A 56576-nucleotide genomic window follows, 5' to 3' on the forward strand; every position below is an offset into this window, starting at 1 on the left:
ATCAATTATTCTCTCCCATTTACCAAAAAGTTCTTACCCCTGCTGTCAGAGAACTTTTGCAGTATGAAGACTTTGATTTAGCTACTCTACCAACTGTCAATAAAACGTCTTTGTACAATGCGATGATATCTGGCTTACCAGCATCTATCATTGCTCAAGCCCTATCTTTATCTGAGATTAATTTCTGTCTAGATGCTGCTTGTTCGTCATCATTTTATGCGATTAAATTAGCATCTCATTATCTATGGTCTGGTAAAGCTGATGCCATGTTAGCTGGAGCCATCAGTAGTGCAGATTCACTATTTGTGCGGATGTTATTTTCTGGTGTTCAAGGTTATCCAGAAAACGATATCAGTCGTCCTTTAGATAAATCCTCTAGAGGATTAATTCCCGCCGATGGTGTTGGGATGGTGATGCTGAAAAGATATTCTCATGCCATCAGAGATGGCGATCATATTCTCGCTACCATCTGCGGTAATGGACTTTCAAATGATGGCAAAGGCAAGCATCTACTTAGCCCGAATCCTAAAGGACAAATTTTAGCTTTTGAGCGAGCCTATAATGAAGCAAATCTTAGTCCAAAAAATATCGATTATTTAGAGTGTCATGCTACTGGCACATTACTAGGAGATACAACTGAAGTCAACTCTATAGAAACCTTCTTTGGTGAAAATCAAGCTGCGCCTTTGGTAGGTTCTGCCAAGGCAAATACTGGTCACTTGCTAACTGCTGCTGGTATGGTTGGCTTGGCTAAAGTGATTTTGAGTATGTCTCATGGTGTAATTCCACCAACTATTAATGTTACTGAACCTTTCTCTTCGGAAAATAATACAATTTCCGCTGAAAAAATTGTTAGAACAACTACGACATGGCCGAATAATAACCCATCAACAAAACGAGCAGCTATTAGCGCTTTTGGTTTTGGCGGCACTAATTCTCATCTGATTTTAGAACAAAGAACTACAACAGAATCAGTTGAATCAATTCCACCTGTTCCACCTAGCAAAATTGCCATTGTCGGCATGGATGCCTTTTTTGGTAACTGTAATGGTTTAGATGCTTTTGAACGCAGTATTTATGATGGAACACAGCATTTTACTTCTCTACCGCCTCAAAGATGGCATGGTATAGAAAATCAAGAAAGTATCCTGAAAGAGTACGGTTTAGCAGATGGAAAAGCACCAGTAGGGGCATACATCAAAGATTTTGAAATCGATACTTTATCGTCTAAAATTCCACCGAATGAAATAGAAAAATTAAACCAACAACAATTATTACTCCTGAAGGTTAGCGATCGCGCCGCCAAAGATGCAAAACTACAGGAGGGTAGCAATGTAGCAGTTATTATTGCCGCTGAGACAGAGTTTTCTGTGCATCAGCTACAGCAAAGATGGAATCTATCTTGGCAGGTTAAGGACGGCTTACTCAACCAAGAAATTTCTTTGCCTACTGAACAATTGGCGCAACTAGAAACCATTGTCAAAGACAGCATTCACCACCCAGTAGAAATCGGCGAATATGTCAGTCACATTGCCAACATCATGGCAAGTCGAATTTCTGCTTTGTGGGATTTCACTGGTCCTGCATTCACCATGACGGCTGGCGAAAATTCTGCCCTCAAGGCGTTGGAAGTTGCCCAAATGCTACTCGCTACTGGAGAAGTAGATGCAGTGGTTGTGGGTGCAGTAGATTTGGCAGGTGGTGTGGAAAATGTCTTGTTCCGCAACCAATTTGCACCAATTAACACGGGTGTCAATACGTTGAGTTTTGACCAACAAGCCAATGGCTGGACGGTTGGGGAAGGTGCAGGTGCAGTCGTCCTCAAGCGTTACGAAACCGCTAAACAAGATAATGAACGCATCTATGCAGTCATTGATGCAGTGAGTCTCGCTCAAGATAATTCTACTGTGAGTAATGGTCTGGTAAAGCCTGATGCTTCAATCATCAGTAATGTTTGCAACCAAGCCTTCAAGATGGCAGACATTCAACCCACAGATGTTAACTATGTGGAAGTCTTCGGTAGTGGCATTCCCGAGGAGGATGAAGCCGAAATCACAGGTTTACTGCAAGCTTATCCGAAGGTGGGAAATGGTTTACATTGTGCATTGGGCAGCGTCAAAGCTAATATCGGTCACACCTATACAGCATCGGGAATCGCTAGCCTAATTAAAACTGCTCTCTGTCTTTATTACAGGTATATTCCCGCCACACCCAAATGGTCTGGTGTCAAAACACCGCAAGTATGGTCAGGTAGCCCTTTCTATGTGGCAATGGAATCAAGACCTTGGTTTATCGATCAAGGCGCTACACGCAGAATAGCAGCAATTAATAGCATGGGTATAGATGGAAGTTATGCCCATTTAATTTTATCGGAAGAACCCAGCCAACAAGAACGAGACAACAGGTATTTGCAGCAAATACCTTATCATCTGTTCCCGATCACAGTTAGTGATCGCTCCAACATACCAGATTTACTGAACAATCTTCAACAAACCATCGAAGAAAGTTCCTCTTTATCAGCTACCGCCAGCCAAACATTTGCCAATTTTGAAGGACATTCTGATGCAAAATACGTCTTATCAATTACAGGACGTAACAAAAAAGAACTATTCAAAGAAATTGAATCTGCTCGCAAAGGTGTAAATAATGCCTTTGAGAACGGCACAGATTGGCAAACACCAATAGGAAGCTATTTCACAGCTAAACCATTGGGTAAAACTGGAGCATTAGCTTACGTTTATCCGGCAGCTGTCAATTCTTATGTGGGTATCGGTCAGAATCTCTTCCGCTTATTCCCAAAAGTCTACGATGACACGATATTCAATAGTCTTGCTAATCGTGCTATCGAAATTCATCAGCGACTTTATCCCCGAAGCTTGCATAAATTCTCCACCAGACAACTAGAAACTCTCGAAAAAGAATTCCTAGATGATTCCCTAGCAATGTTTGAAACAGAAATCGCTTATTCTCGACTGATTACTACAATTATTCGAGATGATTTCCAAGTCAAACCACAATGTGTTTTCGGCTATAGCCTCGGCGAAACTAGCATGATGTCTGCCCAAGGAGTTTGGAGCAATTTTTCTGGTGGAAGTAATAATTTAAACTCATCTCCTCTCTTTGGTGATAAGTTATCTGGCCCAAAAAATGCTGTGCGTGAATATTGGGGATTAACAGATTCACCAAACAACAATTTTTGGAATACCTATGTTCTCATGGCTACTCCATCGCAAGTTAGAGAATGCCTGAAACATGAAAATCACGTCTACTTAACTCAAATCAACACACCAGAAGAAGTATTAATTGCTGGTGAGGATGCCGCCTGTAAACGAGTCATTCAAACTTTAGGTTGTAACGCTTTCCCCGCTCCCTTCGACCATGTGATACATTGTGAAGCGATGCGATCGCAGTACGAGGAAATCAAGAAGGTAAACACTTTACCATCGCAAAATCTTCCTGGTATTGTGTTTTATTCTGCCGCAGATTATCAACCAATTGCAGTAGAAAGTGAAGCCATTGCTCACAACATTGCTAAAGGATTGTGTCAAGAACTTGATTTTCCGCGATTAGTGAATCGTGTCTACGGTGATGGAGTCCGTATATTTTTAGAAGCGGGTGCTGGTAGTGTCTGTTCGCGATGGATTGATAAAATTCTCGGTAGCAAAGAACATATCACAGTTTCTCTGAATCGTAGAGGCATGGATGACCATGTTTCGATGGTCAAAGCATTAGCAAAACTACTCAGTCATCAGGTGAACTTAGATTTATCACCACTGTATAGCAAAGTCCAAGAAACTGCTAATTCTAATAAAGCAACATTGAGAACAGTTACCTTGGGTGGGAAAGCGATCGCAGCTACAATTTTGAGCGAAGAGAATCGTAAACTTGTTGAAGATTTCGCTGGGGATCTTAGAAGCGAACGTTTCAAAATACAGCATCTAAATATACCTGATGTCCAACAATCTAAAATCACAGGTTCTCTTAACACTTCCAACCAAATCACCGAACAAGAAAGTTATTCCCCTAACATCTTGCCTCAGCTAGAAAAAGTCAAACCGAAAAATATCATTGATAACGGTTTTGAACCGAGAGAACAATTACAATCTTCTGAGTCAAGTGCAATTGGGCAGAAAAATCTTCTTCATTCACCACCTGTCATCACTCAAAAAACTAGTAGCATTATCAGCATGTTCGATTTAAATAAGACTCAGTATCAAAAGCTCAATGCTAATAATTCAAAGATAACTAAAGCACACACTGCCTTCTTACAAGCTAGACAAGATTACAGTCAGCAAATGAGCGAAATAATTCAATTGCAACTAGCTTGCGCCCAAAACTTGCTTAACGACGAATCTTAATATCTCATACCAATTCTCTTTCAACTTTGTCTTCCTTTACGCCCTACCCTGCGGGAAGCCATTTCGTATTTATGCGTCCTTTGCAGTTCGTTTAATAATTATTACGTGCATCTTTTAGAGAATTGGTATTACTCTCTTACTCTGTACCCTCTGCGCCTCTGCGGTTCGTTAACAGAGTCTGCACCCTTCAACTTTATCATCCATTGTTTGTAATCCGAGGGATAACTGCCGTGACAACCGTAGAGACGGTACTAAATAAACATGATAATGGCCTTACTTTCTCTTCCTGGTCTTATAATAAAAACCAGGTTTGGAAAGGTTCTTTAGAAACTGTATCTTTTGAAAAACAAACCATCAAAGATAAATTGATGGTGTTAAATAAACCTTGCTACATCGTGAAAGTTGCCGGAAAAATCGGTGTCACTAATGAGGGTTATTTATCCTCTGGTGATAATGGCACAACAGCACAAGTAGAACTGCTAACATTTGCAGCCCCAATCCGCATTCAACAATTTGGAGATCCTAATTTTCTCTCTTTTCATGGAGTGAAATATGCCTACGTTACCGGCGCAATGGCTGGCGGAATAGCTTCCGAAGAAATGGTCATTGCACTTGGGAAAGAACAAATTTTGAGTTCCTTTGGTGCAGGTGGTTTAATTCCAGAACGTTTGGAAGTAGCCATAAATCGCATTCAAGAAGCTTTACCTCAAGGGCCTTATGCATTTAATTTAATTCACAGTCCAAATGAACCTGCGATTGAACGTCGGGCTGTGGATTTATACCTCAAATATCAAGTGAGAACAGTAGAAGCATCTGCATTTCTCGACTTGACCCCCAACATTGTTTATTACCGTGTTGCTGGATTGGGGTTGAATAACACCAATCAAATTGAAATCAAAAATAAAATCATTGCCAAAATTTCTCGTCGAGAAGTTGCGACTAAATTCTTACAACCAGCACCAGCCAGAATACTCAAAGAACTTTTGCAACAAGGATTAATTACTGAGTTACAAGCAACTCTTGCAGCTAAAGTTCCAATGGCTGATGATATTACCGTCGAAGCTGATTCTGGAGGTCATACAGATAACCGCCCCTTGGTTTGTTTGTTACCTTCTATTATTGCTTTGCGGGATGAAATTCAAGCACAATATCATTACCAAACACCCATTAGAATCGGTGTTGCAGGTGGAATTGGTACACCTCAATCAGCATTAGCGGCTTTTATGATGGGTGCTGCTTATGTAATGACCGGCTCAATCAATCAGTCATGCGTTGAATCTGGGGCTTGTGAACATACCAAAAAGTTATTAGCTCAAGCAGAAATGGCTGATATGATTATGGCCCCAGCAGCAGATATGTTTGAAATGGGAGTTAAATTGCAAGTTCTCAAACGGGGTACAATGTTCCCCATGCGAGCGCAGAAATTATTTGAACTCTATCGTGCTTATGATTCCATTGAAGAGATTCCTTTAGCAGAAAGAGAAAAATTAGAAAAACAAGTTTTTCGCAAAACTATTGCTGAAGTATGGGAAGGAACTGCGGCTTATTTGTCCCAAAAGAATCCTGAAAAACTGGGTAAAGCAGTTAATAATCCTAAACTGAAAATGGCGTTGATTTTCCGTTGGTATCTAGGATTATCTTCTCGCTGGTCTAGTTCTGGTGAAAAAGGTAGAGAAGTCGATTATCAAATTTGGTGTGGCCCGGCAATGGGCGGTTTCAATGACTGGGTACGCGGTTCTTATCTGTCTGAACCGAATAATCGTGGTGTAGTTGATGTAGCTAATCAAATTATGACTGGTGCAGCCTTTTTGTATCGTGTCCAAAATTTGAAAATTCAAGGACTGCAAACTTCTGATTATTACAGTCAATATCACCCTGTTCGTTCTACATCATTGTTGGAGATTTAAAAATGACTATAAAACAGTCTTTCACAGCAGACGATATTGAAATATTTTTGGTATCTAACTTAGCTAAGTTGCTAGAAGTTGCAACTGATGAAATAGATGTCAAAGAACATTTAGAAAACTATGGCTTGGATTCAGCCCAAGCAATGATTCTAGTAAGTAACTTAGAAAAGTTACTTGGATTTCAACCCTCTCCTTTGCTTCTGTGGCATTACCCAAATATTAAAGCTCTTTCACAGCGTTTAGCTGAAGAAGTGCAAGAAGATTCACCGATTCAAGATACAGGAGTGACAACCTCTAATGCCAACACTGCACCCTCTGTTCTAGATTTAGGTGCTGAGGCTGTTCTTGACCCCACGATCCATCCTGGTGCTGCATCTAATGTGGCTGTGGGTGAACCCAAGAATATCTTTTTAACTGGAGGAACAGGCTTTTTAGGAGCTTTTATCATCCGGGAATTACTACAAGAAACCAATGCAGATATTTATTGCTTAGTGCGTGCTGCTAATGCCGAAGAAGGCAAAAGCAAGCTCCAAAATAATCTGCAACAGTATGCAATTTGGCAGGAAGAATTTAACTCCCGAATTATTCCAATTATCGGTGATTTATCTTTGCCATTGTTAGGTGTTGGTTCGGAACAGTTTCAAGTTTTAGCTAGCAAGATTGATATTATTTATCATAGTGGTGCTTTGTTGAATTATGTTTTTCCATATTCAGCACTGAAAGCAGCCAATGTTTTAGGAACACAGGAAGTTTTGAGATTGGCTTGTCAAATTAAAGTCAAGCCTGTACATTACGTTTCTAGTGTGGCTGTTTTTGAATCCACTGCTTATGCTGGTAAGGTTGTCAAAGAACAGGATGAATTCAATCATTGGGAAGGTATTTATCTTGGCTACTCACAAACTAAATGGGTAGCTGAAAAGTTAGTAAAAATTGCTCGTGACCGTGGACTTCCTGTAACTATCCACAGACCACCACTGATTTCGGGTGATAGCAAAACAGGCATTTGTAACACACATGACTTTATAAATCTGATGGTCAAGGGCTGTCTACAAATGGGAAGTTTTCCCGATGTAGATTATATGTTGGATATGTCACCTGTGGACTATGTAAGTAAAGCCGTTGTTTATCTATCACAACAAAAAGAATCTATAGGTAAAGCTTTCAATTTACAACATCCTCAACCTGTCTCTTTGAAAATACTAGTTGATTGGATACGCTCTTTTGGTTATTCAGTTGAGATGATTCCCTACGAAAAATGGCAATCAGAGTTAATCAATAATGTGTCTTCTGTAGACAATCCTTTGTATACTTTGCGACCATTTTTACTAGAGCGCTGGTCTGATGAGCAACTGACTATTCCTGATTTGTACTTGCAAGCTAGAAGACCTCATATTAGCTGCCAAGATACTCTTCATGCACTAGCAGGTAGTTCTATTGCTTGTTCTCCAATTGACTCTCAATTGTTTATGACTTACACAGTCTACTTGATTCAAAGTGGCTTCTTAAATATCGCTTAAAAACTCAAAAATTGCGTAGAATGTGTTAGAAAATTAATGCACTGTCTTAGATCTTTTCGGTGCGTTACAGAAGCTATAACACAACGCCAGTTGCGACAAGAAATAGCGTAGCGTTATTGAGTCAGACGTTCCTACATTGCTAACGCTGCGCTATCGAGTGTCGGGAACCTTCACAACACACTGACTCTACTACAAAATAATTTTATTTAGTCCATTTTTTTTAAACTCAGTACTACTGAATAGCCAATATTTCAGATGCTAGCAACAACTTATAGACTAACAGCGGCAATATAATTGCCTTGTTTTTTTATGCCCAATAATATAAATTTTTTGTATTCAACTCTTGACAGAAGCAATTGAGGATAGAATGGTTAGTGTCAGGCATGAAGGTTTGATTTTACCTACTGGCTTTTGTGAGTAATCAAAAGCCAGACGCTAGTAGTTTGAAATAACCGAACTTCTTTAATGCCTAACTTATTCGATGCATAAGTCCTAAATTTGTGTTTGGACTAGTACATCCTTCTAAAAAGATGTTTTAAAAGTCCACTTGTCGGCATCAAAAGTTCTAAATGCCTCTAAATTCTCCTTAAAAAGGGAAACCAGCGCGGTGTTGGGGGTCTCCCCAAGTAGAGCGACTAGCGTGGATTAAGAGAATTTAAAAGTGCCTAAAATCACAGTCAAACACTTTTAAAACAACCTCTAAGGCATCACACAAGTATTTGCAAGGGGAATAACTTAATATACTTCTTGTCAGTTCAAATATTACGCGCACTTAATTGTAGAACAAGAACGACTGTAAATGCAATGCAGCCTCATCAAATTGAATCCACTAACATTCTTACATGAACAAAACACATCAAGGACAGAGTAGACAAACTGCTCTTATTACTGGGTCGGCTGCTGGAATTGGCTACCAACTAGCGTGTATTTTTGCTGCTCATGATTATAATCTGGTCTTAGTAGACAGAAATGGACCAAAGCTAGTAGAAATTGCTGTGAAATTCCAAGAAGAATTTGGAATTTTTGTCAAATCTATTGTTAAGGATCTATCTATATCAACGGCTCCTGAAGAAATTTTTGCAGAGTTGCAAAAAGCCGATATAAATGTTGATGTGCTGGTAAATAATGCCGGATTTGGGATTTATGGATTATTTCACGAAACTGACCTAGCTACTGAACTGGAAATGCTACAGGTAAATTTGGTGTGTCTCACCCATTTAACCAAGCTATTCGTGAAGGGCATGGTAAAGCAAGGTAAAGGTAAAATATTAAACGTTGCCTCTGCCGCTGCTTTTCAACCAGGGCCTTTGATGGCAGTTTATTTTGCAACTAAAGCTTATATCTTATCTTTTTCAGAAGCGATCGCTAATGAATTAGAAGGTACAGGTGTCACTGTGACAGTTCTTTGCCCAGGCTCAACCGCATCTGCCTTTCATGAAAGAACCGGAATGGCTGACTCTAAGTTGCTCAAGGGCAAAAAGATGATGGATGCACAAACAGTAGCCGAAATTGGTTTTCGCGCCTTAATGAAGGGCCAAATTATTGTCATTCCTGGTTTTATGAATAAACTACTTGCAAAAAGTGTCAGATTTGTACCCAGAAAGCTGGTGACAAAAATTGTCCGAAATATGCAGGAAGATAAGTAAATATGGGGCATTGGGAATTGGGCATGGGGCATGGGGCATTGGGGAAGAAAAACTAATGACAAATGACAAATGACTAGGATTAATACTGCCAACATTTTAAATCCCAACCAAAGTTCTCTACTGCAACAGCAGCAACATAATTGCTAGCAGGTACTAGTTCAAAAAGACTCCAGTCTTCAGTTATCTGTAACTTGGCTGGTTCTGTAACAGTCAGCGACACTTCAACTTGCTCTAACTGGGATAGTCCGTCTCCAGTTGCCTTTAAATAAGCTTCCTTACAAGTCCAGTAACGGAAAAATACTTCTTGCTGTTGGTTGAGAGATAGCGATCGCAACATTTCATATTCTCTCGGTAAAAAGAACCGTTTGGCAAGAGCTTCTAAATCAGACATCGGGCGAATATATTCCAGGTCTACACCAATTTGGCATATACAATTCACCGCACACAAACCCAACCCTTGGGAATGAGATAAGTTAAACGCCAGTCCACTATCGGCAAATGTATCTGCCAATAATGGTTTGCCACGCTGTTGATAATTAAACTGCACTTGTGACGGCTGAATACTCAAATAGCGACCTAATATAGTTCGCAAAATACCACGACCAGCAATGAAACGCTGTCGATGTTCCTGAAAATAAAACCGTTCAGCACGAGCTGTTTCGTCATTGGAAAGAGTTACTGCTAAATTTTGCAACTGTAGTTCTGGTTGGTCAAGGTCTATGCGCCAGACATGAATTTCATCTGGTAGCAAAGTTAAATCTGTCGGTGCAGGTAGCCAGAAATTCATAATAATTTGTAATTCAGATTTTATTTGGGTTTTCTTCTTTTTGTATTGGATAAGGTTTTATACTCTAGTAGTTTGTTCACAACAATTATTATGGGTGGATCTGGTTTGACGCTTTAGCGCTACTATACTATGTGCCAGACCAACGCGGTAAGCATAGCCATGCCATCAGGCTTATCACTTTTCAGCTTCAACACGGGGTAAGTAGGTCGGCGTGAATATTTATAGTTGGGATGAGGCAAGAGGTAGGAGGCAGAAGGGTTTTAGCCTATTTAATTTTTCTTAACATAGTTTGATTTTTCCACACTGTTCTAATTAACAGCTTTGGAAAACAAAAAGGATTTTATAAGCTTTACAACAATTACTTTTATTGAATAAGCAGGGTAACTGCATCAAATTAGAGTAATGCTTTTTAATTTGATGGATGGCATTTTAAATATTAGCTTAACTACTTAGCAAAGTAGCTGCACTTGTTTTTCCTAAAATGAATCTACCAGAGGAGTTGTTAAATGTTAAGTCAAACTGTAAACATAACTACAGGTAGCTGTGAGCGCTTTTCCTATCTAACATGCTGATTTTTACTCTACATATACGTGCGATTTTTCTTACTTTAGATGTACGATTTTTAACTTAAGGTTAAATCCTCTGAAGGAGAATGTATTAAAACCCTTGACAGATAATAGGAAATTTTCTTTTGGCTACAACATTAGCTATACAGTTTTACTCCAAGGAATTACGAGGAATGTCTGCAAGTGTTTTGCCAGGATCTAAGTTTTGTAAAGGTCAGAGAGTAAGTTTTATGGGTGGGGAAGGCGTCATCAAAAACTACCGATTTGAGTCAGGTAGCTGGGAATATTTGGTGGAGATGCCTATGGGGCCAGAGCCAGAAATGGACCGGGTTGGTTATGAAACAATGATTTGGCTACCTGAAGTAGATATTTCTTCACTGGTAAATCATTTTTCTGGCAAATTGTTAAATTTGGAACAAAAAAACTTTGCCAAAGCTTGTTAAAAACCTATTAGAATTACTTTTTTGCAAAACATAGTGAGAATGAATGATTACTAATTTGGAGTACCTTGCCTTCTTTGTGCTACTACTGACAGCGCTGCTATTAGCAATTAAGCAAATGAGCGTTGCTTTGGATGAGCTAGATGTTGAGCGCTTTACTCTCTGGACAGGTATTGCTTCTGTTATTGCTGGTATACCAATAATATTGTGGTAGCTTCTCAGTCAATGCTGTCCTCTCTATTGCAATAGTTTATTTAGGACAAGTAATTAAAACAAGCTAATCTATTCACTTTTGTGGACTTCCAAACAATACGACTTTATCCGCCAAGTATCCTACTACCCTGTTCGCTTTATCTCCAACCATTGTAAAATCCGATTCCACGCCCACCAAGGATCAGGATCTTGTAATTGTAGTTGGCACTGTTTACTACTCAAATAGCTAACATGACCACCGTATTGAGTGAGGAACAAATCTATTGCAGGATTGCGATCGCAGGCTTCTTCTAATTCCGGTATAATGGCTGGGTCAAAAAGTGGATCATCAGCAGCATATAGAATCAAAGTCGGTTTCGAGATTTGTGGCAATACTTGTAAAGCACTACTAGCTTGATAATATGCTTCCACAGAAGGAAAACCTAGTTGCTTAATTACCAGTTCATTATCAAAACCCCAAATGCTGTTCGCCCGTTCAATCGCTTCTGGGTCAAGGCTTCCAGGGTGGGCATCATGGATTCGCCATGCTAGTTTTTTTAAATTTTGGGCAATCTCTGCTTCCAAATATCTGCCGAAGGGCTTTGTAACCAGATAAGATAGCGATCGCTTTGAATCCAAACTTGGACAAATCACCATACCACCGCCAATATCGCTATCTTCTAGCCCTAAATCTCCAGGCTCCCTTAATCACCTCACCAGCCACCTTCACCGCCCATAGCGCCAATTGCCCTCCTAAAGAATACCCTGTAAACCAAAATTTCCCCGGACATCCCATTGCCTTAGCAGCGGCGGCGATGCGAACAAAATCTTCCCCTTCATACAAACCATCAGAAGTCAGAGTCGGGGATAACTTGGCAGTTTTGCCGTGGGCCCGCCAATCAAATAACACCATAGCGTAACCTTGAGCGTAGGCTTTACGTCCTAGCACCCTCAAAAACCATTCTATTTTTAATTATCCAGTAATGCCATAAGTCCCGATAATCGTGCTATGAGCATTTTCCGGGATGGCAACCAAGCCAAAAATTGGCACACCTTGGCCACCAATAAAGATTTTTTTGTGATAATACGGTTCTGGGTGTTTAGTGCTATTTTCCCAGTAACGTTTTCCCCACAAAGCTGTGTATACAGTCATTCTCACACCGTTTTGTAAAAACAAAGACGGATTGTATGGGGTAGTATAACACATCATAAGACTATAAGATTTCGTGTAATTGAGTCTTGATTTCACAGTCATTTAATCTTAATATTTATGTAAGATTTAAAACCTTTTACATAATTGATTCAAAAATCTTTGTATCTATCAAAGGTTGTTAATTATCCTTAATAAGTAGTAATAATTTTTTAAGAATGCCGAGGATTCTTGTCATAGACGATGACCCAGCGATTTCAGAACTAGTTGCCGTCAACTTGGAAATGGCTGGTTACGATGTTAGTCAAGCTGAAGACGGCATCAAAGGTCAAGCGCTGGCTCTCCAGCTACAACCAGACTTGATCATGCTCGATTTAATGTTGCCTAAGGTAGATGGGTTTACCGTTTGCCAACGTCTGCGCCGCGACGATCGCACCTCTGAGATTCCCGTATTAATGTTGACAGCTTTGAGCCAAACTCAGGACAAGGTGGAAGGCTTCAATGCTGGCGCAGATGACTACCTCACCAAACCTTTTGAAGTTGAAGAACTGCTGGCACGCGTGCGGGCACTTTTGCGGCGTACTGACCGGATTCCCCAAGCCGCAAAGCACAGTGAGATTCTCAACTTTGGCTCATTAACCCTTGTTCCCGAAAGATTTGAGGCGATATGGTTCAATGAAACGGTGAAATTGACTCATTTGGAATTTGAGCTACTTCACTGCTTGCTGCAACGCCACGGTCAAACGGTTTCTCCTAGCGAAATCCTCAGAGAAGTTTGGGGCTACGATCCTGATGATGACATAGAAACGATTCGAGTCCACATTCGCCACTTGAGAACCAAGCTAGAACCAGATCCTCGCCATCCCCGCTATATCAAGACAGTGTATGGTGCTGGATACTGTCTTGAATTACCCGCTATACCTCCATCCAATGAAGGGGCTTCGGTAACAGTCGTTGAATGAAATCACGCTAAATTCCCTTAACTAAGCTGTCGCTTAGGCAAGAACTCTCTGTAACTCTTATTCCTTACCGCTTAGTTAAGGTTATTGATCAGATTTACGGTGTGTAGAGACGTTGCAATACACATGTCTCTACAAGCATATCAGTGAGAAATTAAGATAAAACATCGCGCTGTAATCAAACAGCGCGGTCTTTTCCCAAAGAACGTTTCTACTTATTCCCACACAATAAACCAAACCGAACTAACCCGCGTTCATAACCGCGACGCATCAACCCCAGTGATAGCGCCCCTTGAATGGTAGTCCAACCGGCATTGAGTAAGCCCCAAAGCGCTTGAGGAGTGAACGCCGAATCAATTACTACATTCCAAAAGGCGGCGACAGCAGTTGACCAATCGGCGGTGCAAATATTGTTTAATGGAAGTTGACGGGCGATCGCTTCATACTCTGGTAAAGAAATTACATAAGGCAAACAATACACCCGATAAATATCCTGCAAATGCTTTTCCTCATCTGCCGTCAGTGGTAACTTATCAGTCGGTCGATGACACCAAGTCACCATAATTAACTTGCCGCCAGGTTTCAATACCCGATAACATTCCTGGAGAAACTTAGTTTTATCTGGCATGTGTTCGCCGCTTTCTAGCGACCAAACCAAATCAAAAGAATTATCAGCAAAGGGCATTGCTTGAGCATTGGCGACCTGAAACTGAGTTTTCAGACTCAAATTTGCCTCCAAAGCGCGTTCCGTTGCTCTGGCAGCTTGCACAGGACTCAAAGTAATTCCTGTAGCTTTAGCATTAAACTTTTCTACCAGGTATAAAGAACTGCCACCAATGCCACAACCCACATCGAGGATATTTTCTGCTGATTGTACCCCCGCCCAATTGAGCAGTTCTTCGATTAAATCAATTTGCGCTTGCCGACGGTCTTTTTTATTACTACCATCGACACCGTAGTAGCCGTGGTGCATGTGTTCCCCCCAAATCTGTTCCCACAGACCAGAGGAAGCATCGTAGAACTGCTGGATTTGCTGGTAAAGTGTTGCACTCATGAAAAAAGTAGTTTTGAGACGAAGTAGAATTCAAAAAAATATACAGGTAGGCTACCATGTATGTTTTTGAATAAGGTCAGAATATTAATTTTGAATTTGGAGACGCGATTATCACGTCTCCTAACTCCCCACTCCCACGGCTGACGGCAAAATTAGCATGGCATCACCGAATGAATAAAAGCGATATCCAAAAGCGATCGCTTCATTGTATATATTCAATAATCGTTGTCTGCCAATTAAGGCACTTACCAACATCAACAAACTGGAACGCGGTAAGTGAAAATTTGTAATCAAACCATCTACCACTCGCCATTGGTAGCCAGGATAAATAAATAAGTCTGTTTTTCCGCAAAACGGTTGTAAATTACCAGATTGAGCCGCCCCTTCTAAAGCCCGTACTGCCGTTGTTCCCACAGCAATAATTCGACCGCCAGCAGCTTTAGTGGCGCGGATTTGCTCTACTGTAGCGGTGGGAACTTCAATCCATTCTTCATGCATCTGATGAGTAGTTACGTCCTCTACTTCCACAGGGCGAAATGTGCCAACACCAACGTGTAGCGTCACAAAAGCTTGATTAATTTTGCGATCGCGCAACTGTTGTAATAATTCTGGGGTAAAGTGTAATCCTGCCGTTGGAGCTGCGATCGCTCCTGGCTGTTTGGCATAAACTGTCTGATACTGCTCATCAGCTGCTTCTGAAGTAGTGATGTACGGTGGTAACGGTACTTCACCAAATACCTCTAACAGTTGCACCAAAGTTTTTTCTGCTGGTACATCAAATTGTAACAAACGCCCCCCAGTTGCTGCGTCTGTTTCTAGAACCGTAGCCGTTAACTGGGGGCTGCGGACTAGGGAAGAATCTTTATCATCCCCAATTCCTAATTGCCTTGCTTCAAAAACAATCTTCGCTCCTAATTTGAAGCTTTTTCCTGGCTTAACTAAAGCTAACCAACAATTATGCTGCCGTTCTTCCAAGAGCAACACCTGGATTTTAGCACCAGTAGATTTATGACCATAAAGCCGCGCTGGAATGACTCTTGTATTATTCATAACCAACAAATCATCAGAGCGTAGCAGTGCGGGCAAATCATGGAAAATGTGGTGTAGGGGTGCTGTTTCGGTGCCTGAAGTGGGAGAATCAACTACCAGTAACCGCGAACTATCTCTAGGAACTGCTGGATTTTGGGCAATGAGTTCTGGAGGTAGTTTGTAGTCATAGCCAGCTACCGAGCAATCTAATTCCAAATTTTTTTCTTGTGGGCTAGAACTATCTTTCAAATTGGCTTATACTAGTTTTTGCTTTATCTTAGTATTTATACTCGCTTAAAAAAGCTTCATTTAGCTTTCCTTCTAAAAGAACTTTAAGGCATCTTTGCTCAGTTTGGTCGCAAGGCTATAAGATTGTTACTATTAAGTAACACGGAAAAATTAACATAAAAATTGGGTAAACCTCCCCATCTAAAAACGGGGGCTTTTACCCTACCGGGAACAGGCACTGATTGACGAATATAGATATGTAGCATTGGCTTTGATCCCAAGCACCAACAAACATGGAATACTTGTACTATCTGGCAAATGCCAGTCTAACCCTGAGGGTCGTTCAACACCTCCACGCTAGACCCCAGACACCAGTTTCATTCGTCACCGTAATTCATCAAATTGATGGCTGGGTGGTTAGGATCAAACTTAAAGGTCAAGTCTCGCCCCAAGAAGATGGCGACTTTCGGGCTTTTCTAAATGAATTAGGAATTAGCTACGAACCGCCAATGAGGGTGCAAATGGCACTTTGGAGTTTGGAAGCGGGACAGTGCCCTGTGGATGTGATGCGTCGTTATCAGGTAGCGATCGTTTCTCATGGTAGCCCAGAGAGAGACGAAATTGAAGCGTTCCGGCAACAGTTTGTCCGGGGCTTAGGTTACTGTCCAGAAACTTTGGCGTGATCCTATTTGGTTGTAACGCCACTACAAAATTATTGGTCATTGGTAATTAAGATATTTTATCGATTATCGATTAACCATTATCAATTGAAGAGTCAAAAGCTGCGGGGATGTATTCTTGCAGCTTAAACTTATATCCGGGTACTGATGAAGTAGCTAGAGCTTCCTGATTTGCTGTAATCCCAGTCAAATTTTTTGATATCCTTTGACAGTAGACAATAGCAACATCAAATCGGCAAGAATAATCTGCCTTCTCAGGGTACTGGGCTAAGAATATTCCAGCTGTCCGCCAGATTTTTGTTTGCTTTTGTGGGGTAATTGCACTTCTTCCCCCTGTATCCCAACTACCTGAACTACGGGTTTTGACTTCAACAAATGCCAATAATGAGTCCTGAGTACTGAGTCCTGAGTTAGGAATTCTCCCTTCTGCGCCTCTGCTCCTCTGCTCCCCACCTCCTCCAGAATATTCAGCAATGATATCAATTTCCCCCCAGCGGCTAGAAAAGCGACGATAGAGAATTACCCAACCTGTAGATTGCAACCATTGGGCTACTAGGTCTTCTCCTAAATGACCAATATCTGGATAATGAGATGGAGGAAGGTTAGCCATTGATTAAAAATATCATGAATTGTATAAATTCTAGGTTAAGCGATCGCACTACGGGTTCTACACTTGCCTTATGCCGAACAAAGTTAGGGTTGAAGCGTAAAACAAACCATCGAATTTGGACAAGCATACTCAGCTTATTCCTATGGGGAATAGTTGGCATCATTGCAACAGTCGGTTTTGCTCCAACAGCTTTGGCACTTGAATATAATAAAGAAATTTTGGTTGAGGCTGATTTTTCAGGACGCGATTTAACAGACTCCAGCTTTACCAAAGCTAATCTTCGCCAGAGCAACTTCAGCCGCGCTAATTTGAACGGTGTCAGTTTCTTTGCAGCAAATTTGGAGTCTGCGAATTTGGAGGGTTCTGATTTGAGAAATTCCACTTTAGACTCAGCTCGTTTAGTCAGAGCAAATTTGACAAATGCACTGTTGGAAGGTGCCTTTGCTGCTAACGCCAGATTTGATGGTGCAATCATTGATGGGGCAGATTTTACTGATACCCTGCTGCGTCCTGATGAGCAAAAAAAATTGTGCAAACTTGCCAAAGGGACTAATCCCACTACAGGACGAGATACGCGTGACACGTTGTTTTGTCCTTAGCTGACAACTAAAGATATGGGACATTGGGCACGATTGTTCCCCTTGTCCCCCTACTCATAAAATATTGAGCATCTAAGCTGATGCGCGTCTAGATTGTACATTTTTGCACTCAGAACGTCCTTTGTCATTAGTCATCTGTCCTTTGAAATACAAATGACTAATGACGTAGGCGCTTCGCCTTCCCGCAGGGTATGACCAATGACAGCCTTCACGATTAAATATACAAATTAAATGCGTAACAGCTTACCAACCACGGGCACCAATCTTTTGACAAACAATTTTCATTCCTTTGCCTGGTGAAGAACTTGCTACAAAAGCGATTTCTCCTTTCTCCTTATCCTCTTCAAGTAGCTGTCCTTCTGGCCCGTAAATTGCAATGCGATTGCGAAAAAGCCGCGATTCTGTGCAAGATGCATCAAAGGTAGTCTCGAAGATGCCATCTCCGTAAATCCCGTAAAGCTTGTATGTCGTGCCCTTAATAGTTTTTGTATCCAGAGCTACACTGTTTCCTAATTTATCATGCCCGACAGTGATATACCTTTGTGCATCTTGGGCGATGGCTGCGCCAACACCTTCGGCGATCGCACTGCCGTTGCTTAGTAAAATAGCGATCGCTCCCACTATACCGCCGATTTTAAAACACATACGTTTTCAAAATATAAGATTTCATATATTTCTACCCGTAATCAAAGTTGTTCTGGCAGGGTAGAAGCACTGAAATCAAGATATCGCAAGGTGTTATACTACTTGGTAATACCTGATGGGAAGCGTAAAGGACTAAATAGCTGCAATACTTTTCAAAGTATGAGTGAAACACTTGCTGATATTGCTATACCACCCCAGTTTCCCGATCACACTCAACTACCAGAGTCTGATGGTACGTTTGTGAAAAATTTTCAAGAGTATCCTCAAACCATCATTCTCACAGACTCAATTGCTCAGGTTTTGCAACACCTACATCCAGATGGACAGTATTGCATTGGTCAAGATTGCGGTATTTACTGGCGAGAAACCGATCCGCCAGAAAAAGGAGCAGCAGCACCCGACTGGTTTTATGTCCCTGGTGTACTACCAAGGCTAGATGGCAAAAACCGTCGCTCATACGTTTTGTGGCGGGAATATATACCTCCATTGATTGCCATAGAACTAGCTAGTGGTAATGGCGATGAAGAACGTGATGTCACTCCTTTACCTTTAGCTGGTAGTCGGGAAGGGGCAAAACCAGGTAAATTTTGGGTATATGAGCGAGTAATCCGAATTCCTTACTATGCCATTTATGAAATTAGTAATGAAAAACTAGAGTTTTATCATCTCGTAGATTTTTCCTACCACAAGATGCAGCCTAATGAGCAAGGTCGTTATCCAATTCCTCCTTTAGGAGTGGAACTAGGGTTATGGCAAGGAAATTACTTAAATAATCCCGAGCAATTTTGGTTGCGCTGGTGGGATTTAGAGGGAAATTTGTTGCTGATTGGTAAAGAAGAAGCCGAGTTGCAAAGGCAAAGGGCCGAGCAAGCAGAACAAAAAGTTGCACAATTAGCAGAACGGCTTAGGGCAATGGGTATCGATCTAGAAGAGTAATATTTGCGTAAGTTATGGCAAGCCAAAAAACTTAGTAATCACGGGTAAAGGAACGCCTTCCCCGGCACAGCTAGGATTGAAACTAGTTAAACTTTTACCGCAATCTTTAACTCAACGCTTCCAGACAATTATTTTAGCTGATACAGCCTTTGGCAGTGTAGAATTCCTTGAAGGTATACGTCGGCTGAAATATCATGCTGTTACAGGTGTAGCTATTAGCCGTAAATTAGCCGACGGTAGACTTTTAAGACGTTTACATCAGCAGGGTCAACAGGTTTACCTGTTTGGTTTAAAGTTGACTGTTACTGTTTGTTGGTATTACTTAAAGCGGGATAATGGCAAACTAGAAAAACGCTTTGTCTTGTCTACTCGTCCAATTAAAGCTTCTACTCTCAAGTAGTGGGGTAAACGCCGATGGCAGATTGAGGGATGGTTCAAAACCGCAAAGCATCGTTTTGGTTTGCATCGCTTTGGGCAAGGAACTCTGCTGGGTATGTATCGCTGGCTAATTCTTTCTTTGACTGCCTACCTCATTGTTCATTGGACTTATCTGCATCTTCAAGGAGCATCACCACCTGATTGGGGTCAGGCTGCACAAATAGCTCTTGAATTTATTTTTCCCAAAATAGTCGTGTCTCTTCTTTTACTTGATATTGAACGCCTTACTCACATTGCACTTAGTCAAGGATTTGACATCTCTATTTCCAGGTGCAAGATATGAGTAGACAAAAATCAAACCCAAATAAAGTCCAAACTGGCTTTATAGGCAGTAAACACGTCACAGTTAAGGGTCAACCAATCGAAGAATCTATAGAATATATCCGTTCTAAATGCTTCCAAAGCTTCAGGAAAGGTGTTCAAAGGTTTGTTCGCCCATCTGCGTCTCAAGCCTCCTGTCATCTGATGCCAGTTATGTGGCGGCAAACGTCAGCTTTGGTGATCCTACCTCTTTATGGTGAATTTCTTTCGACTTTTCTATGATTGTCTTATACTCTACTTTTGATTGCATAAATCATCACTTTTTTAAAACTCTAGCCAGACTATGATAAACCCTAGCCAAGGCACAAAAAAAAGGAAAATAACTATCATCGCCTCTCCAAAAGGTGTTGAAATAGCGGAAAAAGCTTTGTTAAGGCTAGGATTTGGTTCAAAAAGCAACTTTGCAAAATCTCAACTTTTAGCTCGTAATACAGTTACAAAATTTTTTCAGCGCGAACCAATTCAGCTTGATTCCTTTAGAAGGATATGTGAGGCACTAAAACTGAATTGGAGAGAAATTGCGGCAATAACAGAAGAAAAATCAGAGCGGCTAGAAATAAAAGCTAGCAGTAGCTCTGATACTAATGAGGGGGTGGAGCCAGTGCAAAAACTTCGCCGTAAAGTGACTGTAATAGATAAATCAACTCAAAAAATTAAAGCTGCTATCATATTAGAAGGTGAAATAAATTCAATTCAAAATTTAAAAATTATTGAATTGATTTTACGAGAATATTCAGGAGAAACTATCGAAATTATTGATATTCAAGAAGGTAGTATTAAATTAATTGTAGAGGGTTATCAAGAGGATATCGAACGACTTATATCTTTTATTAAATCAGGAGAACTAGAAGAATTAGGCGGTTTTCCTGTTGAAGATATTCAAATTTTGAGCGAAAGTTCAGATGGTGACAAAAGTAGCGAACTTGATGAAAAAAATGGCGTTTAGTACAGGAGATTGTCAGTCAGTCAGTTAAGGGGCGAAACTTGAGCGGTGCCGACCTGAGTGATGCGCGTGTAATCAACGAACTCATGGGCGGGATTTAATTCAGCGAGGAGCAATCCTTATTACAAACATTTTATCACCTTTGCGTGTTCACCCAAGGTTATGTATTCCCTTTTGAACGAATCGCACAGCCGAGATGTATGTAATTATTGACTCGATACCCCTTACAGCCTAAACTTGTGACAAATGACAATTCATTTATAAGGGTTTCAGGCTCTAAAAATTGGGAAGGTTCAAGTGTTTCAGCCTGTCAATTTCTTATTTTTAAGGGTAAAGTTGAAAATTTTTTTGAAACTGTTTCTGACTTAGCTGTTCAATTCAATCAAAAATAAATCACAACGTAATCAAAAGTAAATCATTGCATGGTCAATATTACAAGTATTTGGCACGATGATATACTTAGTTGTCATATGAGAAATTCCAGAAGAATTATATATTTATCTATTTTTTTGTTGAAGTACACAATTTTACGCTCTTGTTAGAGTCAAAAATCATGAAGCCGCTTATCAGTCTCCAGTACAAAAATAGTAACATGGCGAGTCCAGAATATAGGGGTGCTGTGATTGACGCAGTGGAGACTTTAGTATCACTAGGTCTTCTGAATAACTCAAAGAGTAGCTTAGTAGATATGGTTAATAATCTTGTTACTCAACAAAAGGAAGATGAGAAAGCTCTTTATGGTCATCCTTTGACTAAATCTTATATTAAACAAGAGATTCAGGATCTGGATGAGCAAATTAAAATGGTTGATGATGAGCTAGCTGAAGTTGAGTATCAAATTAAGTTGGCTGAAAATCCTGATAATTGAGGGTATGCAATAGTTCGTAGATATCTTATTTACCATACCTGAAACTACCACTACTAAGACAAAAAACCTACGGCTGAAACCATTTTATAAAAGGTATCAGCCGTTGTTGCAATAAGAATTAATGCCCAGTTTGAGAATCTTGATAGTTATCATAGCTGGTATCGTTGCTGGCAAATTTATATTAAGTGCAGTACAAATATCTATTACTGTATCTGCGATATCTACAAAAGGTTGAAACCTCTCTGTATATCTTTGACAAAAGTTTTCTTTAAAGTCACTCCTATTAGAAATTTCCTCAGCCCTTAAAGCTTCTTTTATAAGATTTTCTCGTATATCAACAACCTCTAAATATCCTTGAAATCTTTGCCTAGTCTCCTCACACTCTTTTTTACGTCGTCTAAGGTCTTCTTGGTATTCTTTTAACTTCCACAAGTTTTCTTCCACTGTTTTACTTAAATTTTTATTAATTTTTTTAGTAAATATTATTTATCATATCAAACGATAAAACACCTAAAATGTCAATTTTTGTTAAAAATTTAACACAAGTTGTTTTGTGCAGTAATTTTACCCTTTTCTTTACCCGTATTACATCCTATTACGATTAGAGATAGGCGATCGCAAATTTAGCAGAGCAATTAATGTTTCAGAACTAGACTTTCTATGGCTTCAAGCTGCCGTTGATACAACCTGAAATGGTATATTCTCTAAAACAACTTCTGGCAACTGACCCGATCCAATAACCTCTTTTGCATCAAGAATTTCTACATCAACTAAAACTTCACCCGCACCAATATTTAATGCTATTTCATCGTTTAAGCGGAAAGTACGACATTCATGATATCCATCGACTATGCGAATATAAAGTGAGTCAGTTTCCTGGTCATAACTAATTTTCATAGGGTCACTTTCCTCAAAAATAACCCTTAATCAATCAAGGTATTCAATCCCCGTTTCTTAACTAGGTGCAACAGCTTAAGAGCAGTGCCACTGGGACGCTTCTGACCGATTTCCCACTTTTGAACCGTTGATAGACTTGTATTCAAAATCGCAGCAAATACTGCCTGACTGACATGAGATGATTCGCGTATTTCCTTAATTTGCTTAGGTTCAAGCGGTTCAATCCCAGGCAAGCACAGACTGTTGAATTCATGCAATGTAGTCTGATCCATCAGTCCAGCCTTGTGCAGCCTTGTAGCCGTTTCGTGAACGGCTTCAAGAATCGCTGATTTCTTCTTCACCATTGCAAATTACCTCCATCAATTCATCTTCTAGCTTGGCCTTTTCGAGATCCTCTAGCGTGTAAGATAACAGCACTGATGCCAGCTTTTTTAATGCTTCTTCTTCTTTTTTGTTAATATTACTGCGCTCGTTTTTCGGGAAGCCGAAAACAAAAAACCAGCAATCTCCCTTGTTGGTTGCCACCAATGTGCGAAAGCCACCACGCTTACCTTCTCCAGAGCGGGCAATCCGCTTTTTGAACAGTCCGTCTCCTAGATCGGCTTCGTAAAGTCCTGCCGTCATTTCGTTGACAGCCGTGCAGAGGGTAAGGTCATTTAAACCCTCTTTGCGTGCCCAACGGTCAAACCATCGGATTTTATAGATTATCATGCTATGGTCATTGCCTTTGCTTATCATATAGCACTTGGTGCTATGTTTGGCAATACACTATAAAAGTCAAAAAGCTTGAACAAAGACTGATCGCAATATGAGCAGGAACTAGCTAAAAAAGAGCGATGGGCTACGCTCCGCCGGAGGCGATCGCACTCTACTAAATACAATGAGGAACTAGTTGTACTGCAAATTTATTTAACACTCATAAACCACTCAGTAATCCCTTGAGCGATCGCATTAGCTGTTTTCTTCTGTACCTCTGGGTTCACTATCTGCTCAAATTCATCAGGATTGCTCATAAAACCTAATTCTAGTAATACCGATGGTGCAGCTGTCGGACGTGTCAGCGCCAGGTTATCCCAAAACACACCATAAGAAGGTTTGCCAATTTTTTTGACTACATAGTTGTGTAAAAACATTGCGAGGTTATGGGCTTGGGGTTGATACCAAAAAGCGGCAAATCCCTTGATTTTTTCAGCATCACCATCATCGGGTAGAGAGTTGTGATGTATAGAAATAGCGATGCATGGTTCTTCTTTACTAATAATTGCCTGACGTTCTGCTAGAGAAAGTTCCTTGTCATCCTCCCGCGTCATCACTACTGTTGCTCCTTGCTTCACCAACTCATCCTGCAACAACTTGGATACCACCAAATTCAAATCTTTTTCTAAATATCCAGTTGGCCCACTGGCACCAGTTTCTTTACCTCCATGCCCCGGATCGAGTACAATCTTGAAATTAGCTAAAGGCTTGCGTCTTGTGTTCCCAATTTTCGGCGGATGACGTAAAGTCAAAACCAGGGTTGTACCGTCGTATCTCAGCTTGTATCCCCACTGTTGAGCTTTTTTGAGGTTAAAGGTGTATTTTACTTGTCCTAGAGCCTCCTGTTGCCAATCTAGGCGAGAAATTAGGGGGTCATCATCCAGGCGAATAATGTCCGTTTGGGCAGTAGTATTGTAAAGAGTGAGAGCGAAAGCACCCTCACTTTGTTGCACGCTCACAGGTACGGGAACTTGTAAGGGGAAAACTATCTTTGTGGCACCAGGGAGTTGACGGTATCCGACACTGCGAATTATTGTCTGTGGCGGAATTGCACCAGGTAGAATGCGAGCTTCCTTACTATTAATCCAAGCGCCATAGTCCAGGCGCAACCATTCACCTTCTCTACCTGTTACTGTTGCGCGCGTGCCTTTAGGCAGTGGTGTAAGTCGGGAATAATCGGTGCTTGGGCCGGTACGAGCAACGCCTGACTCTACTGTAACCTCAAAAACTGGCAACTGTGCTCTTGAAAGGATTTCAATCTTACCAGTCCCTGGTTGAGTTATCGTCTTGCCATTGAGCGTTAGTTGAAACTGAGGTTTTCCTAGATCGGCGGCCGTTGCCACTGTGGTGCAACCTTTGTAATCGCCTACGCTAGACTGGGCATGAGGCTGATTTTGCCCTGTCAAAGCTGCCAAATTGCTTGGTAGTTCTGCCTGTTGAGGTTGGGATGAAAGGGGAATAGTTTGATTAGCCAAGTTTACAGAGACATTAGCATTAGGGGGTGCGATCGCGCCAAAACAAATTACTTCTCCCGGTAATCTGGCAATGTCAACTGCCGGAGTCAGGGAATCTTTCGCAAAGGCTACCCCCTGTGGTAGTTCCGGGCTAGCGTTAAGCCTGATCACCTTAATCTTAAGTTCTTGATTCTGGCGACGCACAGTAAAAAGATTCTCCCCCAATTGCAAGGGGAAACTAGGAGAAAAATGACCAGCTTTGCTGCGGGTAATTGGCTTACTATTGATCAAAACCTGACCATCTGGTGGTGCAGTGCCCAGAAAAAAGATTTTTTGGGCACTAGTTTGGTAGTTTGTCTGGGGAAAAACAACTATAAGAGATGGCTGTGCCAATGCTATGGAGGAGGAAAGAATAAAGCCTAATATTACTAATCCTAGAAGTTTTTTCACAGCAAATCACAGAAGATGACACCACAATAACTGTGGCACAATGACGGGATGTATTTTTAGAAGTCGTTAGAAATTCAAACTACTATGACTAAGTTTATCTTTGTTACTGGAGGCGTAGTTTCCAGTATTGGTAAAGGCATTGTAGCAGCAAGTCTAGGGCGTTTGCTCAAGTCGCGCAAATATTCGGTGTCGATTCTCAAACTTGACCCTTATATTAATATCGATCCTGGCACAATGAGTCCCTTTCAGCATGGGGAAGTATTCGTTACCCAAGATGGTGCGGAGACAGATTTAGACTTGGGGCATTACGAACGCTTTACCGATACTTCAATGTCGCGCTTAAATTGTGTGACTACTGGCTCGATTTACCAAGCAGTCATCAACAAAGAGCGGCGGGGAGACTACAATGGCGGTACTGTACAGGTAATTCCTCATATTACCAATGAAATTAAAGAGCGGATTCTGCGAGTTGCTAAAAGTACAAACCCTTCTGTAGTAATCACAGAAATTGGCGGGACGGTGGGAGATATTGAATCACTGCCGTTTTTAGAAGCAATTCGCCAGTTCCGTAAAGAGGTGGGACGGCAAAATGTGCTGTACATGCACGTAACGCTAGTACCGTGGATTGCTTCTGCGGGTGAAATGAAAACTAAGCCGACACAGCATTCAGTTAAAGAACTGAGATCCATTGGCATTCAACCAGATATTTTAGTTTGTCGGAGCGATCGCCCTTTACCCAAAGGATTAAAGCAGAAATTATCGGGATTTTGCGATGTGCCAGAAGAATGCGTCATCACTTCCCAAGATGCCAAAAGTATCTATGAAGTACCCCTAAATCTAGAACGAGAAGGAATGGCAGAACAAGTGCTGAACTTGCTGCAAATGGAACAACGTAAACCAGATTTGACGCAGTGGCAAACCCTGGTAAAACGATTACATAGTCCTAAGCATGAGGTAGAAATTGCGATTGTTGGTAAATATGTGCAGTTAAGTGATGCCTATCTATCTGTAGTGGAAGCACTGAACCATGCTGCAATCTCCACTTATGGCAAACTGCGTCTGCGTTGGGTGAATTCAGAAGATTTGGAAACTGAACCAGCCGAAAATTATCTTAAAGGTGTCGATGGCATAGTTGTGCCAGGAGGTTTCGGGGTTCGGGGAGTCGATGGTAAAATTGCCGCGATTAAATACGCCCGCTTACGCCAAATTCCCTTCTTGGGTTTATGCCTGGGTATGCAATGTTCTGTAATTGAATGGGCTAGGCACGTAGTGGGATTAACAGGTGCTAATAGTGCTGAATTTGACCCTTACACAACTAATCCTGTAATAAATTTATTGCCAGAACAGCAGGAAGTTGTGGATTTAGGGGGTACAATGCGCTTAGGGCTATACCCTTGTCGTGTTCTCCCTGATACTTTAGCTTTTAAGCTCTATCAAGAAGATGTGATTTATGAACGACATCGACATCGCTATGAGTTCAACAATGCTTACCGCAATTTGTTGTTAAAGTCTGGCTATACGATTAGTGGTACTTCTCCCGATGGACGTTTAGTTGAAATTGTGGAATTACCCAAGCATCCATTCTTTCTTGCTTGCCAATTTCATCCAGAATTTCAATCACGCCCCAGTACACCTCATCCCTTATTTAAAGGATTCATTCAAACAGCGATCGCTCTTTCTCTTTCGACATCTAGTACACCAACGCCATTGGAGGTGTCATAACAATTCATAATTCATAATTCATAATTCATAATTAATTACAACATTAACTTAAAGCTTCAGTAGATTTGGATATTCAGGGTGCATCATTCGTAAATTTTGGACTTGAGGAGATGTTGTGGCGTACTGGGTGAAAATCCTTTACGAAAGGAAAGAATTTGTAGTAAATTTTGAACGTGTCCATGCTTTTTGTTATGAACTGAATGGCAGAGTTACTTTTTGGCTACCCGATAGTGCTATTCCCATAGTAATTAACCCACAAAATAATCTGGAAGACTATCAAAAAATTCTCAATTATTTAGAATGTGTGACAGGATTAGAATTAGATTGTGCCCACTGGGTAAAAATAATTTACGAAAAAAATGAATATGTAATAAATCTCAACTGCATCAGTTCCTTTTGTCATGAACCGAACGGCAGAATAACTTTTTGGTTGCCAGATGGCACTATTCCTATTATCATCAACCCTGTAAGTAATCCTGAATCTTATGAAAAAGTTGTGAAATACGTTCAGAAAGCAACAGGATATTCTTTGTCTTGAAATTACTGTGTAGCAGAACAAGGTAACATTAACAATTCAAAATTCAAAATGACGCTCGCGGACTTGCTAACGCTGCGCTAACAAAATTCAAAATTAAAGAACTTCTGCCCCCTGCCTTCTGCCTCCTGCCTCATCCCAACTACAAATATTTACGCCATTCTACTTATCGCTCACTGCCATTCGTCAAAAATTTGTTTTATCCGCTCAATCGCCGTGTCTGCTGCTTCTTCTGGAGATATGCTATTAACAACTATTCGATTGAGAGCCTTACCCCAAACATTCTCTTCTAAAACTAGGCTGTAAGCAGGGTTTTGAACAATATAAAATGGGCGAGTTAGACCTTTAGTCAGTGTTTGAGTTGCAGTGGAAAGATGAGGATCTGCTGGATTTGTCCAAAAAGGGTCTTTCCAAACAGACTTCATTACTGGTAGATACCGACCTCCGGTAGCTTTAAGATAGTTTCCTATTACTTCAGGTTTAATTAAATACGTGAGAAAGTCTTTGGCTACCTTTTGGTTTTTAGATTCGGCAAACAAAACTATTTCATTAACCGAGACTAAGTAGCGCATCGGTTTACCATTGGGTTTGTTCGGAAATTCTAGGATACCAAGCTTGTGACGATAGGTGTCAGGATCTTGGCGGACAGCAGCAGGAATCGAGAGCGAGGAGTTAGGCGTCATAACCACGCCACGATTGAGCAAGCTGCGATTATTGTCTGGATTTAACCAGTTTACTGCATCTGGTGGTACGTAACCCTGCTGGAAAAATTTCGCATACCACTCTAAGCTCTCAACAATACCTTGATGCACCTGAGGATCGTTGAGGAGAAGTTGACCCTTGGAGTCTAAAATTTGGACATTGTATGCCTCTAAAATCTGCTCAAATAAGTAGTAGGTATCTGTAGACCCAGTGGAAAAAGGAAAACCTAACCCGTAAATATTCTGTTTTTGCTGTGCGCGCAAATCATCCTGTGCTTGTTTCCAAAACTCCCAAAAAACATCCCACTCTTTGGGGATATCGCTTTGAGTTCGACCTACTTGCTCTAGCAAGTCTCGCCAGTAAAAAATGTGAATTGTTAATTGATTAATTGGGACTGCATAGTAACTCAGCTTTTTATCAACGTTGTTATATAAACGAACTGCTTCCAACACACCTTCAGAATAAATACTTTTGACTGGCTCAATTACATCAGAGACATCTGCCAGTTTACCTTCCCAGGCAAGACGTGGATACAGCTCCCTCTCAGCACTGCTATTTATTACGAGATCAGGCGAATTACCTGCCTGAAGTGCCCTTTGAGTCTTTTGTGGCAACTCATCGTTAGTATAGAAAGTAAGTTTAATTTTGTTGCCGCTTTGTTGTTCCCAGTTACTAATAATCTTCTGGAGCGCTTCATCCTCTTCCAAAGTATAACCTTTATCTGACCAAATCTTCAGAACTTTAGTGTTAATAGGAGACTCAATGACTAAGGATTGATTAGATTTTAAGATGTTAATGCAGGCAAGAATTATCAAGCTGAGTATCAATGCCACGAGTACGTAGCGATGGCTAGCTCTCATTAGCATTACAGTAAAAGTTTGCTTGACTCTTTGCTGATTCTTAAAGCCTTTAGCTCTTGGATTGGCTTTGGTTCTGAATAATATACTCATTTTTTATGATTTTTGTCAGAAAAACATCTTTACTGCATCTTCTGACATCACATAGGCTTATTCAAGTGTTATTCAATCCACAATCCTAAGTTCTCTGTCTATTCTGCAAAAAAGTTGGTGTCTGTAGCAAGCTCCAAAGCAAATTATTCTTCTACTAATTCCTAAATACTAATGTCTCTAGTACGCTAAGGCATAAATAGAGCAACCATTTAAAATCCCTAAAAAGCTCATTCCATAATACTTTTGACTTTTGACTTTTGAACGCCAGTTGCTTCTCCCAAGGGGAGACGCTGCGCGAACAAGTCGGCAGAGCCGACGACAGTCGCCTCAAGTCGGGAAACACTTTCGGCAGTTCCTCTTGGGGGGAACCCCCTCTGAGCGACTGCCTCACCACGGCGCTGTCTCCCCAACGCACTGGCTCCTTTTGACTTCCGCCTTGCGGTACTAGCTGGGGTTGTTTGAACCATAATTTAAAATCTTGAATAGCATTGCCATGCCAACTTTGCTGCACCTACTATCCCTGCAAAATTGCCCAACTTTGCTGGCAATATTTGTAAACCCGCTCGTGATAAAGGCTGTACTCGCTTCTCAATTTCTGCCTTCACACTTGGTAAGAAAAACTCAAAGCTACCACTGATACCGCCACCAATCACGATCGCTTGCGGTGTGAGTACATAAATCAAACTCGTCAAACCAATTCCCAAATTTCTACCATATTCTTGCCAAAAAGTCAATGCCGCGGCATCTCCTTGTCGAGCAAGAAAACCCAATTCGATGGGTTCCTTGAGAGTACGGCGGCGAATTGCAGTCGCACAGGCATATTGTTCCAAAGAGCCTCGATTGCCACTATTACAAATTGGGCCATCAGGATTTAATGAAATTAAACCCAATTCTCCGGCAGCTCCTTGATGTCCAATAAATAGTTTGCCATCAAGAATAATTGCGCCACCAACCCCAGTACCTAAAGTTAGCAGAATCAGATTTTGAAAGTGGCGACCGGCTCCTAGCCAAGCTTCTCCCAAAAGAGCGCAATTAGCATCATTAGCGATCGCAGTCGGTTTGCCAGTTTTAGCTTCTAACCAGTCTGCTAAAGGCACATCAATCCATCCAGGTAAGTTAATAGCGATTTTGGCAATGCGTCCTGCGGCATCGGATGGCCCAGGAGTACCAACACCAATAGCAATAGCTTGATTATCTGGATCGATTTGAGCGATCGCATCTATCAGCACCGCCAACACTGCTTCCGGTGTTGTTGGTTGGGGAGCTGCCACAGTCATAGATTGCAGACAAGTACCATCAGCTGCAAAACGCCCCAGCTTAATTGCTGTTCCCCCAACATCAATGCCAATTACTTGAATTTTGTCATTTGTCATTTGTCCTCTCTTACAAAGTTCTGATCGGAGGAAACCTCCGCTCAGACTTTGCGCTTTGTCATTTGTCATTGGGCATGGGGCATTGGTAATTGGTGAACAGCTATTCCCTATTCCCTATTATTAGGTGCGAGTCGTTTTCACCCCCGATCTATTCGCGCAGTGTCTCCGCTTGGGAAAAGACGCGCAGCTTTCAACTCTGATTTCTGTAAATTAGCAAAAGTCGTGCTGCGGAAACTAGATTGCTCTTGCCAAGCTGTTATTGGCGCTCCTCTTAAAATACCAGCAAGAGCAATCGAAAGGATAAACCCGCCAGTAGCGGCAGCAATTAACGTTAGATTATCTTTCATATAAATCTCTGTATTGTTTATTTGTCATTTGTCCTTTGTTTAAAACTAATGACCATTGTACAGACGCGATTAATCGGGTCTCTACTGACCAATGATTACTGTCGGATTCTATTTTCTCTCCGTAATCGGGGATTGACAAATTCATTTAACCCTTCACCAAGTAGTGATAACCCTACCACCATAAATGTCATAGTTAAACCAGGGAAAAGCGTAGTCCACCAAATACCAGTAGGTAGAGCTTCTAGAGCTTGTTTTAAATCATGTCCCCATTCTGCCACTTCTTCGGGAAGTCCTAGCCCCAAAAAGCCTAAACCGCCCAACACCAAAATTGCATCAGCGGCATTGAGTGTAAATAGGACGGGTACGCTTTGAATGACGTTGAAAAACAGATAACGGGAAAGCACAACCCAAGTCGAAGCACCCATTGCTTGAGCAGCTTCAATAAACACTTCAGTTTTCACACTGACGGTGTGGTTGCGAACAACCCGGTAATATTGGGGGATGTAGGCAATGCTAATAGCGATCGCTGCATTTAATATCCCACGCCCCACCACAAATGCCAGCGTTACAGATAGCAGTAGCCCCGGTAGAGTGTAGATGCTATCCATAATAAATAGCAACACTTTATCTAATTTACCGCCGAGATACCCACTAAGCATCCCCAAAGGCACACCAATAATCATACTCAGCGCCGTTGCCAAAATCACCACCTGCAAAGCAGCTTGAGCGCCGAACAATGTTCGGGAGAACACATCATAGCCGAGGCGACTAGTACCAAACCAATGTTTAGCTGAGGGTGGCTCATGAATTGGATTAGAGAGGAAATCTTTGGGGTTTTGCAGCCATCCCCAAGCCTGCAATACGGGAGCGAAGAAGGCCAGGAAGATAAAAAATAGGGTAATCCCTAACCCGATGAACATGAGTTTTTGGGAAAGATTGAGACTTTTGCCAAACTGTAAAAATGTCGGTAGTCGCCGTTTTGTAATGGCCATAAAGCGATCGCCTGGATCAAGCAAGATACGCTGACCATTTTACATATTTAGATAGGGGATTGCGTAAACATCCTTAATCATTGATTAGATAACAACATGAATGCATCCTTCTAGTAGCATCTTGACAGCGTTAGCGAAGCCTTGCCGAAGGCATCGCCCGTTGGACTTCTCGCTTGTCTTGGCTATTTTCGATAAACTCTAATAACGATACCTTCTCTACAAGAGGCTTCGCCAACGGTGAGCTTCTTGCAGAGACGCTTCTCTTTGCAGAGAGGCTTCGCCAACGCGTAGCTTGCTTCCCCGGAAGGGTACGCTAACGCATCCACATTAATATTTTCTGTACTTGCTGGTAATTACATCCTTGTCTTTATTTCGTATTTTCTCACGACTCATTTAAGATTGCTATAGCGAGCGCAGGTTTAGATACCCTGTACGGATCTGTACGGAGATGCTGGCGGGATATGGTTTATTAAGTTTACACAAACCCAAAAATTTTGGAAAGCTATCTAATTAAATAAGTGTAGAAAATCATAGGTTGCTAGACCTATTTTGCTTTGCTCCTATTTCACTTTTAAAACAATTGGTTTAGACAAAAGCAATTGTAGCTAAATATATCATTTTTTATTTGAGTTTTATAAAATTACCGTTAATTTATCCACATTGTATTTTCAGGAAAATCACGCTTTTCTGTATTTGTAATTCAAATTATAAATAGAGAAGTCCAACAAATTGTGATTTTTTAAACCAATCGAATTATAAAATATGAAAACTCAAAACTTATTCAATTTACTGAAGGTTGGCATTACCACTTTTGGAATCTTCTTTGTGGCTAGTCAAGGAGCGTATGCCTCCGACTTAAAGGGAACAGCATTTAGCATATCTTTGGAGTGTATGAACGACACTACCGGTCTTTTGATGGGTAAAAACTCAACTGATGCTAGCGGCTGGCAGTATGCATTTGATTCAAACACAGATGGAATGAACGGGAACTACTGGGTTGGTGCCGCGCCAGGGAAAGTAAATCCCTACGATATTTCTGGTATGGCTATCAAAGAAACTGCTACCAGCGTCATTGTGGCAATCAATGGCAATATGAAGTTAACAGGAGAGGCTGAACAGGGTGCTGCAGGCGGTCAGATTGGATATGGTGATTTGTTCTTCAATATAGTCGGTAAGACCTTTGAAAATGCTATGAGCAGTGGGGATTTGTTTGGTATTCATTTCTCCTCAGTTAATGCTTCAGGGATACAACAACTAGGTGTTTATAGTGGTGTTCAAGCAAAGACAGTTGCTGATAGCAAAGAGGGCTACAGTGTTGGATATGGTGGTTTAGCAGGAGATGGATGGATTTCTTACGAAACTCAGGTGAAACAAGGTGGTGGTGTTGTTGGCTATGGTGATTTGACCAGTAGTTATTTTACCAATAATGGCAACGACAAAACATTTAATCTCAATGTCATCGATTCTGGAAAATATCTGAGTGGAATCTCGTTTCTCGCACAGGGTGATGTAACTCAGCAGTTGCTAGCCACTGGCTATGATGCCAATAAGTTCAACGGCATACAAACCATTGCATTTCAATTCAAAAAATCTGCTATTGTGCAATCAACTCCTGAGCCTGCTAGTCTCGCTGGTTTAGGAATCGTCGGTATAGCTTTGGCTGGTAGCAAGCGACGCAAGAAGTCATCGTAGAATTAAGTGGGGACTGTTTGCAATACAGCTTAATTTATTTTCAGTAATTATAGACAAGAGAAAAGACTACTTTTTCTTAGAAAAATAATAGCTGGAGTAATGGAATTTTGAATAAAGCTTAAGTCAAAAGTATCCCAAGCCGTATAGATTTACTCACTAAACATTAAGTAGTCAAATTTCAATGCCCTTGCGAGAAAGTAAGGGCATTTTTTTCTCAGATAGTTATCAAATATAAAAACTACTTTGGTAATTATCCAAACAACCTCTTAGCGAATTTAATTTTTCGTTAGAGCAAATACCTAATTTCCAATTTCCGGGAGTTTGTTCGCTTGCAATGCTTAACGGCTTGATAAAACCTGTTGTCTTTGATGAAGTTCAGAGTGCAAATATTCTTTGCATTTAATCTGATTTATTCATTGGCTCTAAATGCAATTTGCTAGAATTACTATAGTTTTTGTTTCTGAAATCTAGCATTTTATTATGATTATGCGCTTTCCCACAATTGCTGCGACCTTTCTGGTTGCTAGTCTTAGTATCGGTACACTTTTGAGTATTGCTGCCCCAGCTTCGGCTCAAGAGATAATAAATTGTTCAAGCCAAAATAATCGAAGGAATACTTGTTCGGTAAATACAAGAGGCAGAGTGAGGCTTGTCAGGCAATTGTCTAACACCAGTTGTAGAGGAAATTGGGGCTATCGGAGAAATCGTATTTGGGTGAAAAATGGTTGCCGAGCTGAGTTTTCAGTTGACGATCGCAGAAACGACAGATATGACAGAAACGACAGAAACGACAGATATGACAGAAACGACAGAAACGACAGATATGACAGAAACGACAGATATGATAGATATGACAGATAGTAAACTGGGTATTGCATCAATATAGATAGTTAAGCACAATAGGCTACAAGCACAGAACATGCTTTAAACAGCTAACCTCAACTGCTGAGGTAACTGCTGTTCAATTAAGTTAATTAGTTCTGGACTCCACTTAACTACTCTATTGTTAAAGTCTGCAAACTGCTTACCTTTCTCAGTAGGTTCCCATTGCCAATAATGTTGGATCTGGAATTTCATTTATCTCTTTAAGCATTTTATTGACATAGCGATTAGTCCAATTTTACTCAGTTGTTTGAGTTAGTATTTAAGCTATCTCTTACACCTGAGATGATTGCTTCTCTCACTTCTTATGATTTCATTCTTGAAGCTTTATTTAGCGCAGCTTCATAAAGAATTGGTATTAGCTAATTGCAATACTTACAATAAATAGGGGTAAAAATTTTACCCCTACAAAGTTGCGTATTATTTTAAGAAAAGCCAGAGAAGTTTATTGCTCTGAAGTTAAGTGACTTTCTAGCAAAGATGCGATCGCTTCAGGATGAATATTCTTGTATTTCTTGTTACCAAGCTGTAAAACACAGTTGGGAGCGCTGCCACAGCATTTTTGGCAACTAGTATGTTCAATGTTAACTTTGTCTAACAAACCGCGATCGCACAAAGTTTTTTCTAATTCTGATAATAAACCTTTACCACCACGTTTGAGGCAACCGCCCTTTTGACATACCATAATCCTCGCTTTGGGTTTAGGTGGTAAATCTTGCTTTGGACACGCATCAATTGGTGTCACACGATAGGCTTTAATTTTTACTTTACTTGTGCGCGAGTCTACCTTACTATGACCACAAACACGAACTCGTTGACCAGGAACTAAGGATGAACTTAGAGAACGGCGCAACTCTTTAGGTAGTTTAATTTCCACATTTCCAGATGGAACTGCTAATTGCAAATATTTATATTTTCCTGGTTCACCACCAACAAAACCTAGTAACTGTCCTTCAAGATTCAATTCTGATAACGTCAAATATTTATTACCCATGATTGATAAAAAGTTATTGGGCATTAGGCATTGGAAAGAGACAAGGTAGACAAGGAAGAGGGGGGAGATAAGGAGAGAAGTCTGAGCGCCGGCTTCCGGCGTTGGCGCAGCCCGCCGTAGGCATCAGAACTTCGGAGAGAGACTTGTTCAATAATTCACCCTTGTCCCCCGTGTCTTCCTTGTCCCGTCCTCTCCTGCTCCCCACTCTTGTTATGCAAGGCGTTTAGCTTCTACTGTTTGAGGTAAATTTGCTGTGTCTGGCAATTCACGAAATTCTAATTCCCAACCATTTGCTAGAGTGAGAATCTTGCCATCATTTCCATCGGTTTGTTTGACGACTTCTTCTTCCAGGTCTTTTTTTGCAACGTAAACTACTAAAGTGCCGGCGTCATTCATGCGTAGCATTACTTTCATGAGATTCCTCAACAGATTCTAGTTCTTTTTTCATACAGCCGACGACAAACCCTGTTTCTAAGAAATGCACAGCATATATATAGGAAGTTTGCAAATATGTGCCTATACTTGCTACGTAGCCGATATCTCCTTTATTCACTAAAACTTGCCCAATTTCTTTACCAGGAAAGGTACCATCGTTTTTGAGCAGTTTCCGAACTCTAACTTTTTCACCAATTTCAAAAGCAGGTGGCAAGTTTAGTTCTAATTCATCGCGTTGCATGAGAGTACCTCTGTTCTCTGACCAAATTCAATAATTCTTCTGTCGTCAAACTGCGTTTTTTCTGTACCGATTGATGGCGCACTGCGTCTAAAACTGATTGGGTTTCTTGGGAGTTCAAGAAAATTCCATGCTGTTCTAGCAAGTTAGCAACTAAATGCCGTCCAGAATGTTTACCTACTACTAAACGCCGTTCCCAACCCACCTCTTCGGGTGCAAATGGTTCGTAGGTAATGGGATTTTGCAATACCCCGTGAGCATGGATGCCAGATTCGTGAGCAAAGGTATTTTCGCCAACGATCGCTTTCCAAGGTGGTAAGTCTGCACCGGATGCGGTTGCAACTAGTTGAGATAGTTCCAGCAGACTGGAAGTGTCAATGCCCAAATCAACGCCGTAGATGCGTTTGATCGCCATGACAACTTCTTCTAATGCGGCATTTCCTGCCCTTTCACCCAATCCGTTAACTGTGGTACTCACTGATGATGCTCCGGCTTTGATACCCGCAAGGGCGTTGGCAGTTGCCAGACCAAAATCATTATGCGTGTGGATTTCTAGGGGAATCGTCAACGCTGAAACCAATCGTTGGACTTTGGTGTAGGTGGTGAAAGGGTCGAGAACTCCTACAGTGTCGCAGAAGCGGAACCGGGATGCACCCCATTCTTGGGCATAAAGTGCTACATCTAAGAGGAAATTATCATCAGCCCTGGAAGAATCTTCGCCGCCGACTGCTACCCAAAGACCTTGATCGAGGGCGAAGTTAATTGAGTCTTTGAGTTTTTGTAAACTTACTCGCCACTGACCGTGAAACTTAGCGGCAATTTGGATACCAGAGACGGGAATAGCAATATGCACCCTGTCCAAACCACAGGCGATGGAAGCCTTGATATCTGAGATCACAGCACGGTTCCAGCCCAAGAGTTTTGCTTGTAAACCCAATTGAGAGATTGCGGCGATCGCCCGCGTTTCTTCGTCACCCATTGCTGGTATACCCACTTCTAATTCCGGTATACCAATGGCATCGAGAAACTTAGCGATCGCTACTTTTTCTTGTAGAGTAAAGGCAACACCTGCTGCTTGTTCGCCATCACGTAATGTAGTGTCATTAATTATGATTTGATTCATTGCAAATATCCCTCTCTTGGAAGTATTCTTAATATCCTTTCCCTCTACAATCCCCAGCGATGACAAATGCTAAAAATATCACAATTCATAATGTAGGATACATGATCCTTAATTATTGCTCTATTAGTAGCATGACATCTGTATGGCAGGGAACTAAAACAATGTATAATTTGCTAATCGTTTTTACCGATGTCATTTGAAATGTCTTCGATTAGCAATGAACTAATATAACTATTAGCAAATCCCGAACAAAGCAATACACAGAATCCAGCAATTAAGGATGTAATCATCTTTATAACCTCATCTTTTCTAGTGCATTTTGGTGTAATTTAGGCAGGTGATGGTACTACAAAGCTAAGAGAAATTCGCTAACTTTGGTCTGCTAGCCAATCAAAAATTTTTCCTAGCTGCTCCAAATCAACGAAACCATACTGCCAGAGGAGCATTGGTAGTGGGCCATTTTCTGATTCACGGTGTCGCAGAGCTACAGCAATATCGGCATTTGAAAGTTCAAGTTCATTGTGCAAAAAATTGAGGAGTTTTATATCTCTGTTCCGAGTCGGCATAATCGAACTTTCAATTTCTTAATTTGGGAAAAGATTAAAAATCAGAGATTCCAATTTATATTTAGGAATTTCGCCTTTTTAATTGTTGCTATATGTCAGGAAAATTTCAGAATTAGTAGACCTAACAAAATCTAAACCCCGTCTAATCCATCTCAGTCTGCAACAAATTCTGCTAGCAGACAGTAGCTTCAAACTCTAAACCTATTTGAGCTTTGTGCATCAGTGAACAAAAACGATGAAGTCCAGTACTTGCGTCATGAATTCAAGATTAATCGTTTCTAAATTAGGTCTTTTTGAAATAATCATGACTCATCACTATAATGCCAGCAACGCTCTAGCCACTCTAATAATTCGTGACGAGAAGCAAGAAACTGCATAACTGTACTGCGAATCAGAATTACTTCGAGCAAATTGTTCACTTGCACTCGCAAAGAACCATCGGGGGGACAAGAGCTGTTAATTTTTAACTCTTGTAAGCGATGATAGATTCGCCAGCGATCGCTCAAAGGAATCTGCAAAATGTGATTTGTCATTTGTCCTTTGTCCTTTGTCCTTTGCAAATGACTAATGACTCTTGCCTTAAAGTTTGCAGTTGTTTTTCGAGTTGCTCAATGCGCGAGAGCAAAGAACTAATCACGGTTGCTTCCATATCGGGTAGCTTTCCATGTTCTAAAGGAGAAAGGCTGGCGCTTTCGTTGCGAGAAATGATTCGACCGGGAACTCCCACAACTGTGCAGTCGTTAGGTACATTCTGCAAGACAATGGAACCAGCACCAATACGGACGCGATCGCCAATTTGCAGATTACCCAAAACTTTCGCACCCGCCCCAATCACTGCATTTTTCCCCACTGTGGGATGACGCTTACCAGTTTCTTTACCAGTTCCGCCAAGGGTGACGCCCTGGTAAATCAGTGTATAGTCGCCGACGATCGCAGTTTCGCCAATGACAACTCCCATTCCGTGGTCGATAAACACGCCTTGACCAATCTCTGCACCTGGGTGAATTTCAATTCCGGTCAAAAATCGCCCCAAATGAGAAATTAAGCGGGGGATAAAACCGACTCCTCGACCATGTAACCAGTGAGCAAGACGATGCAAACATAGCGCGTGCAATCCAGGGTAGCAAAATACTACCTCTAGCCAATTCCTTGCTGCGGGATCGCGCTCAAAGATAATGCGAAAATCACTCAATAATGGCTCAAAAAAAACGCCAGAGAGGAGATTTTTCAGCATGGATGTGTGGGCAGAATCCTGCGTTTTGGTAGTTTGGCGATCGCTAATACTGTCTAAAGACTGTTGCATCGGTAATGTCTATCTGGTGAATGAGTCATCTGCTTTTTTATGCTTATATCAGGTGACTTCCAACTCGATAGAAGATCCAATGCTGATTGGATTTATTGGATTGATTGAGGTTGTACTCAAACGGCGAAACCCCTACTTAACATAAATTTAAAATTTATCTAGGGGTAGGGGCGCTAGTATTTAATGATGGGGGTACTAGTATTTTTGGGGTAGGGGTTAAGAATTTCTGTGCTCGCTACAAAAAACTTTACCTGTAAGCCTTTGCTAAGATTTAATCGAGATATTTTGCAATATATTAAGCTGTACTCAGATGTACTCAAGCATGAATTTGATAAGGCTACAAATCTATTTTTTGTATATCCTATTACTATTAGTATCTTATTATTGGATTAGACGAAACACAGGTTTCTTTATTTTCTTTTAGGATTTACTGTCTGTATGTATGTATACGTTTCAAAATATAGTTATCGCTCATCGTAACTGTTTTCTTATTATTATAGATGTGTGGGAATAGCGATCGCAAAATCTTAAAACGGCATAATAAGTAGATATTCTCATAGCAGTTAAATAATTGCTGATTGCTGTAGCGGCGTAAAGCTATGCTACCCTAGCCACGAAACTTGTAGAGACTGATAAGTAGTAGTGCAAAATTAAATATACATTGTCATTGCGAGTGTAGCGGAGCGAAACGTTCGCGAAGCGTCTCGAAGAGAAGCAATCGCAAGGTTTTGGGATTGCTTCACTTCGTTTGCAATGACATAAATAATTTTGCATAACCACTTAAACGGAGTTCAAAGACTCATTAATGCAGTTCAAAGACTCATTAACGAGTATTACAGTTTGGGAATCTTACTTTCTTCTATATGCTTCCTCAACACGCCGCCTAATTGCTTCTTCTGCAATGCGAATATTCTCTTCAATTGGCGGGTACAATAATTTGAAGATTCTCGCTGGCAAAAATAAACAGAACTTGAACCCAGAAAAGTAAGCCTTAACTTTGAGAATCTTGCTTTCTTTGATTTGCTTGCTCAATGCGATGCCTAATCGCTTCTTCTGCAATGCGAATATTTTCTTCAATTGGCGTACCATCTTCAGTAAACATCGACGGATATATAATTGCTTCTGAGTCAGGAGTATGGCGACTAACTAACATATCTAAAGCTTCTAAATCTTCCCGATGTGCAAGTACATAAGCTCTTAGTTCTTTTGTGGACATTTGAGCAAAATTAGGTTTCATCGATAAACCTCCAGTCTCCACTAGGAAAAATCATGATTTGGATATTATCACCTGCCAAAATGAATATGTATCCCTTGAGTTCATTAAAACGGAATAGTTGGATATTGCGATATCCATTAGATAACATCTGGCAGACACGTACACAGGCTAAGGCTTGTTCGTTGGTTGGATTTATTGTCTGTTCCTCAATTGTGACATAGATAATAGTAAGCTTTAATTTTGCGGTTTCTACAAAGAATGGGTTGTGCTTAAGCGATAATAAATACATTTCCCCACAGAAGCACAGTTTATGATCTGCTGCCTGAATCCAGCTTGCCACAATCCGCCCAATCCTGATGGCACAATGTTTTGCTCAAACTGCGGTGTAGGATTGGTAGTGTTGAGAAACTGCTATCGCCCGATTAAATCATTAGGTGGCGGAGGATTTGGTAAGACTTATTTGGCAGAAGATATAGATAAACTCAATGAGCATTGTGTCATCAAGCAATTTGCACCGCAAGTCCAGGGAACAGGCGCGCTAAATAAAGCCACGGAACTATTTGAGCAAGAAGCAAAGCGACTGCAACAGTTAGGAAAACATCTCAAAATTCCCACACTGTTGGCATATTTTGAGCAAGATAATCGCCTGTATTTGGTGCAAGAGTTTATCGATGGGCAGAATTTATTAGCGGAATTACAACAGCAAGGAATTTTCAACGAGCAAAAAGTCAGAGAATTATTGCTTGATTTGTTAGATATTCTCAAAACAGTTCATCAATACAAAGTCATTCACCGCGATATCAAGCCAGAGAATATCATTCGTTGCAGTGATGGGAAATTGGTACTCATTGACTTTGGTGCATCCAAGCAACTGACAGCAACGGTGATGACGCAGGTAGGAACAACTATTGGTTCCTTTGGTTATGCGCCACTGGAACAGATGGAGGGGGGTGAAGCTTACCCAGCCAGTGATTTATATAGTATCGGTGTAACCTGCTTTCACCTGCTGAGTGGAATTCACCCTTCGGAACTTTGGAAACGACAAGGTTATAGTTGGGTTGCGAGTTGGCGACAGCATTTGCAGCAAAGCGTGAGTCAGAATTTGGGGCGTGTGCTAGATAAATTGTTACAAGAAGAATATCAGCAGCGTTATCAGTCAGCCGAGGAAGTTTTACAAGATTTAAATCCCCTGCCACCTTTAATACCCCCAACTCAGCCAGTAATTCCAGTGCCAGCTTCACTACCTGTTACAGTACCTTCTCAACCTCCAATATCAACGCCAGTAGCATGGCCACAAAGATTACTCGCAGGTGTGGCTATTATTCTGGGAGGATTAGTGTTAACCCAATTCATTGGCTATGTTCGCTATGGCTTATTTCCAACTAATCCCATATCTGTAATTGCTAGCAAAGATAGCGATGTTTTCTTAAAAAGAACCCTCACAGGGCATTCTAGCAAGGTTTATTCCGTCGCGATCAGCCCAGATGGCAAAACCCTTGCCAGTGGTAGTTCTGATAAGACCATCAAACTGTGGAATCTAGCAACAGGAGAGCAAATCCGCACCCTCACAGGGCATTCTTACTCGGTTAATTCCCTCGCCATCAGCCCAGATGGCAAAACTCTTGCTAGTGGTAGTTATGATTACCCCATCAAACTGTGGAATCTGGTAACGGGAGAGCAAATCCGCACTCTCACAGGGCATTCTGACTCAGTTGGTTCCGTCGCCATCAGCCCAGATGGTAACATCCTTGCCAGTGGTAGTTTTGACAAAACTATCAAACTATGGAATCTCGAAACCGGAGAGCAAATCCGCAACCTTACAGGGCATTCTGACTCGGTTTGGGACCTCGCCATCAGCCCAGATGGCAAAACCCTTGCCAGTGGTAGTGTGGACAAAACTATCAAACTGTGGAATCTGGCAACCGGAGAGCAAATCCGCACCCTCACAGGGCATTCTTACTCGGTTAATTCCCTCGTCATCAGCCCAGATGGCAAAACTCTTGCTAGTGGTAGTTTTGATACCATCAAACTGTGGAATCTGGCAACCGGAGAGGAAATCCGTACCCTTACAGGACATTCTAACTATAACTATGTTCATTCCGTCGCCATTAGCCCAGATGGCAAAACCCTTGCTAGTGGTAGTTCTGACAAAACCATCAAACTGTGGAATCTCGCAACAGGAGAGGAAATCCGCACCCTCACAGGGCATTCTGACTCGGTTGGTTCCGTCGCCATCAGCCCAGATGGCAAAACCCTTGTCAGTGGTAGTGATGACAAGACCATCAAAATTTGGCGGCTAAAGTAGTGGGTGCTGAGTTCGCAGTTTTGAATATTTAGCTAGATACAGAAAAAGTAACCTAAACTAAAATCAAGATGCTTGGCTCATATTAGCCGCGAGATGGGAGACACATTTGTTACCGAAGTTGGACATGCTCTCAATCGCATTGAACCGTTTTCTCTAAGCATAAACTTATAAAAATAGCTGTAAAATAATTAATAAAATGGTGATAGTTATGCAACACATTACGATTGACGCAGCATCACAACACTTACACGAATTAATCGCAGCAGCAATCAATGGCGAGGAAATTATTATTACCAAAGATGAGCAGCCCGTGGTAAAACTGACTCCGGTGATTCCAGAAAAAAACGCTCTCCTTTATTTGGTAGCGCTAAAGATTTGATTACAATCTCAGATGACTTTGATGAGCCATTATAAGAATTTCAGGATTATATGTAATGCGGATACTGCTAGATACTCATACTTGGATTTGGTTTTTCCAAGGACATAAAAGTTTTAGTAACAAGATGAGGCTATTAATAGAAGACCAAAATAACGAAAAGCTCATCAGCATTGCTAGTGTGTGGGAAATGTCAATCAAACAAAGCATTGGTAAGCTAAGTTTTAGTTTACCAATTAAGACTTTTATCGAGCAACAAATAGCATTCAATGATTTTAAACTACTCAATATCAATCTCGACCACATTGATGTAATTACTACCCTACCCTTACAACATCGTGACCCCTTTGATAGAATTTTAATTGCTCAAGCAATGGTAGAGAAAATTCCAATTATTATTAGTATAGATATAGCATTTGATGCTTATTTGATTACGAGACTTTGGTAATATTGACTTTGAGAGATTTTGTAGATTGGATTGTTCCCGTCAGCGTCGCGTAGCGAAGTATGAGAACCAACAACACTCTTATCTCTAAGATTCATTATTGTCACGGCTATTTTCCGCATCAATTATCTGTTTAATCGCTTCCTCAGCTATGCGAATATTTTCCTCTACTTGTATTCCATCTGCTGTAGCCAATGGAGGCATAGTTTTCCATTTCAGACTAGGATGATGAAACAGCGCACGCATAGCTTCCATATCATCACGGTGTTCTAATACATACTTTCTCAACTCAGGTACACTCATCTGTTCAAAGTTCGGTTTCATTTACAAACCTCCAAGGTTCATGAGAGGGTACGATAATTTGTAGGTTATCACCTGCCAAAATATATACATCTCCAGTCTTGTCATCAAATCTGAACAACCGGATGTCTCGATAGTAGTTAGACAACATTTGACAAACTATTAAACAAGTTATAGCTTGTTGTGCATTGGGATATATAGTATTTTCCTCAATTGTGACATGAATAATATAAGCCCTACAGTGATACAACATCTAGAGTGAAAACCGACAGCATATTTTATCGCTTATTTAAAGAATTTCCCCATATCTTCTTTGAACTAATTGGCAACTCAGGCGAAACAGCAAATTTATACCAATTTTCTTCAGTTGAAGTCAAGCAAACAGCCTTCAGAATTGATGGTGTATTTCTGCCCATCCAAGATCGAGAAGTGCCGATTTATTTTGTTGAGGTTCAGTTTCAACCAGACACAGAGATTTACTTATGCTTAGTATCAGAAATTTCTTTATACTTACGCCAAAATAGACGCAAAAATCCTTGGCGAGGAGTGGTGATTTATCCTACTAGAAATATTGATATAGGAGTTCAAGAAGATTTCTTAGAATTCTTCCACAGCCAGCGTATCAGTAGAATTTACCTAGATGAATTAGGCTCAGCTGCATCCTTACCAATAGGCATTGCTACGATAAAATTAGTAATTGAAGACGAAAATACAGCTATTAACAGCGCCAAGGAATTAATCAACCGCACCCAGCAAGCAGTAAATTTACAACTGCCACAAAAACAATTACTAGAATTGATTGAGACAATCTTAGTTTATAAATTTCCGCAAATGAGTCAAAAGGAGATAGAAGTAATGTTTGGATTAAGTGAATTGAAGCAGACACGAGTTTATCAAGAAGCTAGAGAAGAAGGTAAACAAGAAGGTGAACAAAAAGGACGTTTAGAAGCCAAATTAGAAGCTATCCCTAAACTGTTAGCACTGGGTTTAACCCAAGAACAGGTAGCACAAGCGTTGGATTTGGACATTGCACAAGTTCAAGAAGCAGCACAGCTTGGGCGATCACCGGAATAATTGCCGCGATCGCAGTCTATTCCTAAGTGCGCTCGCCTCCCATCAACTACTTTAGTAGAGTAGTGAGTGCTGAGTTAGGAGTTTTGAGTACTATTGCACATTAATCAAGATGATCCAGAGCTATGCCGAGCGATATCAAATGACAAGTTGCGCCACTAATAATTGACAGATATCGTAACCAAAATGAGTCGCAAGGAGATAGAAGCAATGTTTGGCTTAAGCGATTCAAAGCAAACGTGGGTTTACCAAGAAGGACGTTTAGAAGCAAAATTAGAAGCTGTACCTAAACTTTTAGCACTGGGTTTAACTGTAGAACAGATAGCGCAGGCGTTGGATTTAGATGTTGCACAAGTTCAGCAAGTAGAACAGCAAAAGCGATCGCCGGAGTAATTGCCGCGATCGCATATTAATCTTAATTATCTGGGTCTATGACATCTCAGTTCTATGATAGAAACAAGCCACTAATTAGGTTTAACTTATGTCTTCCCCTTTGCTGGGAAACCCTACGACTGCTGAGACTTCCTATGTTCTTCTGTACAATGTCAGCTGGGAACAGTTAGAACAGCTTGATGTCACCCTTACAGGGACAAGCGCATGACTAACTTATTTAGATAATATTCTCGAAATTATGTCCCCACTTTCTGACGACCATGAGGACAGTAAAAAAACTCTGGCGATGTTGCTGGAAGTCTATATGCGGACGAAAAAGATCCGGTTTTATGGACGAGGAAGTGCAACCATCGGTAAAAAGTCAGACAAAACGCGACGGGAACCGGATGAGTCTTATAATTTCGGAGCAAAAAAACCTATTCCCGATTTAATTTTGGAAATAACTGTCACCAGTGGTGGAATTAATAAGCTAGAAATTTATCAGCGGTTGCGAGTACCTGAAGTTTGGTTTTGGGAAGATGGTTTGTTATCAGTTTATTGTTTGCAAGGTGATAGTTATATAAAAGTTACTAGAAGTACTTTATTGCCTAATTTAGATTTAGATTTATTAGCAAAATATGCGTGAATGGCTGACCAATATGATGCTGTGACTGAATATAGTCAGATATAACTAAAGTAACCTAAACTCAAATCAAAATAACTTGCTACTAAATCTGAAAAAATTATGGTTAACACCTATAGTTATATTAGGTTATACAGGATTTTGCATCTAAATGAAGTACATCCTTACCCTCCTTAATTCCCCCTTTCTAAGGGCAGGGCTGTTTCATTCCACAAAGGATAAGAGTTTGTCAATATCATTAGAGGTAAATATCTGGGCTGAGGTGATGGAGGAATAACCATTTCGGCGCCAAATATTGAGTGCGTTGGCGAAGCCTTGCCGAAGGCATCGTTCGGAGTACCGATAGATTTGCAGGGGCATTCCCCTTACGTATAGTCGAATGATCTTCATTAAAAATCACATCCTTAAACGGCAGTCGCCTCAAGTCGGGAAACCCGCCCACGGCGCTGCCTCCCCAATGAAGACGATTCTCAATCCCCCAATGTCCGCGAATACCTTTGGCAAATGATACTTTTACCATCAATTCCAAACCACTCGGATGTATCCACATGAACGTAGTTTTGCGCCCACTGATTAAATATTTTGGCAAGAATATCAAAGTCTACTCCTATTAGTATCCGACGGATTGTCGAGGTTGATGGCACGCCATGTTTTTCAATTCTGAATTTATCAATTAATACACGACGATGACGTTTTACAAAGTCTCCCCATGCACGATATCCTACGTAGCCGCTCATTGTTCCCATAATCACAAACAGCAATACCATCCACAATTGATGTCTTTGCCCATCTTTGACTCGAAAATCTTTTACTTGCCGTAGTTGTTCAATCAGATTTGCACCCATTGTTTTCATCCCCTCGACGCTTGTCATTTTACATCTTTTAGGGAATGAAACAGCCCTGCCTTATAAAGGGGGGAAATAAAAAATCTTGTTCCCTCCTCTTTCTAAGGGGAGGGTTAGGGTGGGATATTTTTGTACACTGCCACAACAACAATTACTAGAATTAATCGAAACTCATTAATGGAGTTCAAAGGCTCATTAACGAGTATTAAAGGCTGATTAATGGAATCCAAAGACTCATTAATGAGTATCAAAGGCTGATTAATGGAATCCAAAGGTTCATTAATGGAGTTCAAATGCTGATTAATGGAGTCCAAAGACTCATTAATGGAGTTCCAGGACTCATTAATGAGTATCAAAGGCTGATTAATGGAGTCCAAAGGTTCATTAATGGAGTTCAAAGGCTCATTAATGAGTATCAAAGACTCAAGAACCAGATGCAGCTTTAGTCGGTCTACCTTTGATAGCTTTAAAACGTTCGCCTAACTGTTCAGCGACAGTCTTTAAACCGGGAGTCTTTTTCGATGCAGTCTTCACGTAATCATAAACTGTCAAACTGCTAGTCATCGCTTCACTACCGACAGCCATTAGGGTATCATCTACCTGTTCGGTGAGTTGCTGCATGGAGATTAAAAGTTCGGTAAGCGCAGCTGCTAATTGATAATCTTGAACCAGTTCTTCAACGTCAAAAGTGGCTGGAAGAATTTCGCGGTTAGATTGAGCAGCAGTAATGCTATTGTTCACAAAGGCTAGACTTTTATCGCCCATTTTTACTAACTTACGCCGTTCTTCAGTGCTGAGAGTAATTAAAAAGGGGAGTTTTTGTTGAACTTTCTGTAGTGCGGCTTTAATTTCTTGGATATCTTGTGGAGAAAGGGAGGCTGTAATATTTTGATAGGCCATCGTATATTTACCTTGGGAGTTTGATTAATAAAGTAGCAATAGTTGCTAAGTATATAATTCCCATTGGTGGATGCGATCGCACATCATAACTCATTTATTTATCTGTTTTAGCGCCGATGCTGAGGGATACTGACCAGATGCAATCAAAGCTTGTCGCTCTACAAGCCTTTCATCGCCATTAAAATCTAGGATGCGTGCGGTGACTTCTCCAAATTCTGTTTGATATTGAATTACAGCCTCATCTAGTTGAAAATGCTCACCCCAAAAGTCTCTGCGTGGGTTAAAAAACCGCACAAGTTCGCCAGTTTGCCAATTAATTGATCCCAAATCCGTCCCTTTTTGCAGGTTACAGAAGATACAGGCATAGCAGAGATTATCTGCTGTTGTAGCGCCGCCGTGTTTAACACTGATGATATGGTCAACTTGACAACCTGACGATCTATCTACTTCAGAGACGAGACAGTACTCGCAAATATGCTCGGCGCGATCAGCAACTAAACGCCGTAGTTCTGCATTAATATATGGACGAGACATATTGAATACTTATTGAGGGTTAACGTACTGATGAGCCTTTGCTTTTGCTAAAGTCATAATATGCTCTAGCATGAGGAAATAATTCAACTCTTGCTGATCACTTCCAGTAAGACTTTCAGTTTTTGCACGATAAACCAAATCTTCTAAACGGTCTTTCGCTGCATCTGAGAGTTTGAAATCGATAACGCTTTGGGGAGTGGTTCCAGCAGCAATAAACTCTATAATTTCGTCGTATACTTTGATAGTATTTACAGATGTGTTCATAAGCTACCCTTTTAATTCCTAAATTTTATGCAACTTCCAAAGATTTTCCTAGCGTCTTAGGCTCTGGTAGGGGTTCACCATCAGCTAAATATGTTTCAATCAGCATTTCTAAAACTTCCTGAGCATTTTTCAGAGCTTCTTCATAAGTCTCTCCGTGAGTGCAAGGCTGCATTATATTAGTAAAATCAGGCAGCAAAACCACATAACAATCGTCTTCTTCTGACCATTGAATCACGATTGTATATTTCATTCTTCTGTCTCCTCGTCTTCTTTAATTTTATTTAGTTCTTCTAGTGCTTCATTAACTTGCTTTTCTAAATAAGGTTTGGCGTCGCTACCATCTTTGCCAGCGATAATGATAGCTTTCTGCCTTTTTTATAACTCAATACGCTTGGCTTTGTGCATCTTCTCTTCACGCTTGAGACTTGGGGGACAAGGAGGACTTGGGGACAATGATAAGAAGGACAAGAAGAAATTCTCCTTTGTCTCCCCCACCAAGCCCTGTCTCCTTTAACCCAAGTGTATTATTTTATAACTCTCGGTTCACCCATTTTTTGATGAGTTAGAAAAAATCACAGTAGATAAAGATATTTTAAGTATTTCAAAAAAATAATACCTTTAAGTTAGCTTTATTCTGACTCTCGGTAAAATCGGCTAGCCGAGATTTATGTGTAATATAGATTACTAACAAGCTAAAGGGAAGTTTCCAAATGGTTGCATTTACTCTAAAACCAACACAGATGCTCGGACGTATTCTATCCGCATCACTACTTAGTCTGATATCCTTAGAGGTTTTTACCACTACAGCGAGCAGTCAACCGCCTGCTGCGTCTGTTGAAACCAAGCTGAAAGTGCCTAGTACAATGACCTCTGCACCCTTTAACACTAACCGTTACTTGAAAGTGCCGCCCAATTTCTCCGTCTCTGTTTATGCTCGAATTAAGCAAGCTCGCTTTATGGCAGTTGCTCCCAATGGGGATCTTCTAGTATCACAGCCCAATTCCGGTAAAGTGTTAATCGTCCGGCCAAATGGCAGCAAAGACCCAATTATTTCTGACTTCGTGACGGGTCTACGTAAACCACACGACATTGTGTTTCATCAGATTGACAAGACCACATACATTTATATCTCTGAGAGTAATCAGATTAACCGTTTCATCTACAAATCTGGAGACTTAATTGCGAAAAATCGTCAAATCGTTGTAACTGGCTTACCAGACAGCAGCACCTCAGAACTTAGAGGCGCTTATGGTCACGAACTGAAAAATATCGCACTTGATGCCAACCACAAACTGTACGTGTCGATCGCCTCTACATGCAATGCCTGTAAAGAAGATACTGTCAGTACTCCAAAACGCGGTGCAATTTACCAGTACAACGCTAATGGAACCAATCAGCGACTTTTTGCCCAAGGTTTACGTAATGCTGAAGGGTTAGCATTCTTACCTGGTACAAATGACCTTTGGGTAGTCGCTAATAATCGAGATAACATCGCCTATCCCTTCAAAGATAGCAGTGGCAATTACGGTAAGATTATCCCCTCCTACGTAGACAACCACCCACCAGAGGAGTTTACGAAAGTCCGAGATGGCGGTAACTACGGTTGGCCATTCTGCAATCCCAATTCTGACAGGTTAAACAGCCTCAACAATCTGCTATTTGACTGGGACTATCAGTTCAATCGTGATGGAAAGGTTAATTGTAATGCAATGGACAGGATTAGCAAAGGTATCCAAGCCCATTCAGCTCCCTTGGGACTAACATTCTTACAAAATACCAACTTTCCCAGCCTATACTCAAATGGGGTAGTGACAGCGCTGCATGGTTCATGGAATCGGCAGAAGAAAACGGGCTACAAAATAGTTTACTTTCCCTGGAACAGTACGACAAAGACCCCAGGGCAGGAGATAGATTTAGTCACCGATTGGGTAGTTCCAGCAACACAAGAAACCTGGGGGCGACCTGTGGATATGGTAGTAGACCGACAAGGTAATTTGCTAATTTCGGATGACTACAGCGGCACTATCTACAAGCTTTCCTACACACCGTAACTACAGGTTAAGGTTACAATAGCCTTATTTTTACTGGAGTTTCCCAGTCTTTTCGTACAGTTATAAGAGTATACAAAGCCAATGAAGATGACTTAAAGATTGTTGGGAATGACACTATTAGTTCATTAAGTGAACAAGCCGCCTGTACTGCTTTTGGCTTACAAAAAACGTCTTGTATACCCATTACTTCAGAGATAGGTATACAAAACGCTTTTTTCGGCTGTTCGCTGTAAACTAATCAGCAGATATGATATAACAGCATTTTGCCGGAATTGCGGAGCTTTATTTAGTAATTTCTCGTAATCCTAAGAATAGCAATCAATTAGCAACTGCGATCGCAATTTTCCCCACTGCACGTTCGCTTTCACTATAACTATGAGCCGCAGCTAATTCTTGTAAGGGAAATGTGCGATCAATGACTGCACGAATTTTACCAGCTTCAATCAATTCTTTGAGATAAAGTAAGTCTTTGGCGTTGGGTTTTTCAAACACCAATTTTGCTTTTTGACCGGGAAGAAACGCTGTTAAGACGCTTTGCACAGCCGTTTCCGAACTGGGTAGCGTGGTGATATATATGCCATTGGATTTGAGGACTTTTTTGGTTTGAGAGAGCGATCGCTTACCCACTGCATCAAAAATGATATCGTACTGCGTTGTATCTGCGGTGAAATCTTGCCGCGTATAATCAATTACGCGGTCTGCTCCTAAAGATTTCACCAAATCCAAATTTTTAGTACTGCTAACTCCCGTCACCACTGCCCCGAAAGCCTTGGCAATTTGCACCGCAAAACTTCCCACACCCCCCGCAGCACCATTAATTAAAACATTTTGTCCTGTTTGAATATTTCCTCCATCTCGTAGCGCTTGTAGAGCTGTCAGTGCTGCAAGAGGTACAGCCGCAGCTTCTTCATAAGACAGATTCGTTGGTTTGAGTACCGCCAAGTTCTCTGGAATAGCGACAAATTCGGCATAACCTCCTCCAGGGAAACTAGTACTGCCATAAATAGCATTTCCTGGTTTAAAATGTGTGACTTGAGAGCCAACTTCTACCACATCTCCCGCCACATCAAACCCTAAAATCTTCGGGAATTTGCTGCCTGTAAGCAAACTCAACATTCCTTTGCGGATTTTCCAATCAACGGGATTGACACTACTCGCACGAACTTTCACAAGTAACTGCGTTGGCTTAATTTTTGGTTGTTCCACATCTTCATACTGCAACACCTGAGCATCGCCATACCGACGGATAACCACTGCTTTCATCGCATTCCTCCTACTACCCTGTTTGACTGAATGAACTTAAACAGCTTATGACTACAGTGTAGCGATGTCTACGAAAAACTCGTCTATAGGATTTAGCGCTCTCTAAAAAAATCGTATTTGCTTGGGGTTGTGGAAAAGTCAGGCAAGCTGTTACACAGACAAAACTAAATATTTACACTGACGCTACTGTAAAAAAATGAATTGATACTAAAAAAATACTCCCATATCCTGTAACTATTACCGTACTGAAATTAAGAATAATTGTAAATCTAATCAAGATTGTATCAATGATGGAGAAATTCAATATGTCTAAATAATTTGAGGATATAAATTATGCTAGTGCTCATTAACACTTTATCACTAATAAAAATCCACTACAAAATTCTAGCTTTACTAATAGGTATATCAATCATCCTATTACATTTACAAGTAGCAAAGGCAATATGTAGTAATAATCAAGTAGATGAAATTGCTAAAAAAATAACTGTATTAATTGATAGCCAAAAACCAGGCTTAGGAGTAATTATTCAACAAGAAGGTGATGTCCTTATTACTTCTTAATTAGGGAAAGGGCGAAAGACTAGTTTGTAATGAACAATTAAAAAATTTGATTGCGATCGCTCAATCATGTTAAATTATAGTTAGTTGTTTCTCTCAAACACAAAATCTGAGAGTTTCTTACCCATCTCCTCATTGGGAAAATGAAAAAAAGGTGTTGAAAGTTAAACTTTTTGAAAAATATGTGCAGCAACACATCTGTTTCCAGTAGCTCATACGGCTTATCAGATAAGGCTTAAAGGCATAATTGAACATTATTATCAAAGGAAAATTAAATAAATATAAAGTGCATTTTTACCCTAAAAAAAATGATATGTTAGATACAGAATTGAATTTCGCACGTTTCTGGAGTAGGAACGATATAGACTACTCCAGTTTTTCACCCTCAAACCCTTGGCAATTATTGCTTTTGACGGAATTAGAGGGCAATCTGAGTACACATTTAAATAACCCAAACCCAGTTTTAAGTTAGATAAAGTCCTTACTGGGGTTGGGTTGTGGCTGAGTACAAATAAATCCTGAACCCCTGTCAAGAAACACTAGAACCCCAACTAAAAAATACTAGAACCCCTACCCGGAAAAAAATTTTTTAATTCTTGTAATCCTTGAATAATTAGGATTTTTATTATTTGAGTACAAGCGTAATAAATCCAATAAATTCTATCCTAGATAGACGCGCTGTCTGTCTAGGAGACGGCTGCTATAAATCTTATATCGCCAATTACCTAACGCTCCAAAACGAAGCGAAGAGTAAGTGGAGGGATGACATAGCACCATGCCTGAAGTGAATAGAAGTCGCGCCTTGGGGCACAAATTCTACCCAAGAACCGAACATTGACACACACCAGCCGAACATCAAAAGATTTCTTGCCTGCCTTACTTGAAAACAAGTCGCCAAAACCCAGGCGTTTGCAGGCAGTGTGGAAGACGCGACTTCAATTCCTGGGCATAGAGAGTAGCAACAGCATCTCCCACAGTGGCAGCCAAGTCCACCGACCTTTTGCGAAATTCAATGACATCATCGTCTAAACGACTCCTCAACTCTCCCACCACGGAATCGCCAACCCAAGCAAAATCAGGTGGTTGCGGCTGCGACAGCACCAGCAACGCCACCGTGGAAAGGGACGAAAAGCTCCAAGAACGCATTGCGAAACATCCCTGCTACAGCGAAGACGCTCATCACCACTATGCTCGGATGCACGTTGCAGTTGCTCCCGCTTGCAACATTCAATGCAACTATTGCAACCGCAAATATGATTGCGCTAACGAAAGCCGTCCTGGAGTAGTTAGCGAGTTGCTAACACCAGAACAAGCAGCACACAAAGCTTTAGTTATTGGCGGCAAGATTCCTCAAATGACAGTTGTGGGAATTGCCGGTCCTGGCGACCCATTGGCAAACCCAGATAAGACTTTCCGCACATTTGAGTTGATTGCAGAGCAAGCACCAGACATCAAGTTATGCTTATCAACCAATGGTTTAATGCTGCCGGATTACGTTGATCGCATTAAACAATTAAATATAGATCACGTTACGATCACCATTAACGCAGTAGATCCAGAGATCGGTGCTAAGATTTATCCTTGGGTTCACTATAAGCGCAAGCGTTACAGAGGTCTTGAAGGCGCAAAAATTCTCCACGAAAGACAGATGGAAGGATTGCAAGCCCTTAAAGATGCTGACATCTTGTGCAAAGTCAACTCCGTGATGATTCCTGGAATTAATGACCAGCACTTAATTGAAGTGAATCGAGTCATTCGGGAAAAAGGTGCATTCTTGCACAACATCATGCCATTGATTTCTGCACCAGAACATGGTACACACTTCGGTTTAATCGGTCAACGCGGTCCCACACCCAAAGAACTTAAAGAAGTTCAAGACAACTGCTCTGGTAACATGAAAATGATGCGTCACTGTCGCCAGTGCCGTGCCGATGCAGTCGGATTGTTGGGAGAAGACCGCAGCCAAGAATTTTCCAAAGAGAAATTCTTGGAAATGACTCCAGAATACGACATGGAGAAACGTCAAGAAGTTCACGAAGGTATTGAGAAGTTTAAAGAAGAACTTAAAGTAGCCAAAGACAAGGCGCTAGCCGGCAAGAAAATTGCCAACAGTCCGAAAGTTCTCGTTGCAGTCGCAACCAAAGGCGGCGGATTAGTTAACCAACACTTCGGTCATGCGAAGGAATTCCAAATTTATGAAGTGGATGGCAACGAAGCTCGCTTTGTCGGTCATCGGAAAATTGACCAATACTGCCAAGGTGGATACAGCGAGGAAGCTTCTTTCGAGCATATAATGAAAGCGATCGCAGATTGCAAAGCAGTTTTAGTCTCCAAGATTGGTAACAGTCCTCAAGAGAAATTGCAAAAAGCTGGAATACAGAGTATTGAAGCTTACGACGTGATTGAGAAGGTTGCTTTGGAGTTTTACGAGCAATACGTTAAGGAATTAGGAAATTAGGGAATAGGGACTGGGGGCTGGGAATTAAAGAAGAATTTTCCCAATACTCAGTACCCAATCCCTAATGCCTAATGCCCCTTACCCAAAAAAGGAGAATAATCATGGCTTACAAAATTATGACTAGCCAGTGTATTTCCTGCAATCTCTGTCTATCTGTATGTCCCACAAATGCAGTTAAAGTGATTGACGGACAGCACTGGATTGACCCTGAACTTTGTACAAACTGCGTTGGTAGCATTCATACCGTACCTCAGTGTAAAGCTGGTTGTCCCACCTGCGACGGTTGCGTTAAGCAGCCTAGCGATTATTGGGAAGGCTGGTTTGCTAATTACAACCGCGTAGTTGCAAAATTAACAAATAAACAAGATTATTGGGATCGTTGGTTTGACCGTTATAGCCAGACATACTCACAACAGTTGCAAAAGCGTCAATCCCAATCAGTGGGAGCGAAGCCTAATTAAAGCTAAATGTTTAAAATGCAAAGGTTAAAGAGTAAGGATTAAAAAGCATTAATAATTATCCGCCTTTCCCTTACTCCTCTTCCCCGTCCCCTTCCAAAATAACTATGCAAAATAACTGCATCTATCTCGATAATAATGCCACCACTAAGGTAGACTCAGAAGTTATAGAGGTAATGCTACCTTATCTCACAGACTATTACGGCAATCCCTCCAGTATGCATACCTTTGGTGGGCAAGTCGGTAAAGCAGTGAAAACAGCAAGAGCGCAACTTGCAGCCCTTTTGGGAGCCGATGAGTCAGAAATTGTCTACACAAGTTGTGGAACTGAGGGAGATAACGCGGCGATTCGAGCCGCACTGTTGTCGCAACCAGAAAAGCGACATATCATCACCACCCAAGTTGAACATCCAGCAGTACTCAATGTCTGCAAACAATTAGAAACCCAAGGTTACACTGTTACCTATCTATCAGTAAATCATCAAGGGCAGTTGGATCTAGATGAACTAGAAGCCTCCTTGACGGGTAACACCGCCCTGGTGACAATTATGTATGCTAATAATGAAACCGGCACGGTTTTCCCGATTGAGCAAATTGGGTTGCGCGTAAAAGAATATGGCGCTATCTTCCATGTAGATGCGGTGCAAGCTGTGGGAAAAATCCCCTTAAATATGAAGACTAGTACCGTGGATATGTTAACTCTGTCTGGTCACAAGCTGCACGGCCCTAAAGGAATTGGTGCTTTATATATTCGGCGTGGGGTTCGGTTCCGTCCCTTTATTCTTGGGGGACACCAAGAACGCGGACGTAGAGCAGGAACAGAGAATGTTCCAGGAATTATCGCCTTGGGCAAAGCTGCCCAACTAGAACTGTTACACTTAGAAGAAGCGACCACAAGAGAAAGAAGGCTGCGCGATCGCCTCGAACAAACTTTACTCGCTAAAATTCCCGATTGTGTAGTTAACGGTGACGTTACGCAGAGATTGCCAAACACCACAAATATCGGCTTCAAGTACATCGAAGGTGAAGCAATTCTACTGTTATTGAACAAATTCGGTATCTGTGCATCATCGGGTTCTGCTTGCACCTCCGGTTCTCTGGAACCCTCCCACGTCCTGCGGGCAATGGGCTTACCATACACAACTTTGCACGGTTCCATCCGCTTCAGTCTTTGTCGCTACACCACAGAAGCTGAAATCGATCAAGTCATAGAGGTAATGCCTAGTATTATAG

The 56576-nt window shown here is 41.1% G+C and carries 62 protein-coding genes and 3 pseudogenes (2 of these 65 cut by a window edge); 28 read left to right on the plus strand and 37 right to left on the minus strand.

The features are described 5' to 3' along the window. The 4 genes from V7K56_RS20595 to V7K56_RS20610 form a co-directional block, all read left to right on the plus strand. A protein-coding gene (locus V7K56_RS20595; protein ID WP_334913065.1) for a PfaB family protein crosses the window boundary here: on the plus strand, positions 1 to 4358 show its 3' portion. 394 nt of this gene lie to the left of the window's left edge; 4358 of the gene's 4752 nt are visible here — the last part of the coding sequence; the start codon falls outside the window, past its left edge; it ends in the stop codon at positions 4356 to 4358. Positions 4359 to 4588: 230 nt separating this feature from the next. Beyond that, positions 4589 to 6265, plus strand: coding sequence for a PfaD family polyunsaturated fatty acid/polyketide biosynthesis protein (locus tag V7K56_RS20600; protein ID WP_334913067.1), 1677 nt, complete (start codon positions 4589 to 4591; stop codon positions 6263 to 6265). A 2-nt stretch (positions 6266 to 6267) separates the two neighbouring features. Then, positions 6268 to 7782 carry a thioester reductase domain-containing protein gene (locus V7K56_RS20605; RefSeq protein ID WP_334913069.1) on the plus strand — a complete coding sequence of 505 codons (1515 nt, stop codon included), beginning with the start codon at positions 6268 to 6270 and terminating at the stop codon, positions 7780 to 7782. Positions 7783 to 8624: 842 nt separating this feature from the next. Further along, positions 8625 to 9428: an SDR family NAD(P)-dependent oxidoreductase gene (locus tag V7K56_RS20610; RefSeq protein ID WP_334913071.1), complete on the plus strand. Its 804-nt coding sequence runs from the start codon at positions 8625 to 8627 to the stop codon at positions 9426 to 9428. Between the two features lie 79 nt (positions 9429 to 9507). Here V7K56_RS20610 and hetI read toward each other — a convergent pair whose 3' ends face one another. Beyond that, on the minus strand, positions 9508 to 10215 hold the full coding sequence (gene hetI / locus V7K56_RS20615) for a 4'-phosphopantetheinyl transferase HetI (RefSeq protein ID WP_334913073.1): 708 nt from the start codon (positions 10213 to 10215) through the stop codon (positions 9508 to 9510). A 691-nt stretch (positions 10216 to 10906) separates the two neighbouring features. Here hetI and V7K56_RS20620 point away from each other — a divergent pair. Continuing rightward, positions 10907 to 11224 (plus strand): hypothetical protein, encoded by a 318-nt coding sequence (locus V7K56_RS20620; protein ID WP_334913075.1) that lies wholly within the window; start codon positions 10907 to 10909, stop codon positions 11222 to 11224. 43 nt (positions 11225 to 11267) lie between these two features. Then, positions 11268 to 11435, plus strand: coding sequence for a hypothetical protein (locus V7K56_RS20625; protein ID WP_334913077.1), 168 nt, complete (start codon positions 11268 to 11270; stop codon positions 11433 to 11435). A 122-nt stretch (positions 11436 to 11557) separates the two neighbouring features. Here the strand turns inward: V7K56_RS20625 and V7K56_RS20630 are convergent. Then, positions 11558 to 12623: pseudogene (locus V7K56_RS20630) on the minus strand (YheT family hydrolase). 158 nt (positions 12624 to 12781) lie between these two features. On the opposite strand from V7K56_RS20630, the gene V7K56_RS20635 reads away from it, so the two are divergent. Beyond that, positions 12782 to 13525: a response regulator transcription factor gene (locus V7K56_RS20635; RefSeq protein WP_334913079.1), complete on the plus strand. Its 744-nt coding sequence runs from the start codon at positions 12782 to 12784 to the stop codon at positions 13523 to 13525. A gap of 208 nt (positions 13526 to 13733) precedes the next feature. Here the strand turns inward: V7K56_RS20635 and V7K56_RS20640 are convergent, their stop codons facing one another. Both V7K56_RS20640 and queA read right to left on the minus strand, forming a co-directional pair. After that, a complete protein-coding gene (locus V7K56_RS20640; protein ID WP_334913081.1) occupies positions 13734 to 14576 on the minus strand; it encodes a methyltransferase domain-containing protein in 843 nt (280 codons plus the stop codon). A gap of 120 nt (positions 14577 to 14696) precedes the next feature. Further along, a complete protein-coding gene (gene queA / locus V7K56_RS20645) occupies positions 14697 to 15854 on the minus strand; it encodes a tRNA preQ1(34) S-adenosylmethionine ribosyltransferase-isomerase QueA (protein WP_334913083.1) in 1158 nt (385 codons plus the stop codon). Positions 15855 to 16126: 272 nt separating this feature from the next. Between queA and V7K56_RS20650 the strand changes: the two genes are divergently transcribed. Further along, positions 16127 to 16516 carry a hypothetical protein gene (locus V7K56_RS20650; protein WP_012412259.1) on the plus strand — a complete coding sequence of 130 codons (390 nt, stop codon included), beginning with the start codon at positions 16127 to 16129 and terminating at the stop codon, positions 16514 to 16516. A gap of 70 nt (positions 16517 to 16586) precedes the next feature. Here V7K56_RS20650 and V7K56_RS20655 read toward each other — a convergent pair whose 3' ends face one another. Then, on the minus strand, positions 16587 to 17123 hold the full coding sequence (locus V7K56_RS20655; RefSeq protein WP_334913085.1) for a YraN family protein: 537 nt from the start codon (positions 17121 to 17123) through the stop codon (positions 16587 to 16589). A gap of 14 nt (positions 17124 to 17137) precedes the next feature. Between V7K56_RS20655 and V7K56_RS20660 the strand changes: the two genes are divergently transcribed. Then, on the plus strand, positions 17138 to 17722 hold the full coding sequence (locus V7K56_RS20660; protein WP_442940122.1) for a pentapeptide repeat-containing protein: 585 nt from the start codon (positions 17138 to 17140) through the stop codon (positions 17720 to 17722). Positions 17723 to 17965: 243 nt separating this feature from the next. Here V7K56_RS20660 and V7K56_RS20665 read toward each other — a convergent pair whose 3' ends face one another. Next, positions 17966 to 18367 (minus strand): hypothetical protein, encoded by a 402-nt coding sequence (locus V7K56_RS20665; protein WP_334913087.1) that lies wholly within the window; start codon positions 18365 to 18367, stop codon positions 17966 to 17968. A gap of 159 nt (positions 18368 to 18526) precedes the next feature. On the opposite strand from V7K56_RS20665, the gene V7K56_RS20670 reads away from it, so the two are divergent. Both V7K56_RS20670 and V7K56_RS20675 read left to right on the plus strand, forming a co-directional pair. After that, the gene (locus tag V7K56_RS20670) at positions 18527 to 19303 is read left to right on the plus strand and encodes a Uma2 family endonuclease (protein WP_334913089.1); all 777 of its coding nucleotides are present in this window, start codon (positions 18527 to 18529) and stop codon (positions 19301 to 19303) included. Between the two features lie 76 nt (positions 19304 to 19379). Continuing rightward, entirely contained in the window at positions 19380 to 19703 is a 324-nt protein-coding gene (locus tag V7K56_RS20675) for a hypothetical protein (protein ID WP_334913091.1), read from the plus strand. Positions 19704 to 20035: 332 nt separating this feature from the next. Here the strand turns inward: V7K56_RS20675 and V7K56_RS20680 are convergent. Next, positions 20036 to 20212, minus strand: a pseudogene (locus V7K56_RS20680) (IS701 family transposase); the annotation flags it as partial. Between the two features lie 133 nt (positions 20213 to 20345). Between V7K56_RS20680 and V7K56_RS20685 the strand changes: the two are divergent. Both V7K56_RS20685 and V7K56_RS20690 read left to right on the plus strand, forming a co-directional pair. Continuing rightward, positions 20346 to 21008, plus strand: a complete 663-nt coding sequence (locus tag V7K56_RS20685) for a hypothetical protein (RefSeq protein WP_334913093.1) — start codon at positions 20346 to 20348, stop codon at positions 21006 to 21008. A 550-nt stretch (positions 21009 to 21558) separates the two neighbouring features. Then, positions 21559 to 21873 carry a hypothetical protein gene (locus V7K56_RS20690; protein WP_334913095.1) on the plus strand — a complete coding sequence of 105 codons (315 nt, stop codon included), beginning with the start codon at positions 21559 to 21561 and terminating at the stop codon, positions 21871 to 21873. A gap of 96 nt (positions 21874 to 21969) precedes the next feature. Here the strand turns inward: V7K56_RS20690 and V7K56_RS20695 are convergent, their stop codons facing one another. The 5 genes from V7K56_RS20695 to V7K56_RS20715 all read right to left on the minus strand — a co-directional run bounded on the left by V7K56_RS20695 (position 21970) and on the right by V7K56_RS20715 (position 25430). Beyond that, positions 21970 to 22317, minus strand: a complete 348-nt coding sequence (locus V7K56_RS20695) for a hypothetical protein (RefSeq protein ID WP_334913097.1) — start codon at positions 22315 to 22317, stop codon at positions 21970 to 21972. Positions 22318 to 22539: 222 nt separating this feature from the next. Beyond that, positions 22540 to 22770: a DUF2283 domain-containing protein gene (locus V7K56_RS20700; protein ID WP_334913099.1), complete on the minus strand. Its 231-nt coding sequence runs from the start codon at positions 22768 to 22770 to the stop codon at positions 22540 to 22542. A gap of 26 nt (positions 22771 to 22796) precedes the next feature. Next, complete coding sequence (locus tag V7K56_RS20705; RefSeq protein WP_334913101.1) at positions 22797 to 23114, minus strand: helix-turn-helix domain-containing protein; 318 nt, start codon at positions 23112 to 23114, stop codon at positions 22797 to 22799. Then, positions 23086 to 23481 (minus strand): type II toxin-antitoxin system RelE/ParE family toxin, encoded by a 396-nt coding sequence (locus V7K56_RS20710; protein WP_334913103.1) that lies wholly within the window; start codon positions 23479 to 23481, stop codon positions 23086 to 23088. Before V7K56_RS20710 ends, V7K56_RS20705 begins: the two co-directional genes overlap by 29 nt. A gap of 194 nt (positions 23482 to 23675) precedes the next feature. Further along, on the minus strand, positions 23676 to 25430 hold the full coding sequence (locus V7K56_RS20715) for an N-acetylmuramoyl-L-alanine amidase (RefSeq protein WP_334913105.1): 1755 nt from the start codon (positions 25428 to 25430) through the stop codon (positions 23676 to 23678). Positions 25431 to 25514: 84 nt separating this feature from the next. On the opposite strand from V7K56_RS20715, the gene V7K56_RS20720 reads away from it, so the two are divergent. Then, on the plus strand, positions 25515 to 27152 hold the full coding sequence (locus V7K56_RS20720) for a CTP synthase (RefSeq protein ID WP_334913107.1): 1638 nt from the start codon (positions 25515 to 25517) through the stop codon (positions 27150 to 27152). 115 nt (positions 27153 to 27267) lie between these two features. After that, complete coding sequence (locus V7K56_RS20725) at positions 27268 to 27690, plus strand: hypothetical protein (protein ID WP_334913109.1); 423 nt, start codon at positions 27268 to 27270, stop codon at positions 27688 to 27690. 170 nt (positions 27691 to 27860) lie between these two features. Here V7K56_RS20725 and V7K56_RS20730 read toward each other — a convergent pair whose 3' ends face one another. The 5 genes from V7K56_RS20730 to V7K56_RS20750 form a co-directional block, all read right to left on the minus strand. Then, positions 27861 to 29339 carry a sugar ABC transporter substrate-binding protein gene (locus V7K56_RS20730; protein WP_334913111.1) on the minus strand — a complete coding sequence of 493 codons (1479 nt, stop codon included), beginning with the start codon at positions 29337 to 29339 and terminating at the stop codon, positions 27861 to 27863. A 227-nt stretch (positions 29340 to 29566) separates the two neighbouring features. Then, complete coding sequence (locus tag V7K56_RS20735) at positions 29567 to 29806, minus strand: hypothetical protein (RefSeq protein ID WP_334913113.1); 240 nt, start codon at positions 29804 to 29806, stop codon at positions 29567 to 29569. A 3-nt stretch (positions 29807 to 29809) separates the two neighbouring features. Next, the gene (locus V7K56_RS20740; protein ID WP_334913115.1) at positions 29810 to 30712 is read right to left on the minus strand and encodes an ROK family protein; all 903 of its coding nucleotides are present in this window, start codon (positions 30710 to 30712) and stop codon (positions 29810 to 29812) included. A gap of 137 nt (positions 30713 to 30849) precedes the next feature. Continuing rightward, positions 30850 to 31059, minus strand: coding sequence for a hypothetical protein (locus V7K56_RS20745; protein WP_334913117.1), 210 nt, complete (start codon positions 31057 to 31059; stop codon positions 30850 to 30852). Positions 31060 to 31154: 95 nt separating this feature from the next. Next, entirely contained in the window at positions 31155 to 32051 is an 897-nt protein-coding gene (locus tag V7K56_RS20750) for an ABC transporter permease (protein WP_322729795.1), read from the minus strand. Between the two features lie 762 nt (positions 32052 to 32813). Between V7K56_RS20750 and V7K56_RS20755 the strand changes: the two genes are divergently transcribed. Both V7K56_RS20755 and V7K56_RS37175 read left to right on the plus strand, forming a co-directional pair. Beyond that, positions 32814 to 33743 carry a PEP-CTERM sorting domain-containing protein gene (locus V7K56_RS20755; protein ID WP_334913121.1) on the plus strand — a complete coding sequence of 310 codons (930 nt, stop codon included), beginning with the start codon at positions 32814 to 32816 and terminating at the stop codon, positions 33741 to 33743. A gap of 486 nt (positions 33744 to 34229) precedes the next feature. Then, positions 34230 to 34604: a DUF3011 domain-containing protein gene (locus tag V7K56_RS37175; RefSeq protein WP_442940129.1), complete on the plus strand. Its 375-nt coding sequence runs from the start codon at positions 34230 to 34232 to the stop codon at positions 34602 to 34604. A 63-nt stretch (positions 34605 to 34667) separates the two neighbouring features. Here V7K56_RS37175 and V7K56_RS20765 read toward each other — a convergent pair whose 3' ends face one another. The 10 genes from V7K56_RS20765 to V7K56_RS20810 form a co-directional block, all read right to left on the minus strand. Further along, on the minus strand, positions 34668 to 34820 hold the full coding sequence (locus V7K56_RS20765) for a hypothetical protein (protein ID WP_334913125.1): 153 nt from the start codon (positions 34818 to 34820) through the stop codon (positions 34668 to 34670). Between the two features lie 250 nt (positions 34821 to 35070). Continuing rightward, positions 35071 to 35619, minus strand: coding sequence for a (2Fe-2S) ferredoxin domain-containing protein (locus V7K56_RS20770; RefSeq protein WP_334913199.1), 549 nt, complete (start codon positions 35617 to 35619; stop codon positions 35071 to 35073). 210 nt (positions 35620 to 35829) lie between these two features. After that, positions 35830 to 36033, minus strand: a complete 204-nt coding sequence (nifT, locus tag V7K56_RS20775) for a putative nitrogen fixation protein NifT (RefSeq protein ID WP_069070440.1) — start codon at positions 36031 to 36033, stop codon at positions 35830 to 35832. Next, positions 36008 to 36295, minus strand: coding sequence for a nitrogen fixation protein NifZ (locus tag V7K56_RS20780; RefSeq protein WP_334913128.1), 288 nt, complete (start codon positions 36293 to 36295; stop codon positions 36008 to 36010). Before V7K56_RS20780 ends, nifT begins: the two co-directional genes overlap by 26 nt. Next, positions 36282 to 37415: a homocitrate synthase gene (nifV, locus tag V7K56_RS20785; protein WP_334913130.1), complete on the minus strand. Its 1134-nt coding sequence runs from the start codon at positions 37413 to 37415 to the stop codon at positions 36282 to 36284. The genes V7K56_RS20780 and nifV overlap by 14 nt, the downstream gene beginning before the upstream one ends. Positions 37416 to 37783: 368 nt before the next feature. Next, the gene (locus V7K56_RS20790; RefSeq protein ID WP_104909030.1) at positions 37784 to 37981 is read right to left on the minus strand and encodes a DUF2949 domain-containing protein; all 198 of its coding nucleotides are present in this window, start codon (positions 37979 to 37981) and stop codon (positions 37784 to 37786) included. A 302-nt stretch (positions 37982 to 38283) separates the two neighbouring features. After that, entirely contained in the window at positions 38284 to 38514 is a 231-nt protein-coding gene (locus V7K56_RS20795; RefSeq protein WP_334913132.1) for an Asr1405/Asl0597 family protein, read from the minus strand. Continuing rightward, entirely contained in the window at positions 38511 to 39284 is a 774-nt protein-coding gene (cysE, locus tag V7K56_RS20800; protein ID WP_334913134.1) for a serine O-acetyltransferase, read from the minus strand. Before cysE ends, V7K56_RS20795 begins: the two co-directional genes overlap by 4 nt. A 991-nt stretch (positions 39285 to 40275) precedes the next feature. Further along, positions 40276 to 40521, minus strand: a complete 246-nt coding sequence (locus tag V7K56_RS20805) for a DUF6887 family protein (RefSeq protein ID WP_334913136.1) — start codon at positions 40519 to 40521, stop codon at positions 40276 to 40278. Further along, positions 40511 to 40840: a DUF6888 family protein gene (locus tag V7K56_RS20810; RefSeq protein WP_334913138.1), complete on the minus strand. Its 330-nt coding sequence runs from the start codon at positions 40838 to 40840 to the stop codon at positions 40511 to 40513. The genes V7K56_RS20805 and V7K56_RS20810 overlap by 11 nt, the downstream gene beginning before the upstream one ends. Here V7K56_RS20810 and V7K56_RS20815 point away from each other — a divergent pair. The 3 genes from V7K56_RS20815 (at position 40811) to V7K56_RS20825 (ending at position 43629) form a co-directional block, all read left to right on the plus strand. Further along, positions 40811 to 42805 (plus strand): serine/threonine-protein kinase, encoded by a 1995-nt coding sequence (locus V7K56_RS20815; protein ID WP_334913140.1) that lies wholly within the window; start codon positions 40811 to 40813, stop codon positions 42803 to 42805. The two genes, V7K56_RS20810 and V7K56_RS20815, sit on opposite strands and share 30 nt — an antisense overlap. 208 nt (positions 42806 to 43013) lie before the next feature. Beyond that, complete coding sequence (locus V7K56_RS20820) at positions 43014 to 43184, plus strand: type II toxin-antitoxin system Phd/YefM family antitoxin (protein ID WP_442940125.1); 171 nt, start codon at positions 43014 to 43016, stop codon at positions 43182 to 43184. 55 nt (positions 43185 to 43239) lie between these two features. Then, the gene (locus V7K56_RS20825; protein ID WP_334913142.1) at positions 43240 to 43629 is read left to right on the plus strand and encodes a type II toxin-antitoxin system VapC family toxin; all 390 of its coding nucleotides are present in this window, start codon (positions 43240 to 43242) and stop codon (positions 43627 to 43629) included. A gap of 84 nt (positions 43630 to 43713) precedes the next feature. Here V7K56_RS20825 and V7K56_RS20830 read toward each other — a convergent pair whose 3' ends face one another. Together V7K56_RS20830 and V7K56_RS37180 are read right to left on the minus strand one after the other, a co-directional pair. Further along, entirely contained in the window at positions 43714 to 43950 is a 237-nt protein-coding gene (locus tag V7K56_RS20830; protein ID WP_322729734.1) for a DUF6887 family protein, read from the minus strand. Then, the gene (locus tag V7K56_RS37180; RefSeq protein ID WP_442940126.1) at positions 43934 to 44179 is read right to left on the minus strand and encodes a DUF6888 family protein; all 246 of its coding nucleotides are present in this window, start codon (positions 44177 to 44179) and stop codon (positions 43934 to 43936) included. The genes V7K56_RS20830 and V7K56_RS37180 overlap by 17 nt, the downstream gene beginning before the upstream one ends. Positions 44180 to 44184: 5 nt before the next feature. Between V7K56_RS37180 and V7K56_RS20835 the strand changes: the two genes are divergently transcribed. The 3 genes and pseudogenes from V7K56_RS20835 to V7K56_RS20845 all read left to right on the plus strand — a co-directional run. Then, entirely contained in the window at positions 44185 to 45000 is an 816-nt protein-coding gene (locus V7K56_RS20835) for an Rpn family recombination-promoting nuclease/putative transposase (RefSeq protein ID WP_334913147.1), read from the plus strand. A 183-nt stretch (positions 45001 to 45183) separates the two neighbouring features. Next, positions 45184 to 45390, plus strand: coding sequence for a hypothetical protein (locus V7K56_RS20840; protein WP_442940127.1), 207 nt, complete (start codon positions 45184 to 45186; stop codon positions 45388 to 45390). Between the two features lie 223 nt (positions 45391 to 45613). After that, positions 45614 to 46015 (plus strand): annotated as a pseudogene (locus tag V7K56_RS20845) (Uma2 family endonuclease); the annotation flags it as partial. A gap of 235 nt (positions 46016 to 46250) precedes the next feature. On the opposite strand, the gene V7K56_RS20850 reads toward V7K56_RS20845, so the two are convergent. The 6 genes from V7K56_RS20850 to V7K56_RS20875 all read right to left on the minus strand — a co-directional run bounded on the left by V7K56_RS20850 (position 46251) and on the right by V7K56_RS20875 (position 48805). Further along, a complete protein-coding gene (locus V7K56_RS20850; RefSeq protein ID WP_334913149.1) occupies positions 46251 to 46532 on the minus strand; it encodes a hypothetical protein in 282 nt (93 codons plus the stop codon). Continuing rightward, positions 46483 to 46884 (minus strand): transposase family protein, encoded by a 402-nt coding sequence (locus V7K56_RS20855; RefSeq protein ID WP_334913151.1) that lies wholly within the window; start codon positions 46882 to 46884, stop codon positions 46483 to 46485. The genes V7K56_RS20850 and V7K56_RS20855 overlap by 50 nt, the downstream gene beginning before the upstream one ends. Positions 46885 to 47280: 396 nt before the next feature. Next, positions 47281 to 47757, minus strand: coding sequence for a hypothetical protein (locus V7K56_RS20860; RefSeq protein ID WP_334913153.1), 477 nt, complete (start codon positions 47755 to 47757; stop codon positions 47281 to 47283). Positions 47758 to 47847: 90 nt separating this feature from the next. Next, positions 47848 to 48291 carry an HNH endonuclease gene (locus V7K56_RS20865; protein ID WP_334913155.1) on the minus strand — a complete coding sequence of 148 codons (444 nt, stop codon included), beginning with the start codon at positions 48289 to 48291 and terminating at the stop codon, positions 47848 to 47850. A 9-nt stretch (positions 48292 to 48300) separates the two neighbouring features. Further along, the gene (locus V7K56_RS20870) at positions 48301 to 48555 is read right to left on the minus strand and encodes a hypothetical protein (protein ID WP_334913157.1); all 255 of its coding nucleotides are present in this window, start codon (positions 48553 to 48555) and stop codon (positions 48301 to 48303) included. A 25-nt stretch (positions 48556 to 48580) separates the two neighbouring features. Next, positions 48581 to 48805 (minus strand): type II toxin-antitoxin system HicB family antitoxin, encoded by a 225-nt coding sequence (locus tag V7K56_RS20875; protein ID WP_334913159.1) that lies wholly within the window; start codon positions 48803 to 48805, stop codon positions 48581 to 48583. Between the two features lie 460 nt (positions 48806 to 49265). On the opposite strand from V7K56_RS20875, the gene V7K56_RS20880 reads away from it, so the two are divergent. Then, entirely contained in the window at positions 49266 to 50606 is a 1341-nt protein-coding gene (locus V7K56_RS20880; RefSeq protein ID WP_334913161.1) for a PQQ-dependent sugar dehydrogenase, read from the plus strand. Between the two features lie 318 nt (positions 50607 to 50924). Here V7K56_RS20880 and V7K56_RS20885 read toward each other — a convergent pair whose 3' ends face one another. Beyond that, positions 50925 to 51869: an NAD(P)-dependent alcohol dehydrogenase gene (locus V7K56_RS20885; protein WP_334913163.1), complete on the minus strand. Its 945-nt coding sequence runs from the start codon at positions 51867 to 51869 to the stop codon at positions 50925 to 50927. 333 nt (positions 51870 to 52202) lie between these two features. On the opposite strand from V7K56_RS20885, the gene V7K56_RS20890 reads away from it, so the two are divergent. Continuing rightward, a complete protein-coding gene (locus V7K56_RS20890) occupies positions 52203 to 52430 on the plus strand; it encodes a hypothetical protein (RefSeq protein WP_334913164.1) in 228 nt (75 codons plus the stop codon). Positions 52431 to 53303: 873 nt separating this feature from the next. On the opposite strand, the gene V7K56_RS20895 is transcribed toward V7K56_RS20890, so the two are convergent. Continuing rightward, positions 53304 to 53573, minus strand: a complete 270-nt coding sequence (locus V7K56_RS20895; RefSeq protein ID WP_334913166.1) for a hypothetical protein — start codon at positions 53571 to 53573, stop codon at positions 53304 to 53306. On the opposite strand from V7K56_RS20895, the gene nifB reads away from it, so the two are divergent. The 3 genes from nifB to nifS form a co-directional block, all read left to right on the plus strand. Continuing rightward, positions 53542 to 54885, plus strand: a complete 1344-nt coding sequence (gene nifB / locus V7K56_RS20900) for a nitrogenase cofactor biosynthesis protein NifB (RefSeq protein ID WP_334913168.1) — start codon at positions 53542 to 53544, stop codon at positions 54883 to 54885. The genes V7K56_RS20895 and nifB overlap by 32 nt on opposite strands. Positions 54886 to 54986: 101 nt before the next feature. After that, the gene (locus tag V7K56_RS20905; RefSeq protein ID WP_334742246.1) at positions 54987 to 55346 is read left to right on the plus strand and encodes a 4Fe-4S binding protein; all 360 of its coding nucleotides are present in this window, start codon (positions 54987 to 54989) and stop codon (positions 55344 to 55346) included. A gap of 104 nt (positions 55347 to 55450) precedes the next feature. Then, a protein-coding gene (gene nifS / locus V7K56_RS20910; protein WP_334913171.1) for a cysteine desulfurase NifS crosses the window boundary here: on the plus strand, positions 55451 to 56576 show its 5' portion. The gene runs 83 nt beyond the window's last position; only the first 1126 of its 1209 coding nucleotides appear in the window; the start codon lies at positions 55451 to 55453; its stop codon lies off the right edge, out of view.

The sequence above is a fragment of the Nostoc sp. genome (assembly GCF_036917535.1).
Taxonomy (GTDB): Bacteria; Cyanobacteriota; Cyanobacteriia; order Cyanobacteriales; family Nostocaceae; genus Nostoc.

Coding starts and splice junctions, on each gene's coding strand:
- V7K56_RS20605 (WP_334913069.1), top strand. CDS start 6,268: ATGACTATAAAACAGTCTTTCACAGCAGACGATATTGAAATATTTTTG.
- V7K56_RS20610 (WP_334913071.1), top strand. CDS start 8,625: ATGAACAAAACACATCAAGGACAGAGTAGACAAACTGCTCTTATTACT.
- hetI (WP_334913073.1), bottom strand. CDS start 10,215: ATGAATTTCTGGCTACCTGCACCGACAGATTTAACTTTGCTACCAGAT.
- V7K56_RS20625 (WP_334913077.1), top strand. CDS start 11,268: ATGATTACTAATTTGGAGTACCTTGCCTTCTTTGTGCTACTACTGACA.
- V7K56_RS20635 (WP_334913079.1), top strand. CDS start 12,782: ATGCCGAGGATTCTTGTCATAGACGATGACCCAGCGATTTCAGAACTA.
- V7K56_RS20640 (WP_334913081.1), bottom strand. CDS start 14,576: ATGAGTGCAACACTTTACCAGCAAATCCAGCAGTTCTACGATGCTTCC.
- V7K56_RS20650 (WP_012412259.1), top strand. CDS start 16,127: ATGGAATACTTGTACTATCTGGCAAATGCCAGTCTAACCCTGAGGGTC.
- V7K56_RS20655 (WP_334913085.1), bottom strand. CDS start 17,123: ATGGCTAACCTTCCTCCATCTCATTATCCAGATATTGGTCATTTAGGA.
- V7K56_RS20660 (WP_442940122.1), top strand. CDS start 17,138: ATGAATTGTATAAATTCTAGGTTAAGCGATCGCACTACGGGTTCTACA.
- V7K56_RS20665 (WP_334913087.1), bottom strand. CDS start 18,367: ATGTGTTTTAAAATCGGCGGTATAGTGGGAGCGATCGCTATTTTACTA.
- V7K56_RS20670 (WP_334913089.1), top strand. CDS start 18,527: ATGAGTGAAACACTTGCTGATATTGCTATACCACCCCAGTTTCCCGAT.
- V7K56_RS20685 (WP_334913093.1), top strand. CDS start 20,346: ATGATAAACCCTAGCCAAGGCACAAAAAAAAGGAAAATAACTATCATC.
- V7K56_RS20690 (WP_334913095.1), top strand. CDS start 21,559: ATGAAGCCGCTTATCAGTCTCCAGTACAAAAATAGTAACATGGCGAGT.
- V7K56_RS20700 (WP_334913099.1), bottom strand. CDS start 22,770: ATGAAAATTAGTTATGACCAGGAAACTGACTCACTTTATATTCGCATA.
- V7K56_RS20705 (WP_334913101.1), bottom strand. CDS start 23,114: ATGGTGAAGAAGAAATCAGCGATTCTTGAAGCCGTTCACGAAACGGCT.
- V7K56_RS20710 (WP_334913103.1), bottom strand. CDS start 23,481: ATGATAATCTATAAAATCCGATGGTTTGACCGTTGGGCACGCAAAGAG.
- V7K56_RS20720 (WP_334913107.1), top strand. CDS start 25,515: ATGACTAAGTTTATCTTTGTTACTGGAGGCGTAGTTTCCAGTATTGGT.
- V7K56_RS20730 (WP_334913111.1), bottom strand. CDS start 29,339: ATGAGTATATTATTCAGAACCAAAGCCAATCCAAGAGCTAAAGGCTTT.
- V7K56_RS20735 (WP_334913113.1), bottom strand. CDS start 29,806: ATGGTTCAAACAACCCCAGCTAGTACCGCAAGGCGGAAGTCAAAAGGA.
- V7K56_RS20740 (WP_334913115.1), bottom strand. CDS start 30,712: ATGACAAATGACAAAATTCAAGTAATTGGCATTGATGTTGGGGGAACA.
- V7K56_RS20745 (WP_334913117.1), bottom strand. CDS start 31,059: ATGAAAGATAATCTAACGTTAATTGCTGCCGCTACTGGCGGGTTTATC.
- V7K56_RS20750 (WP_322729795.1), bottom strand. CDS start 32,051: ATGGCCATTACAAAACGGCGACTACCGACATTTTTACAGTTTGGCAAA.
- V7K56_RS20755 (WP_334913121.1), top strand. CDS start 32,814: ATGAAAACTCAAAACTTATTCAATTTACTGAAGGTTGGCATTACCACT.
- V7K56_RS37175 (WP_442940129.1), top strand. CDS start 34,230: ATGCGCTTTCCCACAATTGCTGCGACCTTTCTGGTTGCTAGTCTTAGT.
- V7K56_RS20765 (WP_334913125.1), bottom strand. CDS start 34,820: ATGAAATTCCAGATCCAACATTATTGGCAATGGGAACCTACTGAGAAA.
- V7K56_RS20770 (WP_334913199.1), bottom strand. CDS start 35,619: ATGGGTAATAAATATTTGACGTTATCAGAATTGAATCTTGAAGGACAG.
- nifT (WP_069070440.1), bottom strand. CDS start 36,033: ATGAAAGTAATGCTACGCATGAATGACGCCGGCACTTTAGTAGTTTAC.
- V7K56_RS20780 (WP_334913128.1), bottom strand. CDS start 36,295: ATGCAACGCGATGAATTAGAACTAAACTTGCCACCTGCTTTTGAAATT.
- nifV (WP_334913130.1), bottom strand. CDS start 37,415: ATGAATCAAATCATAATTAATGACACTACATTACGTGATGGCGAACAA.
- V7K56_RS20790 (WP_104909030.1), bottom strand. CDS start 37,981: ATGCCGACTCGGAACAGAGATATAAAACTCCTCAATTTTTTGCACAAT.
- V7K56_RS20795 (WP_334913132.1), bottom strand. CDS start 38,514: ATGACAAATCACATTTTGCAGATTCCTTTGAGCGATCGCTGGCGAATC.
- cysE (WP_334913134.1), bottom strand. CDS start 39,284: ATGCAACAGTCTTTAGACAGTATTAGCGATCGCCAAACTACCAAAACG.
- V7K56_RS20805 (WP_334913136.1), bottom strand. CDS start 40,521: ATGAAACCTAATTTTGCTCAAATGTCCACAAAAGAACTAAGAGCTTAT.
- V7K56_RS20815 (WP_334913140.1), top strand. CDS start 40,811: ATGATCTGCTGCCTGAATCCAGCTTGCCACAATCCGCCCAATCCTGAT.
- V7K56_RS20820 (WP_442940125.1), top strand. CDS start 43,014: ATGCAACACATTACGATTGACGCAGCATCACAACACTTACACGAATTA.
- V7K56_RS20825 (WP_334913142.1), top strand. CDS start 43,240: ATGCGGATACTGCTAGATACTCATACTTGGATTTGGTTTTTCCAAGGA.
- V7K56_RS20830 (WP_322729734.1), bottom strand. CDS start 43,950: ATGAAACCGAACTTTGAACAGATGAGTGTACCTGAGTTGAGAAAGTAT.
- V7K56_RS37180 (WP_442940126.1), bottom strand. CDS start 44,179: ATGTTGTATCACTGTAGGGCTTATATTATTCATGTCACAATTGAGGAA.
- V7K56_RS20840 (WP_442940127.1), top strand. CDS start 45,184: ATGAGTCGCAAGGAGATAGAAGCAATGTTTGGCTTAAGCGATTCAAAG.
- V7K56_RS20850 (WP_334913149.1), bottom strand. CDS start 46,532: ATGGTAAAAGTATCATTTGCCAAAGGTATTCGCGGACATTGGGGGATT.
- V7K56_RS20855 (WP_334913151.1), bottom strand. CDS start 46,884: ATGACAAGCGTCGAGGGGATGAAAACAATGGGTGCAAATCTGATTGAA.
- V7K56_RS20860 (WP_334913153.1), bottom strand. CDS start 47,757: ATGGCCTATCAAAATATTACAGCCTCCCTTTCTCCACAAGATATCCAA.
- V7K56_RS20865 (WP_334913155.1), bottom strand. CDS start 48,291: ATGTCTCGTCCATATATTAATGCAGAACTACGGCGTTTAGTTGCTGAT.
- V7K56_RS20870 (WP_334913157.1), bottom strand. CDS start 48,555: ATGAACACATCTGTAAATACTATCAAAGTATACGACGAAATTATAGAG.
- V7K56_RS20875 (WP_334913159.1), bottom strand. CDS start 48,805: ATGAAATATACAATCGTGATTCAATGGTCAGAAGAAGACGATTGTTAT.
- V7K56_RS20880 (WP_334913161.1), top strand. CDS start 49,266: ATGGTTGCATTTACTCTAAAACCAACACAGATGCTCGGACGTATTCTA.
- V7K56_RS20885 (WP_334913163.1), bottom strand. CDS start 51,869: ATGAAAGCAGTGGTTATCCGTCGGTATGGCGATGCTCAGGTGTTGCAG.
- V7K56_RS20890 (WP_334913164.1), top strand. CDS start 52,203: ATGCTAGTGCTCATTAACACTTTATCACTAATAAAAATCCACTACAAA.
- V7K56_RS20895 (WP_334913166.1), bottom strand. CDS start 53,573: ATGCGTTCTTGGAGCTTTTCGTCCCTTTCCACGGTGGCGTTGCTGGTG.
- V7K56_RS20905 (WP_334742246.1), top strand. CDS start 54,987: ATGGCTTACAAAATTATGACTAGCCAGTGTATTTCCTGCAATCTCTGT.